The following is a 56,330-nucleotide window of genomic DNA, read 5'->3' on the forward strand; positions in this document are numbered from 1 at the left end:
GCTGGCCTACGCCGCGCGGTGGCCGCAGCGCGTCGCCGGCCTGGTGCTGCGCGGCACCTTCCTGACCGGCCGCGACGATATCCTGCGGCTGTTCGCCGCGCGCGCCCGCGGCATGTCGGTGCCGCCCCCCTTGCGTACCGCCGTTGCTGCACCGCAAGCACGCGGCAATGGGGCCGACGCACAACGGCGTTGCGCCGTACGGCTGCTGCAGAATGGAACAGGTGTTCAACAACGGGACACCGCAAGGCGGTGGCGCGCGGTGGAAACGGCGCTGCTGGGCGGACGCGCTGCCCGTCATCGACGGGGCCGTCCCGCCATGCGCGAGGACGAAGTGCTTCGGCGCAAGTACCGCATCCAGGCGCACTACCTGCAGCGCCGCTGCGGATTGGGCAAGCCCGCGCTGCTGCGTTGCGCCGCCAGCATCGCGCGGCACCGGATTCCCGCGATCCTTTTGCATGGTGCGCGCGATCGCGTCTGCCGGCCCGGCAATTCGGCCCGGCTGCTGGCGGCAATGCCGCATGCCGTCCTGCACGTGTTGCCGCGCGCCGGACATCTGGCCACGGGGCCAATGGCAGAGGCATTGCGCGCGGCGATCCGGGAGCTGTCCTCGTGACGGGCGGCCGCCGCGTGTTCCTGCGGCGTGCCGCCGGCCTGGGACTGGCCGCGCTGTGCGCGCGCCGCGTTGCCGCGGCGGCAGGCGCGGGGAAGCCGCTGATACTGTCGCCGGTGGCGCCCGGCATCTACACCGGCGCGGTGGAGCGCGACGACCTGCCGCTCTCGCCATGCCTCGTCGCGATCGGCCAGGACGGCGTGCTGGTCGTCGATCCCGGCCCAAACCTGAACCACGGCCGCCGCCTGGTCGCGGCGATCCGGCGACGGACCGCGCTGCCGGTGCGTTGGGTCGTCAATTCGCATCCACACCCCTGGCAGGTGTTGGCCAACGCCGCCTTCGCGGAATTGCGCCCGCGCCCTGCCTTCCTGGCGTCGACGGCGACAGCCGACGCGATGCGATCGCGTTGCGACGCCTGCCGCCGTCTTCTCGTGGCCGAACTGGGGCCCGCCGCGATGGCGGGCACGGGCATCGTGCTGCCGCGGCCTGCGCTGCGGGACGGCATCCCGCTCGAGGCGGCCGGACTCCGCTGGCAGGTGCGGCTCTTCGCCAACGCGCACAGCACCTCGGACACCGCGTTGTATGCGCCCTCGCTGCAGCTGCTGTACGGCGGTGGCTTGGTCACGGGCGACCAGGTGCCGGATCTGCGTGACGGCTCGCTGACGGGCTGGCGCGCCGCGCTGCGCGCGCTCGCGGCCCTGCCCGCGACCGCGGTGATCGGCGATGCCGTCGGGCCGCCGCAGCGGAGCCTGGCGCCGACGCTGGCCTACCTCGACGGTCTGGAAGACGCGATCCGGCAAGGGCTCGCTCGCGGGGTGGACGCTGCCGATGCATCGCGCGCGGTGCCCGGCGACGCCTTCCGGCAGTGGCGCGGCTTCGTGCCGCGGCACGCGCTGAACGTACAGCGCGCTTGGCTGGAGCTGGAGGATCAGTGGATGCGGACCGCGCCGGCCGGGCCATCGTGAGGCGTGGGCAACGACCCCGCCAACGGCCGGGCCAACGATTCGGCCAACGCGGGGGCAGGCTCAGTACGGGGCGTCCGGGCCGGCCTCCCCGTCGCTCTGCAGCAGGCGGTCCGCCTCGCCGAGCTTGCGGTAGACCGTATTGCGCGAGATGCCGAGCGCCTTGGCGGCCGCCGAGATATTGCCGTGATGCGCCTTGACGGCTGCCACGATCGTCAGCGCCTCGACATCGGCGAGCCGCGTCGGCCGCAGCGGCTGCGACGGCGAGCCCGCCGGCGCGAAGTTGGGCATCCCGCCGGCCGGGGCGGCCGACACCGCAGTCGACGCACCCAGGCCCGCTTCGTTGCGTTCGCGCCAGTCGTCAAGGAAGTCGTCTGGCAGGTGCGACACGTCGATCTCGTCCTCTCCCTCCGCCATCAAGCGCGCCGTGTTCAGCAGGTTGGCGAGCTGGCGGATATTGCCCGGCCAGTGGTAGGACGCGAACATCCGCATGACCGGCTCCGCGATGCGCAGCGGCGGCGACGCGCCGCCATGCCGCGCCAGCACCTTGGCCGCGACCACGTCGAGGTCGCTGCGGTCGCGCAGCGCGGGCAGCCGCACCACCAGGCCATTGAGCCGGTAGTACAGGTCCTCGCGGAAGCGCCCGGCCGCGACTTCCTCGCGCAGATTGCGGTTGGTCGCGCAGATCAGCACGAAGTCCACCTCGATGACCTTGTTGCTGCCCAGCGGCGTCACCGAGCGTTCCTGCAGCGCCCGCAGCAGCCGCACCTGCAGATGCAGCGGCATGTCGCCGATCTCGTCGAGGAACAGCGTGCCGCCGTTGGCCAGCAGCATCTTGCCGATGCCGCCCTTCTTGCGCGCCCCGGTGAACGCGCCCTCCTCGTAGCCGAACAGCTCGGACTCGAACAGCGTCTCGGGAATCGAGGCGCAGTTGACCGCGACGAACGGGCCCTGCTGGCGCTGGCTCTCGGCGTGGATCGCACGCGCCAGCAGTTCCTTGCCGGTACCGGTTTCGCCGCAGATCATCACCGGGATATCGCGGCCGACGACCTTGCGCAGCTTGCCGATCACCGCCGCCATCTGCGGATCGCCGGTATCGAGCTCGTCCAGGCCGCCGGGCTGGGCGGCGTTCGGCAGCCGGCTGCGGCGCGGCACGGCCGTCTCGCGGGCCTCGGGCATCAGTCCGCCGGACGGGACCACCGTCGAGCGAGTGATCTCGACGCGGGCCCAGACCTTGACCCCGCTCGACAGCTGCAGCGGCATCACGCCACCGGGGGCGCTGCGCAGCGCGTCGAACAGCTGCCCCATCGACAGCCCGAACAGCGACGAAAACGTATGCGCGCGCAAGGCGCCGACCGACAGGCCGAGCTGGAACTGCCCGCTGCGATTGGCCGACAGGAAGCGGCCGCCGGGCGTGAACGAAGCCAGCCCTTCCGCAATGGTGCCGATGAACTCCTGGCGCGCGTGGAAATGGACGCGCACCATGTCCTGGAACGCGTTTTCGAACAGATGGTTCTCGATCATCTGCGCGGACATGCGCACCAGCGCCATCGTGTGCTTGTGGAAGCCGCGATGGTCCCCCGTGACATCGAGCGCGCCTACCGTCTTGCCGTAGGGATCGAGGATCGGCGAGCACGAGCAGGTCAGGAAGTGATTGGCACGCAGGAAGTGTTCGTCGCCATGGACCAGCGTCGGCAGCCCCTCCGTCAGCGCGGTGCCGATCGCGTTCGTGCCCTTGCTCTCCTCGGACCACACCGCGCCGGGACGCAGCGCGACCTTGTCGGCCTTCTCCAGGAAGTCGTCGTCGCCCAGCGAATGCAGGATCAGTCCGGCCGTATCGGTCAGGATCACCATGCTGTGCGTGTTGACGATCTGGTCGTACAGCATCTCCATCACCGGCAGCGCGTGCGTGAACAGCGACTGGCTCTTCTCGATCTGGCTGCGCAGGTCGACCGGGGCGACGGGTCCGAAGTCCGGAGTCTCGTAGGGGCGCAAGCCATAGGACTGCGATCGCTGGTGGGCCTGGGCGATGGTGTCGGCGTGCGTGCCGCCGTGCGGCTCCGGCTCGTGCGGGGTCATGGGATGTCTCCTGTTCGGCTGCCCGGCATCTTGGTGCCGGATCTTCGGCGATCGGGGCGCCCGCGCGGAGCGTTCCGCCCGGGCACTGTTGCATTGTGGAGCAAAATGCTTGCCAGGGTGTTGAATTCGAGGGCGCCCCGGCGGCCATGCTGCAACGCGGGCGACGCCGCCGCATGGCAATTCCCGCGGTTTCCGGGCCTGGCGCGAGTGGCACAGCTCTTGCGGACGATCGGGGCAAACGATCCCGACAACATCAGGAGACCACGATGGCGACTTTCCGCCCGACTTTCCGCCCGCTTTTCCGCCCCCTCCTCTGCGCCCTTGTCCTCGGCGCTGGCCTGACCGCCGCCGCGATCCCGGGTGCCGCGCACGCCCACGGCGACGTCACGCCCCAGGCGGTCGACACCAGCACGTTGCCGCAGCTTGGCAAGGAGTGGAAGCAGGAAAACCCTTACCGCACAGGCCCGGCTCACGACGAGGCGCTACGCATCGGCAGCTCCGCCTATAACCAGAACTGCGCGCGCTGCCACGGGCTCGACGCGATCTCCGGAGGCATTGCGCCGGACCTGCGCAGTCTCGACTCGGACTGTTCGGCGCTGGCCGACCCGAAGAAGAAGCAAGGCTGCTACAGCGAGATCGACCAGTACTTCGCCACCACCGTGCGCCGCGGCCGCACGCGCGACGGCCGCGTCTACATGCCCCCGTTCGACGAAACGCTGACGCAGGAAGCCGTGTGGGCGCTGAAGACCTATCTGGAGTCGCGCCGGCCGCAGTGAGAGCGCACGGCGATGCCTGTCGCGCTTCGGCGCGGCTCGGTGCGCCGCGGTCGCTCCCCTTCTTTTCCGTTCGCCCCTTCAGGAGACAACGATGCCCCCGATGTCCCACGCGCCTTCGATGCGGGCAGCGCTCGCACCGAAGGCGGCCCCGCGCCGCCGCCGCGCCATCGCGTTGCTGTTGCTGTCGGCCGGACTCGCCTGGTCGGCCGGCGCCTGGGCCGATCTGGCCCGAATCCGCGAGAGTGGCCGGCTGAAGGTCGCCGTCTACAAGGCCTTTGCCCCCTTCTCCGAGGTCGTCGATGGCAAGCCGACCGGCGTCGACGTCGCGATCGCGGAAGCGCTGAGCCGCCAGCTGAATCTGTCGCTGACGCTGCTGCCCTTCGACGCGGACGAGAACATGGTGGACGACCTGCGCAACATGGTCTGGCGCGGCCACTATCTGGGCTATGGGCCGGCGGACGTGATGCTGCACGTGCCGGTCGATCGCGCCTTCATGCGGGAGAACGACAAGGCGACGATCTTCGCGCCGTACTATCGCGAGCAGTTCGTGCTGGTGCACGACACCGCGCGGCTGCCGCAGATCCGCGACCTCGGCGATCTGGCGGGCCTGCCGCTCGGCGCCGAAGCCGGATCGGCCGGTGCCAATGCCCTGCTGGCCGGTGCCGGCGGCGCGCTGCGAGACAAGGTCCGCATCTATCCGTCGCCGCGCGACAGCTTGCGGGCGCTGTTCGCCGGCGAGATCGCGGCCGCGATGGTCACGCGTTCGCAGTACGAGAGCGCGCTGAAGGACGAGGGTCGCGCCGCTTCGCAGTACGCGGCCGCGGAAGTCTCGTCGCCGCTGCTGCCGCCGCGCGGCTGGGCGGTCGGCATGGCGGTCAAGGCCGATAACAAGGAACTGGCCGACGCGGTACAGCGCGCGCTCGATGCGCTGCGCGGCAGCGGCGAACTGCAGCAGATCTTTACCGCGGCCGGACTGACGCCGGTGGCGCCGTGAGGTCGTGATGTCGTGATCCCCGATGCAGTGATGCGGTGATGCGGTGATGCCGCCGGGTCTCAGGCTTTCGAGGACCCCGCGGGCCGGGCGCGCGACTGGCGCGCTTTGCCTCGCGCGGACTTGGCCGGATTGGCGGCGGGCGGCGTGCTCTTGCTGTCGGCGGCGCGGTCGGCGGCGCTGTCGGCGTTCATCCGCTCGAGCCGCGACAGCGTATCGACATACGACAGCAACTGCTGCAGATAGCCCGGCGACAGCTCGCGCATCGCCGACAGCGCGCGATGGATCAGATGGTTGGAGTTCAGCGGTCCGGCGTTCTCGGGGACGCGCTCCAGCGATTGACGCCAGGCGCGATCGGCGCTCAGACGGGTCCATGTGCGGCGCACATAGTCGACCAGGGCCGGATCCGGTTGCGGCGGATGCCTCGGCGCGATCGGCGCGGCTGCCGGGCCCTCGCCTTGCGCGTCCGTATCGCCTCTGAGCTCGCACGCCAGCGCCGCCAGCGGTCCCGGCGTGCGCGCGCCTCGCTGTGGATTGTGCTCGGGCTCGCCGGACTCGCCGGCTGCTTGCTGAAGCGCGTCGTCATAGGCCTGAACGAGTGCGGCGAGCCTGTCCTGCAGGCGCCGCCGCGCCTCGCCGCCTTGGGCTTCCATCCGGCGTGCCAGTCCCTCCAGCAGGCGAAAGCGGACCGGATCGACGCGATCCGCCCCGCTGTCGCGCCATGCGTCGATGCGCGCGCGCACGTCGTCCGCATCCAGGCTAGCCACCGGACTTCCCTGTTCCCATCGACACGCGCGGAATCGGCGCGATCTCGACGCGGCGGTTGCGAGCGCGGCCCTGCGCGTCCTTGTTCGACGCGACCGGCTGCTGCGAGCCGAACGCGGCCGAGAACACCGACGCCGCCGGCACGCCCGCATCGATCAGCGCGCGGGTCACCGTCAGCGCGCGCTGGGCCGACAGCTCCCAGTTGTCGGCGAACTGGCGGTTGCCGTCGCGCACCTGCCGGTCGTCAGTGAAGCCGCTGACCATCAGGATCTCGTCCCGATTGCGCAGATAGGCCTTCAACGGCGCCGCCAGGCTCTTGAGCACGTCCTGTCCTTCGGGTTGCAGCTCGGCGGAATTCAGCGCGAACAGCACGTTGCCGCTGATGCCGATGCGTCCGTTCACCAGCGTCACGCGCCCTGCCGCCAGCGGCCCGGCCAGCGCCTTTTCCAGGCTCTCGCGGCGATGCATTTCCTGCTGGCGCTGCTTGACCTCGTTGTCCAGCCGCGAGGCGAGTTCGAGCTGGATGCCGATCACGCCCAGCAGAATCAGCACGAAGGCGCCGAGCACGACCGACATCAGGTCGCCGAAGACGGCCCAGGTCGGTACGGCCGGCTCGACGCCGGCGTCGATCTCCTCTCTCATGCCGCCTCTGCGTCGGGTGCGCGCCGGCCGGCGACATGCTGCAGGTCCTCCAGGATCTGCTTCTGCGAACGCATGCTGAGATCGACCACCTCGCGCGCCTGGGCCACGTAGTAGGCCAGCTGCTCGTCGCTGCGGGCCATCGACTTGTCGAGCGCGGCCTCGATGCGCTGCAGATGCGCGACCAGCTTGTCGTTCGATTCGCTGAACAGCTGCACCGCCACGCCGAATGCTTCGCCCAGGCTGGCCACCTCGGCCGCGCTGCCGGTGACCTGTGCGGCGACGTCGGTCAGCTTGCCGGTCTCGGCCTCCACCTTGTCGGTGAAGTGCGAGCCGATGCGTTCGAGCAGTTCCGCACTGGTGCCGACCAGCGTGTCGACCGCCTCGCGTTGCGCGGTCGAGGTCCGGCTGACCTGGTCGAGCAGCGTGGACAGGCTCTCCATCAGGCGCGTGCGTTCTTCCAGCATCGCGTTGTCGCGCGCCATTTCATCGGACAGCTTGCGCCGCAGTTCGGCAATGGCGTCGGCGGCCACGCGCGGCGCTTCGCCGGCGACCTGCGCCAGACGGGCGACCTCGGCGATGGTGGCACCGGCCTGCGCCTGCGTCTGCGCGGTGATCTCGTGCGCGGTGCGCTCCAGCGTCTCGCAGATCTGTTGCTGCCGGCTCGCGGTCTGCGCACCGGTCTGTTCCCATTGCTGGCGCAGTGCGGCGGCGATGCCGTCCAGCGTCGCGCTCCAGTTGGCAAGGCGCTGCTCGTCGTGCGCCGCCAGTTGCGCGCGCAGCTCGGCCTGCGCCTGTGCCACCGTGGTCAGCAGCGTGCTCGCATTCTGTTCGAACGCGCCCGTGGCGGCCGCCAGTGCCTGCTGGTTCTCGGTCGCGATCGCGCCGATCGCGCGCTCGTGGCTGGACAGCGTCGCGCTCCAGTTGGCAAGGCGCTGCTCGTCCTGCGCGGCCAGTTGCGCGCGCAATTCGGTCTGTGCCTGCGCCACCGTGGCCAGCAGCGCGCTGGCGTTCTGTTCGAAGGCGCCCGCGGCGGCCGCCAGCGCCTGCTGGTTCTCCGTCGCGATCGCGCCGATCGCGCGCTCGTGGCTGGACAGCGTCGCGCTCCAGTTGGCGAGCCGCTGTTCGTCCTGCGCGGCCAGTTGCGCCCGCAGTTCGGCCTGGGCCTGTGCCACCGTGCCGAGCAGCGCGCTGGCGCTCCGCTCGAACGCGCTCGCGGCGTTGGCGAGCGCCTGCTGGTTCTCGGCCGCAATCGCGCCGATGGTGCGTTCCTGGCCGGACATGGCCTCGTTCCAGCGGGCCGACACGGCCGCTGCCGCGGTGTCCATGCGCTGAGCAACCTGCTCGAGCAGGCCGGCCGAGCGCTGCTCGAAGCTGGCGGCGAAGCCATCGAGCGTGCCGCGCAGACCGTCGGCCAGCGCCGCGCTGGTACGCCGGTGGTCCGCCAGCGCCTCGTTCCACAGGCCGGCCGCCTGGGTCGTGGTGGCATCGAAACGGGATGCGAGGCCTTCCAGTTGCTGCTGCATCGACTGCGTGACGGTATCGCGCAGTCCGGCCGCTTCGCGGGCCAGGCCCGTCATCGTGGCTTCCACCGCCGGCTGGATCGCCGCGCTGGCGGCCCGCGCGCTTTCCGCGACGCCGTCCTTCAGCGACCGCTCGACCGACGCCGCCAGGCGGGTGTAGACCGCTTCAGTCTTCCCGTGGAACGCGTCCTGGCTGGCGGCGAGCCGTTCGGTCAGCGCCTGGCTCTGCTGCTCCATCGCGGCCATCATCGCGTTCAGCCGGTCCACCAGTACCGGCATCGTCTCCGCCTGGCTCTGCATCAGCCGGAACGCCTCCTCGCGCTGATGGGCCCGCGAATGGACGCGCAAGGTCGTCGCGATATGGGCGTCCAGCGCCTGCGCCGCGCCGATACGCTCTTGACGGCACAGCGCCGACAGCAGTCCCAGCATGGCCGAGGTCGCCACGCCGGCCACCGAGGTACCGAAGGCGAAGCCCAGGCCCTTGACCGGCGCGGCCAGCGAGGCGCGGATCGCCTGCAGATCGGTCGCGGTTTCCAGCGCGAGGCCGGTGCCCTTCAGCGTGGCGACCATGCCCAGAAAGGTGCCGAGCATGCCGAGCAGCACCAGCAGCCCGACGAAATACGAGGTCAGCGCGGGACCGGGCAAGGCCACGCGTTCGCCTTCGACCCGCAGCCGAACGGCCTGGCGCAGGCCAGGATCGATGCGGTCGAGCCAGGCACCCAGGCTGGCCGGCGTCTCCGACAGGCCGTTGACCGCCTGCGTCAGGCTCGCCGTCGCGCGGCGATAGCGTTGCAGCTCGAAGGCGCCACCGACATAGAAGCCGCCGATCAGCAGCGTCACGGCGAACGCCAGCGCATTCGAGCCCGCGTAGCCGGCACCGATCCAGCAGACGGCCAGCAGGCCGGCGAGGAACACAACAAGTTGAATAGGGAATCGGGTCATGATGTTCTGATTAGCTGCCGGATCGATGGGGGCCCAGGGCTGCGACCAATCCGTCGACGGGTTGGAAACGCAGGTCCAGTTCGGCCAGCAGCAGGTCTTCCATGTCTCGGCGGAACACGCGGCGCCACGCGCCCGGCGTGATCGTCACCGCCACGCCAGCGGGCTCGGCCCTTTCGGCGGCATTGGCGGCATTGGCGGCATTGTGGGTATCGGGCGCTTGCGCGGCTTCGGCGGCTTCGGTTGCATCGGCGGCCGCGATCTGGGCCAGCGCGCGCTCCTCGGCCTGCCGCAAGCGCTGATAGCGCGCCTCCAGCACGGCCGGCAGGTTCGCCAGCAAGGCTTGCTCGCGCGCGCCCATCACGCGTTCCATCACCGCATCGAGCATGGCAAGCCTGCCTTGGCCTGACCGGCGGGCCAGGGCGGCACGCAGGCGGCCGCGCAGATCGCCGATGGCGGTCTCCATCCGCTGCTGCAGCGTCAGATAGCGTTGGCGGTAGATCGCGAAGTCGGCCGACGCGTCGAGCGCCTCCGCCGGCAACGGCCGGACCGGACTGCGCCGCCCCCGGGCCGAAGCGCGGTCGTCGCGGATCGCGTCGACCAGCATCGCCCGCACCCGCGCGCAGTCGGCCGCTTCGTCGCTGGCGACGCGCGCGGCGGCCGCCGGCGCGGCCGGCGGGTTGCCATTGAGCGCCGACGAGAGGGCAATCGCATCGGTCCAGCCCAGCCATTGGCTCAGCTGGCCGGACAGCGACGGCCCCGGTTCGGGGGCCTGGGCTTCGGTCAGGTGCGCAAGCAGCCGGATCAGCGTCTGTCCGCCGGGGCCTGCGCTCGGGGGCACTTGCAGCATAGCGCCTGAGTGAAAAACCCCGCAGTTTACACTGCCGGGGCCCCGTTCCGGCCGCTGTGCGGGCGAGCGTGCCCCAGCCCTCGTCCCGCGCTCATCCAGGAGCCGGTTTGCGGTCCGCCTGGCGCAGCGCGGCGCGGAAATGATCGACAGCCAAATTGGCGTGCCCGTGCAGGCTCGCGACCACGATGGTGGCCATCGCACGGGACGGGTCCTGCAGGGGCACGAAGGCGAGCGACTCGCTGCGCAGGCGCGCCAGCGAGCGCGGCACGATGGCGGCCCCGACGCCAATCTCGACCAGCGTCAGCACCGTCGGTATCACGCTGTCCTGCACGAAGCGCGGCGCCTTGCCCGCGTCGGCGAACATGGCCTGCAGCATGCCGCGGAAGTATGGCGACGCCTGTTGCGAATAGCCGATCAACGGCAACGTCGCCGCCTGGTCGACGCTGACGCGGCGGCGGCCGGCCCAACGATGGTCCCGCCGCAGCGCCAGCATCATCGGTTCGCGAAAGACCTCGAAGCGGTCGAACTCCGGATCCATCGACATCGGCCGCATCACCGCGACATCGATCGTCCGCGCGCGCAGCATCGCCTCCATCGTCACCGAATTCATCTCGCGCAGGTCGAGCGTGACTTCCGGATGCGCGACGCGGTAGCGGTACAGCGCGTCCGCCACGGGCGAGTACGCGGCGGTCGGCGCGATGCCCACCACCAGCGAGCCGCCCTCGCCTTCGGCGGCCTGCCGCACCGCGCGCAGCATCACGCGTGTCTGTCCCGCGATGGTGCGGGCGTGCTGGTACATGACCTCGCCGGCCGGCGTCAGCCGCACCGATCGCGTGGTACGGACGAACAGCGGCGCGCCGACCATGGCCTCGAGCCGCTTGATCTGCTGGCTGAACGGCGGCTGGCTCATGAACAGGCGCGCGGCGGCACGGCCGAAGTGCAATTCCTCGGCCGCCGCGCAAAAGCACGCCAGCAATCGGTCGTCGAGAAACATTATGTCGGTATTGGTCATAATGTCGCATTGATTTTGAATTGGACGGTACACAGTAGTGTAACTAGCATGGGGGCATCTTTTGGTGCCCCATCGTGAATCGCTATCCCGTTCCCTCCGTTTCTTCCTTCCCCACCCTGGTCAGGGCCGACGATCTGACGAACTGGGTGCGCCGCGTGGCCGATCAGGATCGAGCCCTGCATGCGTGGGTTCGGCTTGCCGGCGAGGCCGCGCTTCGCGACGCCGGTTCGCTGTCCGGCCCGCTGCAAGGGATGCCTTTCGGCGTCAAGGACGTGCTCGACGTTGCCGGCATGCCGACGCGGTGCGGCTCGCCCGCCAGTCCGGACGACCCTGCGCCGGCCGACGCCGATTGCGTGGCGCGGTTGCGCGCGGCAGGCGCCGTGCCGATCGGCAAGACTGTGACGGCGGAGTTCGCCCATGTGACACCTGGGCCCACGCGCAATCCCGCCAATGCGGACCACACCCCGGGCGGCTCGTCGAGCGGATCGGCGGCGGCAGTCGCGGCCGGCATGGTCCCTTTCGCGCTCGGTACGCAGACCGGAGGCTCGATGATCCGGCCGGCGGCGTTCTGCGGCGTGGTGGGTTTCAAACCGACTTATTCCGTGCTGTCGCGCCGCGGCATGCGCGTGATGTGCCCCTCGTTGGACGTGATCGGCTGGCATGCCGACACGGTGGACACCGCGGCGCGCGTTGGCGCCGTGCTGCTGCCAGGCGCCGATGTCGATCGCCGCGCCGCATTGCGCTTCGGATTCCTGCCCGAGCCGCCCGGATATCGGCTCGAGCCGGCAGCCGCCAACGTCCTCGACCACGCGCGTCGCGACCTGCTGGAACGAGGCCACGCGATGGCCACCGTTGCACCGCCGGCGTCCTCGGCGCGGCTGCTGGAGGCGCATGGCGTGCTGGTGGCCTATGAAATGGCGCGCAGCCTGGCGGCCATCGCGACCGCCGCCGATGCGCTGCTGAGCCCGGCGCTGCACGACACGATCCGCCGTGGCCTGTCGTTGTCCGATGCCGATCATGCGCAGGCGCGGCGCCTGCAGGAGTCCGCGCGCAACAGCTGGGAACACAGCTTCGGCGACATCGACCTGGTACTGACCAGCAGCGCACTGGGTCCGGCGCCGGCCGGCCTGTCGCATACCGGCAATTCCGGCTTCAACAAGGCTTGGTCGGTGCTGGGCTGGCCCTGCCTGCATTTGCCCGTAACGGTCGACGCCGCCGGACTGCCGATCGGCGTGCTGCTGGTGGCTCGGCCTGGCGCCGACCGGCAACTGCTGGCCTGGGCCGGCCGCCTGCATGCGGCAATCGACCGGCGCCGCGGCGTGTTGCCTGCGAGCCGGACCGCTTACTCTTTCCTATCTTGACGGAGACATCCACCATGAACCTCGCCATCCGCAAATTCGCCGGCCGTGCCGCGCTGCTGGCAGCTGCGGCGCTGACCGCTGCGGCGCCTGTCGCACAGGCTGCCTACCCGGAGCGCCCCATCGCCATCACCGTGCCGACCGCACCGGGCGGCACGGTCGATATCGTCGCCCGCATCATGGCGGAGCAGCTCGGCGGCACGCTGGGTCAGCCCGTCGTGGTCAACAACAAGGCGGGTGCCGGTGGCGTAGTGGGTACGCAAGCCGCCAGGCGGGAAGCGGCGGACGGCTACAACCTGCTGTTCACCGCCAACAGCAATCAGCTGATCGTGCCGTGGGTCTACAAGAAGCCCGGCTTCGATCCGATCAAGGACTTCGTGCCGATCGCGGCGGTCGGGATCGTGCCCAACGTGCTGTGCGTGCATCCGTCGTTTCCCGCCAAGGACCTGAAGGGCTTCCTGGCCGAGGTGAAGGCGAATCCCGACAAGTACCGCTATGCCTCCGCCGGCAGCGGCACGCTGAATCATCTGCTGGGCGAGATGATGAACGAGAAAGGCGGCCTCAAGATGCAGCACATCCCGTACAAGGGTGTCGCCCCGGCGATGACGGATGTGCTGGGCAACCAGGTGCCGATGCTGTTTGCCAGCCTGCCGTCCGCGGTGGAAGCGGTAAAGGCTGGCAAGCTGCGCGCCATCGGCGTCAGCAGCGCGACGCGCGCCCCGCTGCTGCCCGACGTGCCGGCAATCGCCGAACAGATTCCCGGGTTCAGCGGCGACCTGTGGGTTGCCTTCTACGCGCCGCGCGGAACGCCGCAGCCCGTGGTCGACCGGCTGCATGACGCGATCAAGACCGCGCTCGCATCGCCGGCGCTGCAGCAGCGCTTTCAGCAGTTGGGCGTGACCGTGCTGCGCGACGGCCCCGAGCAGCTCGCGGCGCGGCAGCAGAAGGAATTCGCGCAATGGAAGCAGATCGTCGAGCGGTCGGGCGCTGCGGTGGACTGAGCAGGGGCGTTGGGGAGCGCTCGCAAGTCGGGCGTGGTGCGACGAAGCGCGGTTCCTGCGGTCGTCGGCGCAAATCGGAAGCGCGCTGCGGCAGCGCTCGCGACAATCGCGCGGTTCGCGTCGCGAACATCAAATTGACCGCGGTGGCGGCGGATCAGCAAGCCAGCCGGCACGCCACGGTCTTCCGCCCAACGCCTACCCCCTTCTTCCATCATGTACACCACCTCCACGGGCGCTGCCGCGCCCCAGCAATCCATTTCCGAGCCATTACCGCTTCAGTCCGACGTCGATCTCGCCGCAGCAGGCGAACTGCCCCTACCGCCCCTATTGGCCCTTGGTGCCGACGACGCGCGGGTCGCGCTCGAATCGCGCGATGACAGTCCTGTACTGAGCACGGTATTCGAGGCGCTCGAGCACAGTGGACAGCCGCATCCTGGCGCTCATCTCCGCGAACTGCTCGGCGCGCTGCTACAGAACCGCGGTGCCCGCCTGAGCAATTGCCTGGTGCGCGATGTCGAGCAGTCCGCCGGGCTGGCCAATCAGGGGCGCGGCGCCGCCCCGTGGGAAACGCCGAGGGCGTATCTGGCCAGGCTCCTCGCCGACGCAGGGAGTCCGCAGGCGGCCGCGGCGCTGACCGGCACGATGGCCGCGTGCTCGCAGCTGCAGGAGCAAGCCGCGCGCCTCGCGCTGCGTCCGGGCGCTTCCCCTTCGTCGATCTCCGCCATCGAATCCGGGCTGCCCGCCATGCCGGCGGATCTGCAGGCTGCATGGCTGGCCGAATGGCTGGCGTGGCCGCAGCCGCCCGCCGGTGTCCAGGACAAGGCAATGGCGCTGATCCACAGCGGTCAATTGAGCGATGCAGCGCGGACCAACCTGCTGGCCAAGGTTACCGTGCGCAATCTGATGAGTCCGCCGGCGCGTTCACTGGCACCCCTGCATCCGCTTTGATCGCCGGCCGCTAGCGCCCTGGCGGCTGCGCCGGCACTGCCGCCCTCGCCTTCTGCCGCAGCTCCTCGGCGCCGCCGACCTGGCGGAACAGCGGTCCGCCGGGCGCGAAGCTGTCGGCAATCTTCAGCGGACCGATGACCACCGGCTCGAAGCCGGCGGCGCGCACCAGTTCCGAAGCGGTGTCCAGCGCGGCCCGATCGTCGCCGGCGATCGGGATCGCGATCCGCGGTTCCTGGTGGTGCCGGGTCGCGAAATCGCTGGCGCTGGTGAAATTGAAGGCCCGCACGATGCGCGCGCCGGACAGGTACTTCGCCGTAGTGAGGCCGATCCCGTTGGCCAGGGCGTCCTCGCCGGCGGCGCCATCGCGATGGCGATAGGCGTTGGTGGCGTCGAGCACCACCTTGCCGGCCATTCCGCGGCCATGCTCCTTGCCGATCTCGGGCAGCGCACCGTAGGGCACGGCGATGAACAGCACGTCGCCGAAAGCGACCGCCTCGGCCACGGTGCCGGCCCGGGCAAGCGGTCCAAGCCCGTCGACCAGCGGCTTCAGCTGTTCCGGATGCCGCGACGAGAACAGGACCGGATAGCCGGCCTTGACCCACAGCGCCCCGACCGTGCCGCCGATGCGGCCACTGCCGATCACGCCGATCTGCATCGGCTTGCTGCCCGAGGGCCTGGGCACCGACTGCTGTGGCGATGGCGATGGCGATGGCGATGGCGATGGCAATTGGGCCGACGCCAGTCCGGGCCATGCGGCAGGCACCAGCATCGCGCCACCGGCGATGGCCAGCAGCCGTCGCCGGCGCGGATTGGGCCGCTGCCGCGGCGGCAATGGATGCGAAGGCGGCAACAGGCGCGAGGGCCGGCGCAATAACGCGCGATCCATGGCGATGTCCTCCGAACGGCGAACGGCAAGCGGCGGCAGGCGGCGCCGCGCGAACGCTGCGCTGGCCGCGGCCAATGTCGCCACTCTAGGCCAAAATACGGCCGCGCTCCATGTCGCACTACAATGGCCGCGGCGTGGAATGCCTGTCCCAGGCCACCGCATCCCGCCGCCTGATTTCGCACAGCGGCCCCTGCACCGCCGATCGTTTTCCCCGCATGGATCCCAGCCTCGACGTCAGCCTCGACCGATCGTCATCGGAACCCCTGAGCGCGCAGATCGCCAGCAATCTGCGTGTAGCAATCCACGAGGGGCGGCTGGCGCCCCGTGCGCGGCTGCCATCGTGGCGCGACCTCGCAGCCCGGCTTGGTGTGGGCCGCGGCACCGTGCGTAGCGCCTATGATCGGCTGCTCGACGAGCGGTTGATCGTCACGGCGGGAGCAGCCGGTACCCGCGTGGCCGCACAGCCGGAGCGACCCGAACCCGCCGCCGAGCCGATTCCGGCGTTCAACGCACCGCTGAGCGGCATCCTCCACGACTTCTCTGCGCCGCCGCTGCCGTTCGAAATGGGCGTGCCGGCGCAGGACGCGTTTCCCGCCAAGCTGTGGTCCCGGCTGCGGGCACGGGCGCTGCGCACCGGCGCGATGTCCCCGGTTACTTATCCCGATCCGCGTGGCGCGGCGATGCTGCGGGCGCAACTGGCCGGCTATCTGGCGATCGCGCGCGGCATCCATTGCGCGCCGGATCAGATCGTGCTGACGGCCGGCTATCGCGGCGGACTGGGCCTGACGCTGGCGGTACTGCAACTGGCCGGCCGCGCCGCATGGATGGAAGAGCCGGGCTATATGGTCACGCGGACCGGCCTGCAACTGGCGGGGCTGCGCCCGGTGCCGATACCGGTGGACGCGCACGGACTCGACGTCGAACGCGGCCTTGCGCTGGCCCCGGAGGCGGTGCTCGCCGTGGTCACGCCCGGGCAGCAGGCGCCGATGGGCGTGGCGATGTCGCCGGCACGGCGTCAGGCGCTGCTGCGCTGGGCCGCCCGCACGCGGGCGTGGATCGTCGAGGACGACTATCTGAGCGAACTGCAGCTGCAGGGCCGCGCCGCACCGGCGTTGGCGGCCGCCGATCGGCACGGCCGTGTGATCCATATCGGCACGTTCAGCAAGACGATGAGCCCTGCGTTGGGACTGGGCTTCGTGGTGGCGCCACTGCCGCTGGCCGAACGCTTCGCCGAGGTGGCCGGCTGCCTGGCTCCCGCGCCGAACCTGGCGACACAACTCGCGTTTGCCGAGTTCATGGCCCAGGGCCACTATCTGCGCCATCTGCGGCATATGAAGGCACTGTATGCGCAGCGGCGCGACGCGCTGCGCGCGCGCCTGGGGCCGCAGGCGGACGTCGATGCGATGGCCGGGCTGGCGGTTCACCTTCGGCTGCCACCCGGCAGCGACGATCGCGCGATCGCGGCCGAAGCGGTGCGCCGCGGCATCGCACCCTCCGCGGTATCGCGCTGGTATGCCGATCCGCAGCAGGACCCGCGGCAGCGCGGCTTGCTGCTCGGCGTCACCAATCTGAGCGACGCGCGGCTGGGACCGGCTTGCGACACGTTGATGGCATTGCTGGCGGAGATGCGCTGACCCTTGCCGGGGCGCTATCGTGTGCCGAGCCGCGATGGAGCCTGCATTCGATGGTGCCTGCATTTGCTCGGATCTTGGTACTGTTCCGGCCCACCCCGCCACCCCTACCATCCCCACGTATCGATCCAGGCGGATCTCCGCCGTTTTCAATCGTGGGGTGTCATGAGCAAGCAAGTCGTTATCGTCGGGGCCGGTTTTGCCGGCATGTATGCGGCGCTGGCCGCCGCCAGACTGCGCGATCGCCACGGCGTGGCGCCGGACGCGATCGAGATCGTCGTGGTGGCACCCGAAGCAGCCATCACGCTGCGGCCACGTCTCTATGAACGCGCGCCGGCCACCATGGCGGCGCCGCTCGATGCGCTGTTCGACACCGTCGGCGTACGCTTCGTCGCGGGCTGGGTCGAAGCCGTCGACGCCGCGGCCGGCCGCATCGTGCTGCGCGACGGCGAGGGCCGGCACAGCGAGATCGGCTACGACCGGATGGTGCTTGCCGCGGGCAGCCGTTTGGCGATGCCGGCGCTGCCGGGCCTGGACCGCTTCGCGTTCAGCGTCGATCAGCGCGAAGACGCGATCGCGCTCGATCGGCATCTGCATGCGCTGGCCGAGCGGCCGTGGTCGGTCGCGCGCAATACGGTCGTGGTGGCCGGCGGCGGTTTCACCGGCATCGAGACCGCCGCCGAAATGCCGGCGCGCCTGCGCGTCGCGCTCGGCGAAGACCGCGACGTGCAGGCGATCGTGGTCGAGCAGGCGGACGCGATCGGCCCCGATCTGGGGCCGGGGCCGCGGCCTGTCATCGAACAGGCACTGGACTCACTCGGTGTGCAACGGCGCCTGGGCGTCGCGGTGACGGCGGTCGATGCGCAGGGCATCACGCTCAGCGATGGCAAGCGCATCGATGCCGCCACCGTCATCTGGACCGGCGGTGTCCGCGCAACGCCCTTGACGCAGCAGATCCCGGGCGAACGCGATCGCGCCGGACGGCTGCTGGTCGACGGCGATCTGCGGGTGCCTGGCGCGCCAAGCGTGTTCGCCGCCGGCGATGCGGCCAGCGCGCAGACCGACGAGGCGGGCCACCGCACGCTGATGTCCTGCCAGCATGCGATGCCGCTGGGGCGCGTCGCCGGCAACAACGCGATGGCCGATCTGCTCGGCGTGCCGGCGACGCCGTATGCGCAGCCGCGCTATGTCACGTGCCTGGACCTCGGCCCGTGGGGCGCGGTGCTGACCGAGGGCTGGCAGCGCGAGGTCCGGCTGTCCGGTGCGGCAGCGAAGGCGCTGAAGCGGCAGATCAACCAGCAGTGGATCTATCCGCCGCTGGCGCATCGCGGCACGGCCTTTGCCGTGGCCGAGCCCGGATATCACCCGACGGCCGCTTGATGACCAGTGCGGCTTCGTCGTGGCGGCCGGTGGATCATCGGATTGGCCGCTCCGCCAGGTTCAGCAGGCATCCCGCGACGCAGCCCATCAGCACATTGCCCAGCCCGAACACCGCGGCGGCGGCGGCCCAGTCATGGGTGGCGGCGAAGGTGGCACCGCTCGCCCCTGCTACCAGGCCGAACGCGACACCGGCAACCGCCCCGGCTGCCACCTTCGGGTAATCGGACCAGACGCGGCTACAGAGGCCTTGCTGGCGGGCATCGGCGTCGACACGAATGCGGGATTCTTGCAGCAGCCCGTAACCATCCTCCCAGGTGCGATTGACATCGAGCGCCGCCATGTCGATTGCGAGATGGGTCGGAAGCAACGGGGTACGGTTTGTTTGCATGATCGGACTCCTGTCATCTGGTGATTCGGAAATGGTGGGAGGCGCGGGGCGCCGATCGCCGACCGACTACACGGAACGGCGATGCGCGGATCGTAGGTGTCTCAGTGATACCGGCGAAGTGGTCCGTCCTGCATGCCGCCCAATTACGTACAAGGCAAACGCAAAAGCACAAGTACGCGGTTCCTTCGCGCCGGCGTTGGGCAGCCGAACGGTTAGCGTCCGCAACGCGTCGGGCCGCAGCGAACTCGCGTCGCCGTGCGGGCCACCGCCGTCTACGATGAACTGGCAGGCCAAACAAGCGGCGAGCGCCCTGCTCCGCAGCCTGCCAGGAGACTCACCATGACCACACCGAACACCGACAAGCTGTTCACGGGCCCGATTCCCGAGCTGTACGAGCAATACCTGGTGCCGATGATCTTTCGGCCCTATGCCGACGACATCGCTGGCCGTGTCGGCGCGCGGCGCCCTGCCCGCGTGCTCGAGATCGCCGCCGGCACCGGGGCTGTCACGCGCGCGATGGCGAAGGTGCTGCCCGACGAAGCGCAGCTCGTCGTCACCGACCTGAATGCGCCGATGCTGGCGCGTGCGGAGGCGATCGGCCTCAGCGGCCGCGTGGCCGAATGGCGCCAGGCCGATGCGATGCAATTGCCGTTCGACGACGGCAGCTTCGATCTGGTGGTGTGCCAGTTCGGCGTGATGTTCTTTCCGGACAAGGCAAGGGCCTTCGCCGAGGCGCGCCGGGTACTGCAGCCCGGCGGCACCTTGCTGTTCAACGTCTGGGATCGCATCGAGGAGAACGAGTTTGCGCACGCGGTGTCGCGCGCGCTGGCCGAATGCTTTCCGGACTCCCCGCCCGACTTCATGGCCCGCACCCCGCATGGTTACCACCAGCGGGACAGGATCGAAGGCGACCTGCGCGCCGGCGGTTTCGCCACGGCGCCCGATTTCGACACGGTAGCCAGGCGCAGCCATGCGGATTCGGCGCGCGTGCCGGCGGTCGGCTTCTGCCAGGCCACGCCGATGCGCGCCGAGCTCGAGGCGCGCGGCGGCGATGCGATGCAGCGCGCCACCGACTATTGCGAGGCCGCGCTGCGCAGCCAGTTCGGCGAGGGACCGATCGAGGGCCGGATATCGGCGCATGTGGTTGCGGTGACCGCCTGACGATGTGCGTGGCATGACGGAGCGGCGCGATCGCTGGTGTATGCTTGCCACGGCGCCTGTCGTGCCGCGCTCGCGCATCACCCTGCTCCATCACCTGCTCCATCACCCTGCTCCGTTACCCACATCGCATGAAAGACCCGAGGCCGAGCGCATCCGTCCCGCCCCGACGCATCACCATCCATGACGTGGCCCGGGAGGCCGGCGTCTCGCTAACGACGGTATCGCATGCGCTGAACGATCGCGGCGTCGTCGATCCGGCCACGCGGGCGCGGGTCAAGCAGGTTGCCCAGCAGCTCGGTTATCGGCCCAGTGTCCGCGCGCAGCGGCTGCGTTCGGGACGCGCCAACAGCATCGCGCTGGTGTCGTCGATGCCGTTCGCGGTGGCGGGCGGCACCTCGCGGCTGGGCTTCATGATGGAAGTGGCGGCAATCGCCGCCGAAGCGGCGCTGGGCCGCGGCATCGGCGTGGTGCTGGTGCCGCCGCTGGAGGGTGCGGGCGGCCTGCTGGACAGCCTGGACATCGATGGCGCCATCGTGATCGAGCCGGTCGCCAACGACGCGCATATCGCGCTGCTGCGCCAGCGCGGCGTCAGCATCGTGTCGATCGGCCGGGAGCCCGGCACCGACGATCCGGTGCCCTTCGTCGATCTGCAATCGGAATACACCGCGCGGCTGCTGCTCGAGCATCTGCACGCGCAGGGCCGGCGCCGCATCGGCCTGCTGATCGGCGCCACGCCGCGCCAATCCTATGTCGAGACCGAGCGCGCCTATCGCGCCTTCGTCGCCGAGGCCGGCCTGCCCTGCCATATCGTCACCGCACAGGAGAGCGAAGGCGAAGCGGGCGGCGCGGCCGCTTGCGCGGCGCTGCTGCGCGAGCAGCCGGACATCGATGCGCTGTGCGCGCCGGTCGATGCGTTCGCGGTCGGCGCGATCGCGCATGCGCAAGCGCTCGGCAGGCGCGTGCCCCAGGACCTGATGGTGGTGACCCGCTACGACGGCATTCGCGCCCGCAGCCATCAGCCGCCGATCACGGCGGTCAATCTGCATCTGGAACGGGTCGCGTCGCAGGCCGTCGAACTGCTGTTCGAACATGTCTCGGGCCGGCACGAACGCGCTTCCGTCGCGGCGCCGCTGCCCGAGCTGGTGCCGCGCGAGTCGTCGGCTGCGTCGGCGACATCCACTCCCCCCGCGACGTCGGCGACATCGGCAGCCTAGGCGGCGTCAGCCGCGCACCAGCACCACCAGTCCCGATACCAGCGCGAACACCAGCACGCCGATACGCAGCATGCGCTGGTTGATGCGCCGGTGCACCAGATGGCTGGCCAGCATGCCGGCGCCGAGCACCGGCAGCATGCCGAGCGCGTAGTGCCACTGCGGCGCGCCGAGGCGCTCGCTTACCGCCAGTACGATCAGCGAGATGACCTCGCCCACCAGGAAGCACAGCGCAACGGTGGCGCGCAGCGTGGCCACCGGCGCGTGCTGGTAGGCCAGCGCGAGCGGCGGCCCGCCGACGCCGGTGGCGGTCTCTGTCACGCCGGTGATCAGGCCGGTCGAGGCGAACGTCATCCTGCCCGGCGTGAAAGCCGGTGCGATCAGCGACACCAGCGCGGCCAGGATGGTGCTGCCGCCGACCAGCGCATTGAGCCAGGCCATCGGCACCGCCACCAGCACCCACAGGCCACCGAAGGTACCGGCGAGCCGCCCGGCGCTGATCCAGCCGGCGCCGCGCAGATCGATCGCATGCCGCTCGCGCCAGGCCACATAGGCGTTCAGCGGCAGCATCGCGATCAGCAGCGAACCGGGCAACATCGCGGGCGCGGCCAGCGCCAGCACCGGCACCACGATCAGCGCAAAGCCCATGCCGGTGGTGCCCTGGATCAGCGCGCCGGCGAACACGGCGAGCCAGACGCTCAGCATCGTCGTATCGAGCATCATGCCTGCGCCCCGCCCTTTGCGGTCCGCAGCCAAGCCGCGCAGGCGGCGCGATGGACGTCCGCCGGATCGTGCAGCTTGGTGATCGGCGCGTTGGCTATGGTCTGCTCGGCCATCTGGCGGATCTCCGCCATCAGCGCACGCGCGTCCCAGTCCAGCGGCCAGCCGTCCCACAGGCGCAGCCGCCCGTCGACGAAGACGCCGCGGATCTGGTCGCGATTGGCCAACCGCACCAGTTCCCAGCTCAGGTCCCACGACGGCGTCAGCTCCGGCACATCGCAGTCGACCAGCAGGAAGTCCGCCTGCTTGCCGGCCGCGATCTCGCCGGTGACCTTGCCCAGGCCCGCCGCATCGGCGCCATCGTGCGTCGCCATGTCGAGCCAGCGCCAGCCCGCGCCGCAGGACGAATCGCCGACGCCGATGCCGAAGGCAAAGCGCTGCGCGGCCTCGGCATAGTCGAGCAGTCGGAAGCCGTCGCTGCGGGTGCCGTCGGTGCCCAGGCCCAGGCGTACGCCGAAGGTCGCCATGGTTTCCGCAGGGGCCACCGCATTGCCCTTCCAGGCGCTGGCGACGGGGTTGTAGGCGACCGCCGCGCCCCGCTCGGCCAGCAGGCGGATTTCGTGCGGGGTCACCAGCGTCGCGTGCGCCAGCAGCGCGGCGGGGCCCAGTGCGCCGACCGCTTCCAGATGTTCGATCGGCCGCTGGCGGCGCGCATTGAGCGAGCGCTCCACGGCGACCAGGTGTTCGTTGGCGTGCGTCTGGAAGACGCGGCCCGCTTCCTCGCACAGCCGATAGACGTCATGCAGCATCGCATCGCTGGCCACCTCGGGAATCGAGATCGCCAGCGACGGTACCACAAGCGGGTGATCGTCGTACATCGCCAGATGGCGCTCGGCCCGGCGCAGGATCGGCGCGGCGTCAAGAGTCTGCCCGCGGGGGCGATCGTTGCAGATCAGGCCCAGCACGCAGCGCAAGCCGGCCTCGCCGACGGCCTGCGCGATCGCCTCCAGCCCGGCATCGGCACGGGTACCGGCATCGCACACCGTGGTGAAGCCGCCGCGCAGCGCCTCGAGTGCGGCGAGCTTCGACGACAGGTACAGATGCGTCTCGGTCAGGCTGCCCTCCAGCGGTACCCACACGCGCCGGAAGATCTCCGACGGCTCGCCGAACACCAGTGACTTGCCAAACGATTGCGTCAGATGATGATGGGTGTCGATCATCCCGGGCATCAGCAGCATGCGCGGCAGCGCCAGCGTCGGCAGATGCGGGAATTGCGCGGCGATCTGCACGGCCGGGCCGACCGCGGCGAAGCGGCCATGCTGCACCACGATCGCGTGGTCACGCACGATGCCGTCGCGCAGCAGGGTCCATTCGGGGAGCAGGATCTGCGGGCGGTCGAAAGACGCGGGACGCAGTGCGGCGTGCTCGGGATTGGAATTGGGATCGGGCAAAGCGGAAGGAAAAGGCGACATACGTTCTACGGGTTGCGGCGCATGCATGCAGCGGCATGCGCCTGGGTGAATCGCTCCCTCTCCCGCTTGCGGGAGAGGGTTGGGGAGAGGGAAGCCGGCGGTGGTCCAACCAGCCGCGTCAGCCATGACGAGCGCCCTTTCCCTCTCCCCCACTCCTCTCCCGCAAGCGGGAGAGGGGAGAAAACCGACGCGACGATCAAACGCGAACTCAATACGCGACCGGCACCTTGTCCATGCCGCGAGGTTGGGTGCATTGCTCCCTCTCCCGCTTGCGGGAGAGGGGAAAAAACCTGGTGAGCCCTTCTCTCCCGCAAGCGGCAGAGCGGAGAAAACCGACGCGACGATCAAGCGCGAACTCAATGCGCGACCGGCACCTTGCCCACACCGCGCCGCAGCCCGGTATGGAAGAACAGGAAGTTCATCAGCGCCGCGGTAATCGCGCCCATCGCCACGCCGTTGCCGACCAGGATGCGGATGTTGGCCGGCACGCTGGCATAGATGCCCGGCACCAGGATCGGCAGCAGCCCGACCGCGAGCGCCACCGCGACGATGTACATGTTGGCGTGGTCGCGCAGGTCCACCTTGCGCAGCATGTCGATGCCCATGGTGCCGACGATGCAGAACACGATCAGCCCGGTGCCGCCGACCACGGCCTCGGGAATCGCGGCGATCAGCGACGACACCGGCGCCAGCAGGCCGAACACCACCAGGATGCCGCCCGAGACCGCGGTGACGAAGCGCGAGCGCACGCCAGTCGCCCGCACGATGCCGATGTTCTCGCCGCTGGTGATGATCAGCGAGGTCCCGAACAGCCCGCCAAGCAGCGAGGTCAAGGCGTCGCCGCGAATCGTGCGGGGCACGTCGCGCTGCTCGTCGATCGGCTTGCCGACCGCATCGCCGATCGCAATGGTCTGGCCGGTGGCCTCGACCATCGACACGATGGAGAACACCATCAGCGGTATCGCCGCGATCAGGTCGAACCTCGGCATGCCGAACGGCAAGGCCGACGGCAGCGCCAGCACGGGCCACAGCGACAGGTGCTCGCCATGGAAGGCGCCGATTCCCACCGCCACCAGCGCCCCGCCGAGCAGGCCCAGCAGGATCGCCAGTTGTCCCAGCATGCCGGTCAGCACGCGCGAGAACAGCACGGTGAAGGCGATCGTCGCGAATGCCAGCAGCAGGTTGACCGGCGCGCCGAAGCCGGGCGTGCCCGGCTGCCCCGCGATCAGCTTGCCCGATACCTGCGCCAGGTTGATCGCCACCAGCAACAGCATGGTGCCGACCACCGCCGCGGGGAAATAGCGCAGGCAGCGGCGAAACACCGGCAGCACGAGGAAATAGAACACGCCGGTCAGGATCACCGCGCCGGCGGCGGTCTGCACATCGGTCTGCTGCGCGATCAGGATGAACAGCACGATCGGCGCCCCGCCCGGCAGCATGATGAAGGGCAGCCGCGCGCCGATGCCCGTGGGGCCGAACGACTGCAGCAAGGTGCCGAGGCCGCAGATCACGAAGGTCGCGCTGAGCAGCTGCATCGCCAGCGCGGGCGGGAAATTGAGCGCCTTGCTCATCAGGAATACCGAGGCGATCGGCGAGGCGGCCATCACCAGCACATGCTGCATGCCGAAGGCGAACAGCCGCCGCCATGGCAATACCTCGTCGACGGCCGCGATTGCGGGTTGGGACATGGGGGTCTCCTCCTTGGATGACAGCGGCGTCTATTGGTGAATGCGTCGGTGGCGCGATCGGTGAGCCGCGCCGGTGTGTCCATGCGTCTATGCGCCCGTCTGTGCGTATTTCGCCGCTGAATGTTAGAAAACTGCTGAACCAAAACGTTTTGGTTAGTCTATGCGAAGGGCGGCAGCCATGCAAGCGGCCGGCCGAAACCAGCGGTATCGGCTGTGTTGCCCGCTGCTGCGGGCCACCAAGGCCCGGCGCAAGCGTGAGCTGGATGGGTGCGAAGGAAACGCGTGAAGGAATCAGGCCGGCAAGGATCCAGCCGCGGTTGCGTTCAGCCCCAGCGTGGACTTGAGCATCTCGTAGACCTGCCGCGTGGCCGGATTGATCACGTCGGGACGCATCCACAGGTAATACGCGACATCGGGCAGGCGCGGCATGCCGTCGTTCTCGCCCAGCACGCGCATGTCCGGTCCGAGCAGTTCGATGCTGCGCGCGGTCACGCCCAGTCCGGCGCGGATCGCGGCCTTGATGCCGATCAGGTTCGGCGCCAGATAGCCCGGCCGCCACGGCACCTGCGCCAATTCCAGCGCCTCCAGCGCGAGGCGGCGGAACAGGCTCGGTTCGTCGGCCAGGATCAGCGGCACCGGTCGCGAGATGTCATGGACGTAGTCGGCCGCGCAGATCCACACCGTCGGCGAAGTCCGCAGCACCACGCCCTCCAGCGTCGGATCGCTGCGCGTCGACAGCGTCAGGTCGATCTCGCCCCGGCGCAGCGACTCCATCAGGAAGGGGCTGCGCCCGACGTGGATTTCCAGCTGCAGCTTCGGCGAGCTGCGCGCGATATGCGCGAGCAGCGGCGGCAGCATCGTGTCGGCGATATCGTGCGGCGCGCCGATGCGCAGCGCCCCTTCCAGATTGCCTTCGCGCAGCGCGCGCAGCGCCTCGTCATGGATCGCGAGCATGTGCTTCGCGTATTCGAGCAGCTTCTGGCCATGCGGCGACAGCCGCTTGCTGCGGCCCTGCTTGTCGAACAGCGGCAGCCCGACCTGCTCCTCCAGCCGCTGCATCTGCTGGGTTACCGCGGACTGGGTCTTGTGGGTTGCGTCGGCGGCGGCCGCAAAGGTGGTGTGCTCGGCGATGGCGACCAGCGTCCGCAGCAGTTCGAGATCGAGATGGCGCATGGGAATAGAAAGGTGTGGTCGGCAATGTGCCGACGACCATCGCGTCATTCCCGCGAAGGCGGGAATCCAGCGTCTTTCAAAGCCACTGGGTCCCCGCCTTCGCGGGGACGACGGCCAAGTATATATATAAGACTTACTTATATGTTTGCGCAATATTCTAAGTTGTTCGCCCCCATCGCGTTCAGTACAGTGTGGCTCCAGACCCGTATCCATCCGCATCTATCCGCATAATTCAGGAGTTTTCGATGAGCCTCGCTCCCGCCCGCGCCGAAGCCCGCACCGCAGCCGTCCAGGGCGCCATTCAAAGCATTAAGGATATTGTTGAAAACAAGGCGCTGACGCGCGAGGCGCTGGACCGGGTGCTGGCCGTGGTCAAGGACCTGGCGGCCCATCGCGAATGGTGGAGCGAAGCCGATTTCGCGCCGCCCGAGGCCGGCGAGCGCCAGGCCCGCTATCTGATCAGCGAAGACCCTGACCAGCGCTATGCGCTCTATCTGAACGTGATGCGCCCGGGCAAGCGGATTCCGCCGCATAACCACACCACCTGGGCCTGCATCGCCGCAGTCGAGGGCGAAGAGCAGAACTACGTCTATCGCCGACTCGACGACGGTTCGCAGCCTGGCATCGGCCATCTCGAGCAGAGCGATACCGTGCGCGTCGGCCCCGGCGAAGGCATCGCGCTGATGCCCGACGACATTCACTCGGTCGAGATCCAGGGCGACCAGGTCATCCGCCATCTGCACATGTATGGCCGCGCGCTGGAAACGCTGAAAGAACGCATCGCGTTCGACCTCGAGACCGGCCGCTACCAGGTGATGTCGGTCGGCGTGCAGACGCGCCGCTGATTTCCGCGCGGCCCGTCGATCCGCGCCAGCGCATCGCGCGACGACCGCCACCTCCGACCGATTCCCCTCCCCTTGCCACCTATGGCTGTCCTCGGCCAGGGGAGCGTTTTGCCTGAATTCCGCCGGCCACCAGTGTCGCAACCGCTGGCCCATGAACCCGCAATGCCCCGCAATGACCCCGCAATGACCCAATACGTAGACGCCCCGACCCTGAAGTCCTGGCTGCATGACGGCGCCGAGATCGCGCTGCTCGATGTGCGCGAACACGGCCAGTACGGCGAATCGCACCTGTTCCTCGCGGTGCCGCTGCCGTACAGCCGCCTCGAGCTCGAGATCGGCCGCCTGGTGCCGCGCCGCGATGTCCGCGTGGTGGTCTACGACCATGACGAGAGCGTCGCCGTGCCGGCCGCCGCCGCGCTGCTCGCCGCGGGCTACACCGACGTGCACGTGTTGCGCGGCGGCACCGCGGCCTGGGCAGCGGCCGGCTATGCGCTGTTCGCCGGCGTCAACGTGCCATCGAAGACGTTCGGCGAACTGGTCGAGCACAAGCTGCATACGCCGCGCATCGGTGCCGAGCAGCTGCATGCGATGCAGGCGCGCGGCGACAAGCTGGTCGTGCTCGACGGCCGGCCGCTGTCCGAATACCGCAAGATGAATATTCCCGGCGCGATCTGCTGCCCCAACGGCGAGCTGGCCTACCGGCTGCGCGACCTGGTGCCGGACGACGACACGCCGATCGTGATCAATTGCGCGGGACGCACGCGCAGCATCATCGGCGCGCAGACGCTGATCAATCTGGGCGTGCCCAATCCGGTCTACGCGCTGGAGAACGGCACGCAGGGCTGGTATCTGGCCGACTACCAGCTCGAGCACGGCAACGATCGCCACTATCCCGAGAAGACCGGCGCCAGTGACCTGGAACCGATGCGCGCCGCGGCGGCACGGCTCGCCGAACGTCACGGCGCCGAGACGGTCGGCGCCGCGACGGTACAGGGCTGGGCCCGCGACACCGCCCGCACGCTGTTCCTGTGCGACGTCCGCACCCCGGAAGAATTCGCGCGCGGCACGCTGCCCGGCGCGCAGCATACGCCGGGCGGCCAGCTGATCCAGGCCACCGATCAGTACGTCGGCGTGCGCGGCGCACGGCTGGTGCTGTTCGACGACGACGGCGTGCGCGCGCCGGTGGTCGCGAGCTGGCTGCGCCAGCTGGGGCACGACGCCCATGTGCTGGCGGACGGCTTGCGCAGCGGCCTGGCGCTGCCGCCCGCTCCCGCGGCCGCACTGCCGGCACTGGCCGCCGTCGATGCGGCACGTCTGGCGCGCGAGCTCGACAGCGGCGAGGTCGTCGCGATCGATCTGCGCGCCAGCATGGATTACCGCAAGGCGCATGTCCCCGGTGCGCGGTGGTCGATCCGCCCGCGCCTCGCCCACGACGTGGCCGGCGACGCGCGCCCGCTGGTGCTGATCGCCGATCAGCCGGAAATCGCCGCGGCCGCCGCGCTGTCATTGCCCGCGCCGCAACGGGCGCTGGCGCGCGTGCTCGACCGCGGCATCGCGGCGTGGAAGGCCGCGGGCCTGCCGCTGGTCGCGTCGCCGAACGAGCCCGCCGACCGCGACTGCATCGACTTCCTGTTCTTCGTGCACGACCGCCACGACGGCAACAAGGCCGCCGCCCGCCAGTACCTGGCGTGGGAAACCAATCTGATCTCCCAGCTCGACGACGCGGAGCTGGGCAGCTACCGCCTGCCGTAGTACCCACCCAGCCTGGAGGAGTCCCCATGAAAAGAACCATATCCCTGTCGATGCTCAGCCTGCTGACCGCGGTGCAACTGGCCGCGGCCCCGATCGCCAGCGCCAGCGCACAGCCGCTGGCGCCGGTCGGCGGCTATCCGAGCCAGCCGATCCGCTTTGTGTCGCCCTTCCCCGCCGGCGGCGGCAACGATGCGATCACGCGCATCGTCACCAACAAGCTGGCCGCCGTCACCGGCCAGCCCGCGGTCGTCGACAACCGCGGCGGTGCCGGCGGCAATATCGGCGCGAAGCTGGTGGCCGAGACCAAGCCCGACGGCTATACGCTGCTGACTTCGCAGGTCTCGCTGATGGCGGTCAATCCGACGCTGTACTCGTCGGCCGGCTTCGATCCGGTCAAGAGCTTCACGCCGATCACGCAACTCAATGCCGCGCCACTGGCCATCGTCGTTGCCGCCGATTCGCCGCTGAAGACCTTTGCCGACCTGGTCACGCAGGCCAAAGCCGAGCCGGGCAAGCTGACCTATGCGACGCCGGGCAACGGCACGCTGTCGCATCTGGTCGGCGTCGTCCTCGACAAGGACCACAAGATTGCGCTGACGCATGTGCCCTACAAGGGCGCAGGCCCGGCCATTACCGACCTGCTCGGCGGCCAGGTGGCGACGCTGATCACGTCGACGTCGTCGGTCGCGGGCTTCGTGCAGAACGGCAAGATGCGTGTGCTGGCGGTGACGAGCCCGAAGCGCCTCGGCGTATTCGCCAAGGTGCCGACGCTCGACGAGCTCGGCTACAAGAACGCCAGCTTCGAGGACTGGTACGGCATCTTCGCGCCAGCCGGCACCTCGCCCGAGCGCGTCGCCTACCTGCGCGCCTCGATCGTGCAGGTGCTGCAGTCGCCCGAGGTCGTCAAGCTGATCCACGACGGCGGCAGCGAGGTCGTGGCCAGCACGCCCGAGGCCTTCGCGGCGCAGCTCAAGAGCGATATCGCGAAGTGGTCGCGCATCGTCAAGCTGTCGGGCGCGAAGATCGACTGATTGCCGATGCCGACGCCGTTGCGCGGTGCCGGGTCCGTTCGCGGCCGGCACCGCGCCTGGGTCACCCGCCTCCGCCGCTTCCGTCTCACACCATTCCGCATCCATTCCGCGCCGCCGCTCCGCCGTGATGGCCGCCTTGATGCCGCTCTGACGCCATGCCCGATCCCACCAGACATTCGCCGCTGACCACGCTGATCCACGCCGGCAAGGCGCTCGACTACCCAGGCGGCCGCCCGGTCAATCCGCCGGTGGTGCGCAGCAGTACCGTGCTGTTCGACACCGTCGCGCAGCAGCGCGAGGCGCGCGCCCGGCGCGGCGAGGAACGCCTGTTCACCTACGGCGCGCGCGGCACGCCGACCAGCTTCGCGCTCGAGGACGCGGTCTGCGCGCTCGAAGGCGGCTACCGCACGCGGCTGTATCCAACCGGGCTGGCGGCAATCGGCATGACGCTGCTGGCCTATCTGCGTCCGGGCGACCATGTGCTGATGGCCGACTGCGTCTACGAACCGGTGCGCAATCTGGCCAACACCTTCCTGCGCGACCACGGCATCCGCGTCGATTTCTACGCCGCCGACGGCCACGATATCGAGGCCCGCATCGAACCGAACACGCGCATGCTGTACGCCGAATGCCCGGGCTCGCTGGTCTACGAGATGTGCGACCTGCGCCAACTGTCGGCGCTGGCGCGCCGGCGCGGGCTGCTGCTGGTGGCCGACAACACCTGGGGCTCCGGCCTGCAATACCGGCCGCTGGCGCTCGGCGCCGATGTCTCCATCATGGCCGCGACCAAATACCTGTCGGGCCATTCCGACGTGATGATGGGCACGGTGACGACCACCAAGGACGCCTGGCAGCCGCTGTCCACGCTGGCCGACAGCTTCGGCATCGCGGTCAGCCCCGACGACGCCTATCTGGTGCTGCGCGGCATCCGCAGCCTGGCGCCGCGGCTGGCGATGCACGAGGCCAATGCGCTAGCGGTGGCCGACTGGCTGACGCAGCGCGCGGAGGTCGCCACGGTCTTCTGCCCCGCACTGCCCGCCGATCCAGGCCATGCGCTGTGGCAGCGCGATTGCACGGGTACCAACGGCCTGCTTTCCTTCGAACTGCGCGGGCACGGGCTGGCGGCCGCCGAGCGCTTCATCGACGCACTGACGCTGTTCGGCATCGGCGCGTCCTGGGGCGGCTACGAGAGCCTGGCCACGCTGTCCGACCTGGGGCGCGCTCGCAGCGTCGACGACTGGTCGGCGCGCGGGCCGATCGTCCGGCTGCATATCGGCCTCGAGGATCCGCGCGACCTGATTGCGGATCTCGAGCGAGGCTTCGCGGCGATGGCGCGATGACATCCCGGTTCATCGAGCAGTTCGCTTGCTCCACCACGGCCTGCGCGCCATCCTTTGACTACGATATGGCGGAAACTGAGTTTTCTTCGTATGAGGGTACCGAGAGGCGGTAGCTGGATCCGAGCCCTACTCTTCGGCCGCGTCTGCATTGCGATGAAGTGCACCCGTACCACCAAAGTCCTGGAAGGCGTTTCTCAACGCCATCGCGGATCTCCTATGCGTTTAAACGCACCTGTTTACCGATTAAATATTGTCTATTTTTAGAAAAATTATTTAAACATCACATTTCAGTCGTCCTGCCGGGTATTCCGTCGAGCCAGTTTCGGCCGGGCGATGGCGCGGGTCATCGAGCGGTCAAAACCGCGTTTTTCGGGCCCGCTCGGCAAAGCAGGTAAACTACGGCCCGTTCGCCGTACCGGGGACGACCCGGAACATGCCTTCACCGTCCGCCCTGCGATAGCCGGAACGACGCGCGAGGTGGGCGCCGGCGAACCCACCATCAGGCCTTCGGGCCAACTCTGCGGCGCCGGACTGTCCGGCATCGCGCAGGCTTGCCCGGCTCCACTGCCGGCATTCGCCGCCAGCAAGGCAACGTCGCTCACTTCGACCCTCGCCCGGGATAGGCGCCATCGCGCGCGTCCCGATGACGACCCGCGTGCCCGCGCGGGACTGGTACCGCAGGCCATCGGCCTGACGGGTCCGCCGGCGCCCCGTGCGCCGGACGGGTCCGACCTCGGAGGACAATCCATGAAGAAGACAGCCAGCCCCTGGCTGCTGGCGGCCGGGCTATTGCCCGTCGCCGCTCTCCCAGGCGCCGCGCAAGCCGAGCCCGGCGTCACGCTGTACGGCATCGTCAGCTCGGCGGTGCGCTACACCTCGAATCTCGACGGCCATCACAACGATCAGGTCGGGCTGGTGTCCGGCGGCATGGTCGGCAGCCGCTTCGGCCTGAAAGGCGACGAAGACCTCGGCGGCGGCAATCACGCGATCTTCCAGCTGGAAGCGGGCGTCGGCAGCGACGACGGCCGCCTCGGCTACAACGCGTTCTTCGGCCGGCAGGCCTATGTCGGCCTGAAGGGCGACTGGGGCAGCCTGACCTTCGGGCGGCAGTACAACGCACTGAACAATATCGGCTGGGCCTTCAATCCGCTCGACCAGGGCTGGGGCAACTTCTGGTCGGACCCGCTGTACCTGGGGGGCGACATCTTTATCCAGGACTACCGCATCAACAACAGCGTGGTCTACCAGCGCACGATGGGTCCGCTGACCGTGCAGCTCGACTACGGCGCCGGCGAGCAGCCCGGCAGCATGGTCCGCGGCACCACGCTGGGCGGCGGCGCGCTGTACCAGCATGGGCCGGTCGCCTTCGGCGTCGCCTACGACCAGCGCAAGAACGACGATGGCAGCGGCACCGTGCGCAACTACACGGTCGGCGGCTCGTATGCGTTCGGCAAGGCCAAGGCGTTCCTCGGCCATATGGGCCGCCGCGAATCGGCGACCGATGCGCGCCATGCGATCGCCTTCGCGGGGCTGGGCTATCAGCTGACGCCGGCGCTGCATCTGTCCGGGGCCTACTACCGCTACTGGCAGAACGGCAACGTCGCCACGCAGTTCCAGGACGTGCCGGTGCCGCTGGGCAGCGGCAATGCCGACAGCATCGCGGTGGTGGCCGACTATGCGCTATCGAAGCGCACCCACGTCTACGTCGAGGCCGATGCCGCACGGGCGCGCGGTGGCGCGGTCGGCCGCGAGACCGAGTACTGGGCCGGCACGCCGGCCCTCGACGTGGACAGCACCACGCGCGTCGGCGTGATGGTCGGCATGCGCCATCACTTCTGATCGTGCCTGGCCGCGCGCTGGCCGCGGAACAGCACCCAGCGCTCGGCGGCCTCGAAGAGGCCCTGCGCCAGCAGGGCGAGCAGCGCCGACGGTATCGCGCCGGCCAGCAGCAGCGTGTCATCGTTGAGCGCAAGGCCGGTGGCGATGCGTTCGCCATAGCCGCCGGCACCGACGAAGGCGGCCACGGTGGCGGTGCCGACGCTGATCACGACCGCGGTCTTGATGCCGGCCAGGATCACCGGCAGCGCCAGCGGCAATTCGACATGACGCAGGCGCTGGCGGGCGGTCAGCCCCAGCGCGCGGCCGGCGTCCGACAGGCCGGCCGGCACCTGCTGCAGCCCGGTGCAGGTATTGCGCACGATCGGCAGCAAGGCGTACAGAAACAGCGCGACCATCGCCGGCCACAGGCCGATGCGGCCAAGCAGCGGAATCAGCCCGGCCAGCAGCGCGAGCGACGGGATCGTTTGCAACATGCCGGCGATCGCCAGCACGACCTGCCCCAGCCGCCGTCGGCGCGCCGCGACGACGCCCAGCGGCACACCGACCACCACCGCGGCCCCGACCGCGCCGGCTACCAGCGCCAGATGCTGGCGGGTCAGCCGCCAGGTATCCGGGCCGAGCAAGGCGCCTAACAGCCCTGCCCGCTTGTCGGCCGCGTTGCCCTCCGAGATCTCGCCGGACATCTGCGCCGACTTTTCCTCGGCCCCACGCTCGCCCGCCAGAAACCGCCGCGCCACCGCCGCGAAGCTGGCCCCATCGAGCTCCGCCTGCGCGTTCATCGCGATCATCCGTTCGCCGTCGATGCGGCCTTCGAGCTCGGCGATCGCACGCCATGCGGCCGGATGGCGCTGCGGCACATCGAGCCGATACAGCACGATCGCGTCATAGCGCGGAAACACCTGGCGGTCGTCGTCAAGCACGCGCAGCCGATAGGCCCGGATCTTGGCGTCGGTCGAATAGATGTCGATCGCGTCGACCTGTCCGGCCACCAGCGCTTCGTAGGCAATGCCGTGGTCCAGCCCGACCGGCTGCTGGGGCAGGCCATAGCGGCTGGCCAACGTGGGCCAGCCGTCGGCGCGGCCGAGGAATTCGTGCGACAGGCCGAGCCGCAGCCCCGGTGCGCGAGCCAGGTCGGACAGCGTGCGCAGGTTGTCGGGCGCCGCGGCGGCTTGCGCAGCCTTGCCGCTCTCGCCGCGCACGGCGATCGCATAGGTGTTCTGGAAACCGAAGGGCACCGCCGCGCCCAGCCCCAGTGGCGCGAGGGCCGCGTTGATCTGCGCCAGCGTCGCGGTGGCCGGCAGCTTCAGCAGTTCGGCAGCGACGGTGCCGGTGTAGTCCGGATACAGGTCGATGCTGCCGGCGCGCAGCGCGGCGAACACGATTGCGGTATTGCCGAGTCCCGCCAGATGGCGGGCGGGCCCGGCGCTCGCCGCGCTCTGGGTCAGGATTTCGCCGAGGATGTAGGACTCGGTAAAGCGCTTCGAGCCGACCTTCAGCGGGGCGTTGGCGGCGGGCGGATCGCCCTGCGCCCAGCCGGAAAGCGGCATGCCGCATCCGAGCAGCACCGCGACCGACAGCGCCATCAGCAGGCTCGACAGCGGTCTCCATCGCGGACCGAAAGGCCGGCCGCATGATTCCTTCATCGCATTTCTCCACGCGAACGATCGGCTCATGATAGCGACCCACCGCCCGGCCGCCCCCGCAGCAGGACGGCCGCTCGCGCCGCTGGCAGAAGCGTATGCCGAAATAGTATTTGCCTTTGGCATCATAAGCGCGCAAGAATGCGATATACGCATACTCACCCGCCATGGAAATCCGTCAGCTCGAAGCCTTCGCCGCAGTGATGTCGACCGGCAGCGTCACCGCCGCCGGCCGCCTGCTGGGCCGCTCGCAGCCCGCGATCACGCGTTCGATCCAGGAGCTGGAGAGCGAGCTTGGCTTCGCGCTGTTCGCCCGCAGCGGACCGCGCGTCAGCCCGACCGAGCGCGGCTTCCTGCTGTACGAGGAAGTCGAGCCGGTGCTGCTCGGCATGCAGCAGATCCGTGCCAGCGCAGCGGTGATCGGCCGCGAAGGCAGCCGCTCCCTCAACGTGGTGGCAACGCCGGCGCTGGCCGCCGGGCTGGTACCCGCCGCCCTGGCCGCCGATCCGTCGCTGCCGGCGCAGATCCATCTGCACAGCGCCTCGCCCGAAAAGGTGGTGCACGCGGTGCTGACTGGCGCCGCCGAGGTCGGCGTCACCAGCCTGCCGCTCGAGCATCGCGGCGTGGCGGTGCACTGGATCGGCGAGGTCCAATGCGTGGCGGCGCTGGCCGCCGGCGATCCACTTGCGGCCGCCGATACCGTGCCGCTGGCCGCCTGCGCCGAACGCGCGCTGGTGACGATGCAGAACCCCTACCGGCTGCGCCAGCTGGTGGACCGGGCGCTGGAGAGCGCCGGCATCGCGGTGCCGCGCCGGATCGATACCAATACCTCGCTGAACGCGCTGGCGCTGGTGCGCGCCGGGCTGGGGCTGGCCGTGCTCGAGCCTGTGACGGCCTATGGCTTTCCGGTCGATGGCGTGGCGGTGCGGCCGATCGACGTGCCGATCCCCTTCCATTTCTGCGTGATCACGCCGCAGGGACGGCCGCCGACGCCGGCGGTGCAGAGCCTGACCGAGCAATTGGCGCTTGCCGCGGCGCGGCTGTTGCCGGGCTTCGTTCGGCGAGACGCGCGCGAGGGCGACAGCGTGATGCCGCTGGCGCCGCTGGTGCCGCCGCCGGTGCCGCCGCTGGTGCCGCAATCCGAAGCGGACAGCGACGCCGGCACCGCACGCGGGCCGGCCCGTCCCGCCCTATCCCGACAGAACGATTGATGTCAGCCTGAAGTGCTCTCGATGTCCACGACCGATTCCACACTGTCTTCCGCTCCGGCCGGCCTGCCCGCGCTGGAAGCCCGCCTGCGCCAGGACCTCGCCTGGCTGGACCTGCCCGCCAAGCCGTGGGTGCCGCCGCGCCAGTTCGACGGCGCGCCGGTGCTCGACGTCGCCATCATCGGCGGCGGCATGGCCGGCCTCGCGGCCAGCGCGACGCTGAAGCATCTGGGCATCGCTGCCCGGATTTTCGACCGTGCGCCGGCGGGTTTCGAAGGGCCATGGGCCACCACCGCCCGCATGGAAACCCTGCGCTCGCCCAAGCAGCTGACCGGCCCGGCGCTCGGCCTGCCCGCGCTGACGTTCCGCGCCTGGTTCGAGGCGCAATTCGGCACGGCGGCATGGGACGCGCTCGACAAGATTCCGCGCCTGCAATGGATGGACTATCTGCGCTGGTATCGGCAGGTGCTCGATCTGGACGTGGCCAACGAACACACCGTCGATACCGTGCTGCCCCGCGCCGACGGCCTGGTCGAACTGCGGATGACCACACCCGCCGGCCCACGGCGCGTGATGGCGCGGCGCGTGGTGCTGGCCACCGGGCGCGATGGCCTGGGCGGCCCGCTGCTGCCATCCTTCGCGCAGGACCTGCCGGCCCATCTGTGGGCGCACTCGTCCGATCCGATGGATTACCGCCTGCTGCGCGGCAAGCGCGTCGGCGTGGTTGGGGCCGGCGCATCGGCGATGGACAGTGCCGCGACCGCGCTGGAGGCCGGCGCGGCCAGCGTCGACCTGCTGATCCGCCGCGCCGAGATTCCGCGCATCAACAAGAGCAAGGGCTCGGGCAACCCCGGGCTGACGCACGGCCACTACGGACTGCCCGATCAGTGGAAATGGCGGCTGCGCCATTACATCAACAGCGAACAGGTGCCGCCGCCGCGCGGCAGCACGCTGCGCGTGTCGCGCCACGACAATGCGCGCTTCCATGTCGGCTGCCCGATCGAGCGAGTCGAAGTCCGCGGCGGAGTTGGCGGCGGGGGCGACAGCGATACGCTGCGCGTGCACACCGCCAAGGGCGTGTTCGAGCTCGACTTCCTGCTGCTGTCGACGGGCTTTCGCGTCGATTTCGGTGCGCGTCCGGAGTTCTCGGTCATCGCACCGCAGATCCGGCTGTGGGGCGACCGCTTCCAGCCGCCGGCCGGCCAGGAAGACCCGGAACTGCGCGATTCGCCCGACCTGGGCCCGGTATTCGAATTCCAGGAGAAGACGCCCGGCGCCTGCCCCGGCCTGTCGCGCGTGCACTGCTTCTGCTATCCGGCCGCGCTGTCGCACGGCACGATTTCGGGCGACATCCCGGCCATCAGCGACGGCGCGCGCCGGCTGGGCCAGGGCATCGCCGCGCTGCTGTACCAGGAAGACGTCGAGACCCATTTCGCCGTGCTGCAGGCCTATGCCGAGCCGGAGCTCTACGGCGACGAATGGACGCCGGCGCCGCCGCCTGCGCTTCAAGGGCAATGAACACGATCGGCCGTGATGTCGTTCCCGCGAAGGCGGGAACCCAGCGTATTTGGAAGTCACTGGGTCCCCGCGTGCGCGGGGACGACGGATTCGCTGGCAAGCGCCGAACCCTGCTCCTTCGCTGACCGCTGACTTTTCTGGCTTTTTCCTTCCGACACCATGACTGCTTCGTTCACCCCAGCCAACGCCACCGCCGAACTCGACCTGATCGACCGCCTCGCGGGCCTTGCCGCCGGCAGCGCCACGCATGTGCTGCGTCATCAGCGCGACAAGGTCGCCGTCGCGACCGAGGGCAGCTATCACACGATGTTCGATCCGGCCCTGCCCGGCCTGTCGCTGACCGAACGCCTCGCGGTCGCGCTGTATGCGTCGCGGCTGACGCCGTCGGCCGAACTGACCGCGCACTATCTGGATCGGCTGCGCGCGGCCGGCGCCGATGCCGAGACGGTGGCGGCGGCCGACGGTGCGCGTCTCGATGCCGTCGCCGATGCGCGGCTGTGCGCGATGCTGGCCTTCACGCGCAAGCTGATCGAAAAACCGGTCGAAGGCGACCGCGCCGCGCTGCTGAGCCTGCCGGCCGCCGGACTGTCAACGCCCGAAGTCGTGACGCTGGCGCAGCTGATCGCCTTCCTGTCATACCAGGCGCGGCTGGTCGCCGGTCTGCGCGCGTTGAGCGGCGCGTCGCAGGGCGAGGCGCTGCCGAGCGACCTGGCGCCGGCCGCTGCGGCGACCACGAGGCCGGGCGACATCATTCGCATCAACGGCTTCACCAATGAAGTGCTGGACTGGAAGGCATGGCTCGACGTGGTGCCGGTCGACCGGGCGACGCCCGAGCAGATCGCCGTGCTCGAGGAAAGCCATCCGAAAGCCAAGGTCTCGGACTACTACCTGTTCCTGGTGCACCAGCCGGAGATCCTGCGGCAGCGTTCGGCGGCCTTCAACGCGATCATGTACGCGCCCGGCGGCATGGCGCGCGCCGAGCGCGAACTGGCGAGCACCGTGGTGTCGTGCATCAATGGCTGCGTCTACTGCGCGTCGGTCCATGCGCAACGCTTCGAACAGCTGGCCAAGCGCAACGACGCGATCGCGCAGGTCTTCGACAATCCGCGCACGGCCGGCACCACCGCGCGTGAGCAGGCCATCGCGCGCTTCTCGGTCGCGCTGACCGAGCACCCGGACCGCATCGGCGCGGCGTCGCTGGCGGCGCTGCGCGAAGCAGGATTGAGCGATGCCGAGATCCTCGACGGCATTCACGCCATTGCGATCTTTGCGTGGGCGAATCGGTTGATGTTGAATCTGGGCGAGCCGGTGGTGGCAGTGCAAGCGTAAGGGGATGTTGGGCCGCTGCTTGCCCTCTCCCCGGCCCTCTCCCGCAAGCGGGAGAGGGAGAACACCGACGGTATTTTTTGCTCCCGTTGCCCGCCTTCCGGGTAGCGGGAGAGGCGGAACATCAGCGGTAATTTTTGCTCCCCCTTGCCCGCCCTCCGGGTAGCCGGAGAGGGAGAACGCCGACGGTATTTTTTGCTCCCCTTGCCCGCCCTCCGGGTAGCCGGAGAGGGAGAACACCGACGGTATTTTTTGCTCCCCTTGCCGCCTTCCGGGTAGTGGGAGAGGGACAACATCGGCGGACTTTGCTATCGCGCTTGGCTGCTCCCCTCGCCCGCTTGCGGGAGAGGGGCCGGGGGAGAGGGCAAGCGGCGCTCGCCAACCGCCACCGTCCGCGCGCTACTCCTGCCCCCCAGGTGCCAGCACATCGCGCGCCCCATTGCGCCCCATCGGCGAAACCAACCCCGCCACTTCCATCTGTTCGATCAGCCGCGCCGCGCGGTTGTAACCGATGCGCAGATGGCGCTGTACCGCCGAGATCGACGCGCGGCGCGACGTCAGCACGAAGGCCGCGGCTTCGTCGTACAGCGGATCGGCCTCGGCATCGCCGCCGGGCCCGTCGCCGAACAGATCGCCGCCACTGGCTTCAGCCGGATCGGGCGCGAGAATGGCGTCGTCGTAATCCGGCTCGCCGAACTGCTTCCAGTGCTCGACGACGCGGTGGACCTCATCGTCGCCGGCAAAGGCGCCGTGCACGCGTTGCGGATAGCCAGTGCCAGGCGGCAGGAACAGCATGTCGCCCTGGCCCAGCAGGCTTTCGGCGCCCATCTGGTCCAGGATCGTGCGCGAGTCGATCTTCGACGAGACCTGGAAGGCCACGCGCGTCGGGATATTGGCCTTGATCAGCCCGGTGATCACGTCGACCGACGGGCGCTGCGTGGCCAGGATCAGATGGATGCCGGCCGCGCGCGCCTTCTGCGCGAGGCGCGCGATCAGTTCCTCGATCTTCTTGCCGGCCACCATCATCAGGTCGGCCAGCTCGTCGATCACCACCACGATCAGCGGCAGCGTCGACAGCGGCTCGGGCGCGTCCGGCGTCAGCGAGAACGGATTGCGGACCTTGTCGCCGGCGGCCTCGGCGGCGCGGATCTTCTGGTTGTAGCCGGCCAGGTTGCGCACGCCGAGCGCCGACATCAAGCGGTAGCGCTTCTCCATCTCGCCGACGCACCAGTTCAGCGCGTGCGCGGCCTGCTTCATGTCGGTGACCACCGGCGCTAGCAGATGCGGGATGCCCTCGTACACCGACAGCTCCAGCATCTTCGGGTCGATCATGATCATCCGCACATCGTCCGGCGTGGCCTTGTACAGCATCGACAGGATCATCGCGTTGATCGCCACCGACTTGCCCGAGCCGGTGGTGCCAGCCACCAGCAGGTGGGGCGCGCGCGCCAGATCGGTGACCACCGGATTGCCGGTGATGTCCTTGCCCATCGCCAGCACCAGCCGCGAGGCATGGGCCTGGAACGACGAGGCGGCGACGATCTCGGACAGGCGGATCATCTCGCGGCGGGCATTGGGCAATTCGAGGCCCATGCAGGTCTTGCCGGGAATCGTTTCGACCACGCGGATCGAACTGACGCCGAGCGCGCGCGCCAGATCCTTCATCAGCCCGACCACCTGCGCCCCGCGCACGCCCATCGCGGGCTCGACCTCGAAGCGCGTGATCACCGGACCGGCCGACGCGCCGACCACGGACACCGGCACCTTGAACTCGGCCAGCCGCTGCGCGATCAGCTCGCCGGTCTCGGCCAGATGCTGTTCGGAGACCTGCTCGGCGTGTTCGACGGCCGGTTCCAGCAGATCGATGCCGGGCAGGCGGTAGTCGACGATGCGGGGCGGCGGTGGCGGGACGATCGGCTGAGCCGGTGCGGCCGGTCTTGCCGTCGCATTGGCGACCGCGGGCGGCGCTGCGGCGTCGAGCGGCACCGCGCGGCCGACCACGGCCGGCAGCACGATGCGGGGCTTTTGCGCCGGGGCCGGCGTGGGGTCGGCTGTTTCCGGTGCGGCTTCGCGCGCGGTTTCCGAAGTGTGTTCCATCGTGCCGGCGGACGCTGCGGCGACATCGTCCGGCTCGTGCCACGGCGGTTCCCAGGCTGGCGTGGGCATGGCCGCCGGGGTCGGCTCTGGCGTCGGCTCGGAAACCCGCTCGGTATTCGGCTCGGTATTCGGCTCGGTATTCGGCTCGGGATACGGCTCGGGATACGGCTCGGGATACGGCTCGGATCCGCCCGCCGGCGGCAACGCCACGGCCGGCGTCGCGTCATCGGACTGCGTCAGTGCAAGCTCGTGGACGGTGGCGACCGCGATGGGCTGGACTTCCGCTGGAGCGGCCGGCCCGCCGTCAGCCGCGAGCTCGCTGCCCGGCTGGCCCTGTTCGGCGCCAGCCAGTGCGCGCAGTTCGGCCAGCAGCGCCTGCGCCTCGGCGCGGATCGCCTCGTACGCGGCGGTCTGCTCGGCGTCCGCTGGCTCCGCTTCGGCCGGGTGAGATTCGGCCGGCGCGGCCGTCGCTTCCGCTACGGCCATCGGTTCGGCTACGGCTGCCGCTGCGGCCACGTCGTCGGCCGACACGGAGGTGCCCTGCTCCACGGCCGGCGCCGCCGTCGGGGAAGGCACCGCTACGTTGCCGCCATTCGCCGGCACAGCGCTCGCCGCCCTCGCCTGCGGCTGCGCTGCGGGCAACGTCGTGATTGCAGCGCGCAAACCCAGTTGCGGCTGATGGAAGGGACTGGCGACGACGGTCGCGCGCAGTTGCCCGCGCGACGAAGCGGCGGCGGCAGCGGACGCGGTCGATGCCACAGCGGCCGTCGGCGCAACGGCTGCCGGCCGCGATGGTGCCGAAGCGGTCGTCCTGGCGGGCGGAGATTTCTGCGCTGGCGCGGTTGCCGCGGCGCTCGCCGGTGGAACGGTTCGGGTCGGTTGCGTCGGATGCAGCCAGATTTCGCCGGGCTGTGGCGGCGACACGCGGGTGCGCGGCGGCGGTTGCCACGCCGGCGACCGTCGGGCCGACACCGCTTCGATGCCCTTGTGGCGGGCCGTCGGGCGCCGGACGCTGTCGTCGCCAACCGGCGTCCATCGCGTGGCCGCGGGAGCCGGCATGGAAGCTTCACGCAGCGGACGCGACGCGGCAGGCACCGCTTCTTCGCTCGCATCGCCGGCAGCGGCATGGCGCCGCGGCTTGCGTGCGAACAGGCTGGGCCAGGTCTCGCCGAACACCATCGGCGCGGCCAGCGCCAGCACACCGAGCATCAGCAGCAGCGCGCCGGTCCAGCCGAACAGATCGGCCGCGATGCCGGCCACCCCTGCCCCGGCGGCGCCGCCGGAGGACGCGCTGGGCTCCACGTCGGACGAGGCCGACGCGCTCGCGGTCAGCGCCTCAAGCGCCGCGCTCGCGCACAGCGTCAGCGCACTGCCGAGCCAGACGCGCAGCGTGCCGGGCCCGGAAAACACCGGCTGTCCTGCCAGCATGCGCGCGACCATGCGCCACGCCAGCGGCAACAGCCAGAAGGTCGACAATCCGAACCAGCCCAAACCCATATCGCTACGCCATCGAAAAAACCACGGGCAGCGATTGTAGCGGTTATGCCGCCGGTGCCGTCCCTGCCACAGCCAAAAAACGCCGCGCGCGGCGGATCAATTCAGCGGCCCGCCGGCTCCGCCGACGCTGAAGCGGCCCGCACCGAGCAGCATCACCGCGACCGCGGCGCCGAGGAACATGCCCTGCAGTTCCAGCTCCCAGCCACCGCTCTTGTTGAGCATGCCCAGCTGATGCATATGGACCAGGCCGACCGCGAACAGCATGTTGATGACGATCACCAGCGCCGCGGCGCGCGTCCACAGGCCGATGATCAGCAGCACGGGCGCCAGCACTTCGCCGATGTAGACGCCATAGGCGAGGAAGGAAGGCAGGCCCGCCTGGTCGACCATCTGCACGATGTGGCCGGGGCCGTTGATGACCTTGGCGATGCCGTGCAGCAGGATCAGTATTCCCAGCACGATGCGCAGCACCGCCTTGCCCAGATCCTGAGAACCATGAGTAGCAGCCATCGATGTCACTCCTTTGGTGGTTGACGCAAACGGGTCCCCGGTTCGATCCGTGCGCGGACGTTGTAGGCGCCTTGCGCTGCACGCGAGGCGCCCCTGTACCTTAGCGCCGGTTCGCGTGAAGGTAAAGCCGCAAATGCTTGCGGAGTCCTTGCTGGGCGCGGGTTGTGGCGCGGATCGCAACACCGCGGCATGCCGCCCGCGCCGAACCGTCCGCACGACGGCGGATCAGCCCGGGGCCGCCGGCGGCAGCGGCTGGTTCATGCCGGGCGGCATGATCGGCTGCATGCCGGCCTGGCGCACGTTCTCGGGCAGGATCTCGGTCAGGAAATCCAGGAAGCGCCGCACCGCCGGCGGCATGCCGGTCCTCGATGGGAAGACCGCGTGCAGGGTCCCGACCGGCATGCGCCATTGCGGCAGCAGCACTTCCAGCTCGCCGCGCTCGATCGCCTCGCGGCAATACATGCGCGGCAGCATCGCGACGCCGATGCCTTCGACCGCGGCCGACAGCAGCACCGCGAACTCGTCGCAGACCAGCCGGGGATCGTAGGGAATCTGCGTGGGCGGCTCGTCGCCGATCGACAGGTTCCACACATGGCGCCCATCGTGCGGCTTCTGCCCGACGCCCGGCACGCCGGCCAGCGCCTTGGGCGTGCGCGGCCGGCCGATCGCGTCGAGCAGGCCGGGGCTCGCCACCAGCGTCAGCGGACTGGAGCCGAAGGTGCGGATCGCCAGCGACGAGTCGTCGAGCACCTCGCGCACGCGCAGCGCCAGATCGTAGCCCTCCCCGATCACGTCGACGCGCCGATTGGTGGCGTCGATCTCGACCCGCACGCCGGGGTTCTCGCGCATGAAGCGCCCGATCGACGGCGCCAGCAGGTTCTGCGCGATGCCGACCGCGCAGGCGACGCGCAGATGTCCGCCGGGCTGGGCGCGCGCCTGCTCGACGACGTCGCGCGCGGCCTGCGCCTCCGACAGCATCGCCTTGCAGCGCTCGTAGAACGCCTCGCCCAGCGGCGTCACGCGGACCTGCCGCGTGGTCCGGCGCAGCAGCTGCACGCCGAGCTCCTTTTCCAGCTGGGCGATGCGCCGGCTCAGGCGCGACTTGGGCACGCCGGTGGCGCGGCTGGCGGCGGAGAAGCTGCCGTGCTGGACCACCTGGGCATACAGATAGAGATCGTTGAGGTCTTGCATGGTCGCCATCGTAAGGGCTGAACGGCCGGCGTGGCCGGGGTGGCTCGTTCTATAGGCAGAACAATAATTTCCATTATGGATCACTACCGACATCAATCGCCAGCCATTATCTTTCCTCACATCCAAACCAATTCCGATGTGGAGAGCGTGATGAAGATTCTGCAAATCGATTCGAGCGTACTGGGCGACAACTCGGTGTCGCGCAGCCTGACGGCGCAAGTGGTGGCGGATCTGCGCGCCCGCCATCCGGAGGCCACCGTGACCGTGCGCGATCTGGACAAGGAGGCAGCGCCTCACCTGTCCGGCCATCTGCTGCCGGTGCTGGGCGGCCCGAAGGAAGGGCTGGACCCGGTGCAGCAGGCCGAACTGGAGCGCACCGAGGCCTGGCTGAAGGAATTCCTCGAGGCCGACGTGCTGGTACTTGGCGTGCCGCAATACAACTTCGGCATCCCGAGCCAGCTCAAGGGCTGGATCGACCGGATCGCCCAGGCCGGCCGCACCTTCCGCTACACCGAAAACGGTCCGGTGGGCCTGGCCGGCGGCAAGAAGACCATTGTGGTGTCCTCGCGCGGCGGCGTGCGCCAGGACCCGAACGGCCTGGATCTGCACGAGGTCACGATCGACACGGTGCTGCGCTTCCTCGGCATCACGGACATCACCTATGTCCGCGCCCACGGCCTGGCGATGGGGCCGGAATACCGGACTGCCGGCCTCGATGCCGCCCAGCGCGAGCTGGCCGCGCTCAACGACGAGAACGGCCGCCTGGCCGCCTGATCGCGGCGCTGCTGACAGGCCTCTGACGGCAAGCGCCGTCAGAGGCTGCCCGACTCCCCGCAGGGAGGGATCGCGTCTATGATGGAGCGGTTCGTACCTGCGGTTTCGGCGTACGCCCACTCGGGGGAGCAGGCGCTGCCGCGCGATGCGCGGGCTGGCCGGAACCGGCCACGGCGACGGTGCCAGGCAGGCATCGCCGCGCCATCGACCCCGGAGCCCGCATGCCCTCTTCCCTGTTGCCCGCCAGCGTCGTCCCCCCTCCGCAGGAGCCGGCGCTGCTGTCCCGGTATCGCCATATCCGCGCCGCCACCGAAGCGATGGTGGCCGATATCAGCGACGCCGACGCGACGGTGCAATCGATGGACGATGCCAGCCCGGCCAAATGGCATCTGGCCCATACCACCTGGTTCTTCGAGGAATTCGTGCTGACGGCGCGCATCCCGGACTACGAGCCGGTCGATGCGCGCTACCGCTATCTGTTCAATTCGTATTACGAGGCCGTCGGCGCGCGCCATCCGCGCCCGCGCCGGGGCCTGCTGACCCGGCCCACGCTGGACGAGGTGCTGGCCTACCGCGAAGCGGTCGACGAGGCGATGTTCGATCTGCTGATGCGCGCGCAGACCGACGAGGAAGCGGCGCTGATCGAACTGGGCCTCAATCACGAACAGCAGCATCAGGAGCTGCTGCTGACCGACATCCTGCATCTGTTCGCGCAGAATCCGCTCAAGCCCGCGTTCGCGCCCGAACTGGTGGCCCCGGTGATCGCCGATCCGCGGCCCGCGCCGGAATGGCTGACCTTCTCCGGCGGCGTGGTATCGATCGGCCATGAGCTCGGCCAGGATCGCGCCGGCTTCGCGTTCGATTGCGAGGGGCCGCGGCACCCGGTGCTGCTGCACCCCTACCAGTTGTCTTCGCACCCGGTGACCAACCGGCAGTGGTTCGAATTCATCGAGGATGGCGGCTATCGCAGCGCCGGGCTGTGGCTGTCGGACGGCTGGCGCTGGGTCGGCGAGCAAGGCATCGAGGCGCCGCTGTATTGGGAGGAGCGCGACGGCACCTGGTGGCAGATGACGCTGCGCGGCATGCATCCGGTCGATCCGGAGAGCCCGGTCACCCATATCAGCTACTACGAGGCCGATGCCTTCGCGCGCTGGGCCGAACGCCGGCTGCCGACCGAGGCCGAATGGGAGCATGCGGCGCGCAACCTGCCGGCCACCGGCAATTTCCTGGAAGGCCGCGCGCTGCGGCCGCTGCCCGACCGGCAGAACACCGCCGGCGCGCTGCGCCAGATGTACGGCGACGTCTGGGAATGGACCGCCAGCGCCTTCCTGCCTTATCCGGGCTTCCGCCCCAGCCCCGGCGCGGTCGGCGAGTACAACGGCAAATTCATGAGCAACCAGATGGTGCTGCGCGGCGGCTCGTGCGTGACACCCGAGTCCCATATCCGCGCGACCTACCGCAATTTCTTCTATCCGCACCAGCGCTGGCAGTTCACCGGCGTGCGGCTGGCGGACGATGCCTAGCCGGCCGTTGCCGCGATCCGCTTGATCGCTCGGCCGGATCGCCGGCGGTAGCGAGGGTTGGCGCCCTCTCCCGCTTGCGGGAGAGGGCAGACAAGCCGGCAACGCCTTGCGCCCCCGCCAGCGGGAGAGCGAATCTTCCAGGTCTTACCACCCCGCCTTGCCCTTCCCCTTGCCGCCGTCCATCGGCGTGTCCGGAAACTGCTTCTGCCAGCGCGAGCGCAGCCCCTGGGCGATTTCCGGCTGGTTATAACGGTCGGCGAAATCGATCGCCGTCATGCCCTGCTGGTTGCGGATCCGCAGGTCGGCGCCCTCGTCCAGCAGCAGCTTGACGGTCTCGATATGGCCGCCACGCGCGGCCATCATCAGCGGCGTGGTGCCGTTCGGGCTTTCCGCGTCGACATAGGCCGACTCTTCCAGCAGGTAGCGGACGATCTCCAGATGGCCGTTGGTGGCCGCGTAGTGCAGCGGGGTCCAACCGGTCTTGTTGATCTCGACCTGGCGCTGCTCGACCATCAGCTTGACCATGTCCAGCTGGCCTTGCAGCGCGGCCATCATCAGCGCGGTTTCGCCGGCGGCATTGGTCTTGTCGAAATCGAGGTTCTTCGCCTGGATCAATGCTTCGGCGGCCTTCAGCGACTTCTCGCGCAGCGCCGCCACCAGCAGCGGATCGCCACGGCGGTCGGTCAGGTTCGGATCGACGCCGCGCGACAGCAGCTTCCGCACTTCATAACCGTTGTCCAGTTCGACCGCCAGCCGGAGGTCGTCGGCCGGCGCCGCCAGCGCCGGCAGCGCGCCGCCGGTCAGCGCCACGGCCAGCACCGCGGCCCGCACCGACGCCAGCAAAGGGCCGCGTAGCGACTTCATATCAAGCATTAGCAGTCCTTTCTATGTGCTTGAACAGATTGAAGAAGTTGTCCGTCGTCTGCTGCGCGACCTGCTCCACCGGCAGCCCGCGCAGCGTGGCGATGAACTCGCCGACATGCCGCACCCAGGCCGGCTCGTTGGTCTTGCCGCGGTACGGCACCGGCGCGAGATACGGCGAATCGGTCTCGATCAGCATCCGCTCGAGCGGCACCTTGCGCGCGGTCTCCTGCAGCTCGACCGCATTCTTGAAGGTCACGATGCCCGAGAACGAGATATGGAAGCCCATGTCCAGCGCCTGCCGGGCGACGTCCCAGGTCTCGGTGAAGCAGTGCAGCACGCCGCCGACTTCGCCGGCATTCTCTTCACGCATCAGCCGCAGCGTGTCCTCGGCCGACGAACGGGTATGGATGATCAGCGGCTTGCCGGTCTGGCGCGCGGCGCGGATATGGGTGCGGAACCGCTCCCGCTGCCATTCCATCTCGTCGATGCTGCGGCCGTTGAGCCGGTAGTAGTCCAGCCCCGTTTCGCCGGTGCCGACCACGCGCGGATGGTTCGACAGCGCGACCAGCCGCTCGACGGTCGGCTCCTCGGCACCGTCCTCGTAGTCCGGATGCACGCCCACCGAGGCGTACAGGTTCGCATGCTGCTCGGCCAGCGCCAGCACGCGCGGGAAATCCTCCAGCGTCACCGAGATGCACAGCGCATGGGTGACCCGGTTCTCGCGCATATGCGCCAGCAGTTCGGGTAGGCGCGCGGACAGGTCGGGGAAGTCGAGGTGGCAGTGGGAATCGACAAACATGGCAGATCGGGGAATCAGGCAGATTGGGCGGACGGGGACAGATCAAGCGCTCTGGTCGACGCGCCGCCCCACGATGATCAGGTCGCGCTCGATGCCGTCGAGCACCGCGACGCGCGGCAGCTCGCCCCAGCGGGCAAAGCCGAGCCGTTCGAACAGCGCCAGGCTGGGCGCGTTATGGCCAAAGATGAAGCCGAGCAAGGTATTGACGCCGATCGCCGGCGCGTGGGCCATCGCCCGTTCCAGCAGCAGGCGGCCCAGGCCCTGCCCGCGAAAGCGCTCGTCCAGGTAAATGGACACCTCGCTGGTGGCGCCATAGGCCGGCCGGCCATAGAAATCCGAATAGCTGAGCCAGCCGGCCAGTTGGCCGCCAGCGTCCTCGACCACCCACAGCGGCCGGCGCTCGGGACCGTGCGCATCGAACCACGGCTGACGCGAGGCGACGCTGACCGGCTCGGTGTCGGCGGTGACCATCCGCGAGGCAACCGTGCCGTTATAGATCGCGACGATGCCAGGCAGGTCCTGGCGCTGTGCGTCACGCACGGTGAAACCGCTTGCTTCCATGTTTCTCTTCTTTTTTAAATCAAACTGTTATGGCAGGAACTTCACGTCTTTTATGAGAAACGCGCCGCCGGTGTGAGCGATGCTTAAACCGGCTGCCGCGGGAACAGCTGCCGGTAGTCCATCAGCACCGCCTCCATCACCAGACGCGCCGCCAGCGGATGCTGCTCATGGCGGCGGTGCTGGACCAGTCGTCCGGCGAAAGCCTGCAGCCGATGCGCGTCGGTCGCCCCGGCGCAGCGCCGCAGCGCCGCCATCTCGCCCGGGAAATAGCGCGCTGCGCCCTCGCCGCCGAGGCATAGCGCCAGCAGATCGTAGGTCCAGCGCTGCAGGATGCCCAGCACCGACGGCACCGGCAGCTTCTGCAGCTGCTCGGCGGCGGCCAGCGCGTCGAGGGCGGGACCCGTGGCAAGCTGTCCGACCAGCCAGCGCTGCAGCGGCAGTTCTTCGGCCTCGGCCGCATGCAGCGCCGTCAAAGGGGCGCCGCCGGCCTGCGCCAGCTGGGCCGGCGCATCGGCGACACCTTGCGCGCGCAACCATTCGAGCGCAGCCTGCTCGCCCGGCCGGCGCAGCGCGACCTGGCGGCAGCGCGACAGGATCGTCGGCAGGATCCGGTCGATCCGGTCGGTGACCAGCAGGAACACCGTCGCGGGCGGCGGCTCCTCCAGCGTCTTCAGCAGCGCGTTGGCGCCTTCGTGCTGCAGCGCGTCGAGCGGGTAGATCACGACCGGCCGCAGCCCGGAGCGGTGCGTGCCGATGCCGACCGCCTCGATCAGCGCCCGTACTTGCTCCATCCGGATGATCTTGCTGGGCGCCTTCTTCTTCCCGCCGCCCTCGTCGGCCTTGGCGTCGGCATCTGAATCGCCGCCTTCCATCGCCTCCGGGCGCACCACGGTGAAGTCCGGATGGTTGCCCTGGCCGAACCAGTGGCAGGCCGCGCAGGTGCCGCAGGGCTGGCCATCGGCGAGCGGGGTATCGCACAGCAGCGCCTGGGCGAAGTGCAGCGCCAGGTCGCGCTTGCCGATGCCTTGTTGGCCATGCAGCAGCAGCGCGTGCGGCAGCCGGCCGCGCAGCGCCATCAGTTGCCGCCAGTCTTCGGTTTGCCAGGGATAGAGCATGGAAATCAACGCGTTATCGGCAGAAATTGATGTTGCTTGAGAGCATGGGGCGTTGTTGCGGATTCGACAACGACGATACCGCCCCCCGCTATCATCGAGTCTTGATACTGTATGTGCGTCAAAGACTTGCGAGAATTTCCTCAAGCGTCTTCTGAATATCCGCGATCGGCCGCGTGCTGTCGATCAGACGGAAGCGCATCGGTGCCTCTTCTGCCCGCCTCAGGTATTCGGCCCGGGTCCGCGCAAAAAAGGCGGCCGACTCGGCCTCGAACTTGTCCGGCTCGCGCGCGCCGGCCAGGCGGGCGCTGGCGACCTCCAGCGGCACATCGAACAGCAGCGTCAGGTCCGGCTGCAGATCGCCCTGCACCCAGCGCTCCAGCGCTTCCAGCCGCTCCCGGGCCAGGCCGCGTCCCCCGCCCTGGTAGGCGAACGTCGCATCGGTAAATCGGTCGGAGATGACCCAATCGCCGCGCGCGAGCGCCGGTTCGATGACTTCGGCCAGATGCTCGCGGCGGGCGGCAAACATCAGCAGCGCCTCGGTCTCCAGATGCATCGGCCGGTGCAGCAGCAATTGGCGCAGGTCCTCGCCCAGCGCGGTGCCGCCTGGCTCGCGGGTCGTCACCACTTGCCTGCCCTGCCCCAGCCGCTGCTGCAGGCGCTCGGCGAACCACGCCAGGTGCGTGCTCTTGCCGGCGCCGTCGATGCCTTCGAAGGTAATGAATGTTCCGCGCATGGCGATCGTGTTCGTGATTATTTGCCGCGCTGGTATTGATCGACCGCGCGATTGTGTTCGGGAAGCGAGTTGGAGAAGTGGCTGGTGCCGTCGCCGCGGGCGACGAAATACAGCGCGTCGGTCGGCGCCGGCGTGGTCGCCGCCGCCAGCGACGCCACGCCCGGCAGGGCGATCGGCGTGGGCGGCAGGCCGGTGCGGGTGTACGTATTGTACGGAGTGTCGGCCTGCAGATCGCGCTTGCGCAGGTTGCCGTCGAACACCTCGCCGATGCCGTAGATCACGGTCGGATCGGTCTGCAGCATCATGTTCTTGCGCAGCCGGTTGATGAAGACGGCGGCGATCATCGGCCGTTCGGCGGCCTGGCCGGTCTCCTTCTCGACGATCGACGCCATGATCAGCGCGTCGTAAGGCGTCTTGTACGGCAGGTCGGGCGAGCGCGCGTTCCAGGCCTCGTTCAGGCGCCGCTGCATCGCCCGGTAGGCGTGCTTGTACAGCTCCACATCGCTGCTGCCGCGGGCGAACAGATAGGTGTCGGGGAAGAACAGCCCCTCGGCCGAGGGCTCGGTGGCGCCGATCGCCTTCAGCAGGTCCGCCTCGCTCATCCCCTTGGTGTCGTGGCGCAAGGCCGGATGGGCATCGACGGCCGCGCGCATGCGGCGGAATTCCCACCCCTCGATCACCGTCAGCACATGGTGGTTGACCTCACCGCGCGCGATGCGGCCGATCACCTGCAGCGGCGTGACGCCGCTCTCGAACTGGTAGCCGCCCGCCTTCAGGCTGGCGTGGTTGCCGGTCGCCCGGGCCAGCAGCACGAACAGCCGGGTATCGATCGGCACGCCGCCGCGGGCCACCTGACGGGCGACGCTCGGCACGCTGGAATTGGGTTTGATGATCACTTCGAGCGGCGAGCTGCGCAGCGTCAGCGGCTGGTTGGCCCACCAGGCGAAGGCGCCGGCGGCGGCCAGCGCGAATGCCACGGCGGCCAGAACCAGCCGGGAGAAAAAACGTTTCATCGACAAGCTTGGGTAAGGTGCGGATAAATGCGCTCAACGGGCGGATCTGCGCGCGGATCTGCGTGCAGCCTGCGTGTATCGGTGTCGCGGGCCCTGCCGCGCGGCGCCAACAGGGCAAAGCGGCAAGGGTGGAAGGCCCCACCGGTGACCAGAAGACGGCCGCCGGCCGCAATGACGGCAGACCCATATAATACCGGGAGCCTTGTCCGGGGCCGCCGCTCGCCGAGTCACAAGTTGTGACAGGCCCCGCACAAGCCATCCGCCAACCGTGCCGGCCCGCGCGCCGGCTTCGAATTCGAATTCTCTCCATGCACGCCCCCAATCCCGCCCGCGCCGCCCAGTTCGCCGCCCTGCGCCAGGACGGCGTCGTTTGCCGCCCCGCCAACCTCGGCCTGATCCGCGTGGCCGGCGATGATGCCGCCACCTTCCTGCACAGCCAGCTGACCAACGCCGTCGAGGACCTGCCGCAGGGGCAGGCCCGGCTGGCTGGCTATTGCTCCGCCAAGGGCCGCCTGATGGCGACGCTGCTGATCTGGCGCGACGCCCACGGCATCGCCATGCAGCTGTCGGCCGACCTGCAGCCGGCAATCCAGAAGCGGCTGTCGATGTTCGTGCTGCGTGCCAAGGCCAGACTGTCGGACCTGGGCGCGGAGGCCGGCATCGTCGGCGTGGCCGGCGCCAAGGGTGACAGCGCGCTGGCGGCCGCCGGCCTGCCCGCGCCGGCAGAACCCTGGAGCACCGCCGGCGCCGGCGAGGCGACCGTGATCCGCCTGCCCGACGCCGACGGCGTGCCGCGCTGGCAGGTCGTGGCCCCTGCCGCGCAGGCCGATGCCCTGGGCGAAACGCTGGGCACCACGCTGCTGCAAGCCGATGCCGAACTGTGGGACTGGCTCGAGATCCGCGCCGGCATCCCGCGCATCGTCGTCGCCACGCAGGAACAGTTCGTGCCGCAGATGATCAATTACGAGCTGATCGGCGGCGTCAATTTCCGCAAGGGCTGCTACCCGGGCCAGGAAGTCGTCGCGCGCAGCCAGTACCGCGGCACGCTCAAGCGCCGCATGTGGCTGGTCAGCGGCGAAGGCGAGACGCCGGACGAAGGCGCCGAGATCTATCGTGCCGACGATCCCGGACAGCCGAGCGGCATGATCGTCAACGCGGCGCCCAAGCCGGACGGCGCCGGCTGGGACGCGCTGGCCGAGCTGAAGATCGATGCGGCCGGCGCGAGCCTGCATCTGGGCCATGCCGAAGGGCTGGCGATCACCGTGGGCGAGCTGCCCTACCCGGTGCCGCTGCTGGCCACCGATCCGGCCGCCTGAGGCCGGCCTTCCCACGGCCCGCAGCAAGACGCCGCAAGGAGACGCCACGATGAGCGACCACCTGTTCGTCTACTTCCGCGTGCGCGAGCAGGATGCCGCCGAGGCGCTGCCGCACTGGCACCGCTGGATGGCCACGGTGGCCGAAGCCACCGGGATCGGTGGTACGCTGATGCGCAGGCCCGAAACCCGCGCCGGCCTGCAGACCTGGATGGAGGCCTACGCCGACGTGCCGCCGGCCTTCGATGCGACGCTCGACGGTCTGTGGCGGCAAAGCGGTTTGCAGCACTGGCTCGAAGGCGAGCGCCAGGTCGAACGCTTCGTCGACCTGGACCTGTTGTAGCGCGGTGCCGCCCACAGCGATGCGGCGGCCCGCAACAAGGAAAGGCTTATGTGTTTGATCCTCGTCGCCTGGCAGGCCCACCCCGACTATGCGCTGGTGGTCGCGGCCAATCGCGATGAATTCTATGTCCGCCCGGCGGCGCCGGCGCACTGGTGGGACGATGCGCCCGAAGTGCTGGCCGGCCGCGACCAGGCGGACGTGATCGGCGAGCCGGGCACCTGGATGGGCGTGACCGCGGGCGGCCGCTTTGCCGCGCTGACCAATTACCGCGCGCCTTCCGAAAAGCGCACCGATGCCCGCTCGCGCGGCGAACTGGTGGCCGGCTTCCTGCGCGGCGAGGCGTCGCCCGAGCAATACGTCGGCGATCTCGCGCGCGGCGCCGGCATCCGCAGCCCCGGCGCCTACAACGGCTTCAACCTGCTCGCGGGCGATCTCGACGCGCTGTGGTGGTACAGCAACCGCTCGCCCGACGGCGCCCCGCAGCGGCTCAAGCCCGGCCTGTACGGGCTGTCCAACGCGCTGCTCGACACGCCGTGGCCCAAGGTGCGCAGCCGCGTCGGCGCGCTGGCCGAGACGCTGGCCGCCGACACCGGCGCACCCGGCGCCAGCGTCGAGCCCTATCTGGCGCTGCTGGCCGATACCCGCCAGGCCTGCGATTTCGAACTGCCGCAGACCGGCGTCGCGCCCGAATGGGAGAAGCTGCTGTCGTCGGCCTTTATCCGTTCGCCGTCTTACGGCACGCGCGCCAGCACGGTGCTGCGGGTGCGCCACGATGGCCGCTTCGACCTGAGCGAGCGCAGCTTCGACGCGTCCGGGCCGATCGGCGAGGTCTCGTACCAGGGCCAGATGAACGTGGTCAGCAGCGCGGGCACGATTCCGGCGCCGCGCTAAAGTCCAGCTGTCGTTCCCGCGCAGGCGAGAACCCAGTGGCTTAGACAGGCGCCGCTGGCAAAGACACTGGGCCCCCGCCTGCGCGGGGGCGACAGGATATGGACTGTCAGGCGGCAAGATACCGCCGCACCGTCCGCGCCCCGGCCAGCGCGATCCATCCCATCGTCAGCGCCACCAGGCCAAGTCCATAGCGCAGGTCGCTGGCGTGAGCGACGCCGCCGATCATCACCGGCCCCAGCATCAGCCCGATATAGCCGAAGCGCGCCACGCGCGAGATGCCCTCGGCCGGGGGCACACCGGGCAGCCGCGATGCCGCCACGAAGAAAATCGGCACCATATTGGCCGCCCCCAGGCCCATCATCGCGAAGCCCAGCAGGCTCGCCCACGGCGCTGGCCACAGCAGCGCCAAGCTGATGCCGACGAAAGCCAGCCAGGCGCTCGCCGTCAGCGTGCCGGCGTCGCTCCAGCGCGCCCGCGCCAGATCGCCGGTGAAGCGGCCGACCGCCATGCCGCCCGAGAACGCGGCATAGCCAAAGCTGATCCAGCCGATCGGCGCCTGCGCGATCTCGCGCATATAGACGCTGGTCCAGTCGTACATCGCGCCCTCGCCCACCAGCCCGAGAAACGCCATCAGGCCCAGCAGCCACAGCGCGCGGCCGGCGTGGTCGTGCCCCTTGCCGGCGTGCGGCGCAGTCGGGTGGTCCGGCAGCAGCCAGCGCTTCGACGCCAGCCCCACGCCGGCGGTCAGCAGCGCCATGCCGATCGCGTGCGCCAGCGGTGGAACCTGCAGCGACAGCAACAGCCCGCCAACGGCCGCGCCGACCATGCCGCCGAGGCTGAACATGCCGTGCAGCGCGGACATGATCGGCTTGTGGCGATTCGACTCGACCGTGGCGGCCTGCGCGTTCATCGCGACATCAAACACGGCGCTGGCCATGCCGAAGGCGATCAGCGCGGGCACCAGCGCGTAGAAATGCGGCATCGCCAGGATCGCGATGGTGGCCAGCCCATAGGCGACGCCGCCCGACACGCAGGCGCGCGTGCTGCCGACCCGGGAGATCCAGCGTCCCACCGGGCCCATCGCGACGATGGCGCCGAAGGCCACCGCCAGCATCGCCATCGACAGCACGGCATCGGACAGGCCGAAGCGCGCCTTGATCGTCGGGATATGGACGCCCCAGGTGGCGAAGGTCGCGCCATTGACGAAGAACAGCGCCATCGTGGCCCAGGTGGCCGGCGCGGTACGCTGCGGCGGAGGCGGATCGGGCGGTGCGGGGGGATGCGGGGCCGAAGCGGACGGCCGCGGCAGATCGGTGGACAGGTCGTTCATGCGAGACGGTGGGTACGGCTCGGTATGGTCCTGCATGGTCTCATACCGCCGCCGCGCCGGCCGTCGGCCGATGACTGACGCGCGGGCGCTCGAGCGTCGCCCGAGCGTCGCTCGAGCGTGTTCGGCCCTTGGAGGCTAGCCTCCCAGCCGCTTGCGCATCTCGATATGGGGAATGCCCGCTTCCTCGAACGGCTCGCCGACCTGCTGGAAGCCGACGCGCGCGTAGAACGGCGCCGCATGCGACTGCGCGTTGAGCACCAGTTCGGGATAGCCGAGTGCCTCGGCCTTGGCCATCAGCGCATCGAGCACGCGGGCGCCGACGCCGGTGCCGCGCGCGCTGGCCAGCACCGCCATGCGGCCGATGTGGCCGTCCGGCAGCAGGCGGCCGGTCGCCACCGCGACGCCCTGCGCGTCATAGGCGATCGCATGCCAGCTGGGCTCGTCCCATTCGTCCCACTCGAGCTCGACCGGTACGCCCTGTTCTTCGACGAACACGGCATAGCGGATCGCGCGCGCGGTCTCGCGCGCTTCGGACCAGGGCAGCAGGCGAACGGTAAGGGTCATGATGCAGGGATGGCGCGTCGGTTGGCGAGGATCGGCATGATACCCGCGTCGGACCGATCTTTCAGCGGACGCGGGGGTGGCCCGTGCCGCGGCCCTTCATCTTGTCGAGATGGGCAGGCTTACTGCTCCGGCGCCACCGTCTCGTACGTGACGATCGCCTCGCGCACGGCCGCCGGCACCGGGGCCGAGCGCTGCGTCGCCGGATCGGCGCAGACGTAGACGATCTCGCCGGTGATCAAATGCTCGTCGCCGCGGTACATCTCGACGCGGAACAGCATGCTCGAGCGGCCGATGCGCGCGATGCGCCCGCGGATGTCCAGCATGTCGTCGAAGCGCGCTGAGCCGTGGTACTCCAGCGTCGACTTGACGACGTACATGTCCACGCCATGCGCGTGCAGCACGTCCTCGGGATAGCGAATGCCGACCGCGCGCCAGTACTCGGTCACGCAGATATCGCAATAGGTCAGGTAATGCGCGTTGAAGACGATCGACTGCGGATCGACCTCGGCCCAGCGCACGCGCAGCGGCATGCTGTGGCGAAACTCTTCCT

At 69.5% G+C, this 56,330-nt stretch carries 49 protein-coding genes (2 of these 49 only partly in view); 24 read left to right on the forward strand and 25 right to left on the reverse strand.

Annotated elements, in window-relative coordinates; genetic code table 11:
* A protein-coding gene (locus tag LRR16_RS09045; RefSeq protein ID WP_232205650.1) for an alpha/beta fold hydrolase crosses the window boundary here: on the forward strand, positions 1–613 show its 3' portion. Its footprint begins 362 nt before the window's first position; only the last 613 of its 975 coding nucleotides appear in the window; its start codon lies off the left edge, out of view; it ends in the stop codon at positions 611–613.
* A complete protein-coding gene (locus LRR16_RS09050) occupies positions 610–1,575 on the forward strand; it encodes an MBL fold metallo-hydrolase (protein ID WP_232205651.1) in 966 nt (321 codons plus the stop codon). The genes LRR16_RS09045 and LRR16_RS09050 overlap by 4 nt, the downstream gene beginning before the upstream one ends.
* A gap of 60 nt (positions 1,576–1,635) precedes the next feature.
* On the opposite strand, the gene LRR16_RS09055 is transcribed toward LRR16_RS09050, so the two are convergent.
* Entirely contained in the window at positions 1,636–3,651 is a 2,016-nt protein-coding gene (locus LRR16_RS09055; RefSeq protein ID WP_232205652.1) for a sigma-54-dependent Fis family transcriptional regulator, read from the reverse strand.
* A 266-nt stretch (positions 3,652–3,917) separates the two neighbouring features.
* On the opposite strand from LRR16_RS09055, the gene pedF reads away from it, so the two are divergent.
* Together pedF and LRR16_RS09065 are read left to right on the forward strand one after the other, a co-directional pair.
* On the forward strand, positions 3,918–4,427 hold the full coding sequence (pedF, locus tag LRR16_RS09060) for a cytochrome c-550 PedF (RefSeq protein ID WP_006576851.1): 510 nt from the start codon (positions 3,918–3,920) through the stop codon (positions 4,425–4,427).
* A 100-nt stretch (positions 4,428–4,527) separates the two neighbouring features.
* Positions 4,528–5,421 carry a substrate-binding periplasmic protein gene (locus LRR16_RS09065; RefSeq protein ID WP_370646779.1) on the forward strand — a complete coding sequence of 298 codons (894 nt, stop codon included), beginning with the start codon at positions 4,528–4,530 and terminating at the stop codon, positions 5,419–5,421.
* Between the two features lie 59 nt (positions 5,422–5,480).
* On the opposite strand, the gene LRR16_RS09070 is transcribed toward LRR16_RS09065, so the two are convergent.
* From LRR16_RS09070 to LRR16_RS09090, 5 genes are all read right to left on the reverse strand, one after another.
* Entirely contained in the window at positions 5,481–6,185 is a 705-nt protein-coding gene (locus LRR16_RS09070) for a DUF2894 domain-containing protein (protein WP_232205653.1), read from the reverse strand.
* Complete coding sequence (locus LRR16_RS09075; protein WP_006578208.1) at positions 6,178–6,825, reverse strand: OmpA family protein; 648 nt, start codon at positions 6,823–6,825, stop codon at positions 6,178–6,180. Before LRR16_RS09075 ends, LRR16_RS09070 begins: the two co-directional genes overlap by 8 nt.
* On the reverse strand, positions 6,822–9,287 hold the full coding sequence (locus tag LRR16_RS09080; protein WP_232205654.1) for a DUF802 domain-containing protein: 2,466 nt from the start codon (positions 9,285–9,287) through the stop codon (positions 6,822–6,824). Before LRR16_RS09080 ends, LRR16_RS09075 begins: the two co-directional genes overlap by 4 nt.
* Before the next feature lie 10 nt (positions 9,288–9,297).
* The gene (locus LRR16_RS09085; protein ID WP_232205655.1) at positions 9,298–10,134 is read right to left on the reverse strand and encodes a DUF3348 domain-containing protein; all 837 of its coding nucleotides are present in this window, start codon (positions 10,132–10,134) and stop codon (positions 9,298–9,300) included.
* Between the two features lie 91 nt (positions 10,135–10,225).
* Positions 10,226–11,146, reverse strand: a complete 921-nt coding sequence (locus tag LRR16_RS09090; protein WP_232205656.1) for a LysR family transcriptional regulator — start codon at positions 11,144–11,146, stop codon at positions 10,226–10,228.
* Between the two features lie 74 nt (positions 11,147–11,220).
* Between LRR16_RS09090 and LRR16_RS09095 the strand changes: the two genes are divergently transcribed.
* The 3 genes from LRR16_RS09095 (at position 11,221) to LRR16_RS09105 (ending at position 14,453) form a co-directional block, all read left to right on the forward strand.
* Entirely contained in the window at positions 11,221–12,507 is a 1,287-nt protein-coding gene (locus LRR16_RS09095) for an amidase (RefSeq protein ID WP_232205657.1), read from the forward strand.
* A gap of 14 nt (positions 12,508–12,521) precedes the next feature.
* A complete protein-coding gene (locus LRR16_RS09100) occupies positions 12,522–13,505 on the forward strand; it encodes a tripartite tricarboxylate transporter substrate binding protein (protein ID WP_064573548.1) in 984 nt (327 codons plus the stop codon).
* A 213-nt stretch (positions 13,506–13,718) separates the two neighbouring features.
* Positions 13,719–14,453, forward strand: a complete 735-nt coding sequence (locus LRR16_RS09105; protein WP_156526398.1) for a hypothetical protein — start codon at positions 13,719–13,721, stop codon at positions 14,451–14,453.
* Between the two features lie 10 nt (positions 14,454–14,463).
* Here the strand turns inward: LRR16_RS09105 and LRR16_RS09110 are convergent, their stop codons facing one another.
* Complete coding sequence (locus LRR16_RS09110; protein WP_370646780.1) at positions 14,464–15,222, reverse strand: NADPH-dependent F420 reductase; 759 nt, start codon at positions 15,220–15,222, stop codon at positions 14,464–14,466.
* 227 nt (positions 15,223–15,449) lie between these two features.
* Between LRR16_RS09110 and LRR16_RS09115 the strand changes: the two genes are divergently transcribed.
* Positions 15,450–16,973 (forward strand): PLP-dependent aminotransferase family protein, encoded by a 1,524-nt coding sequence (locus LRR16_RS09115; protein WP_370646776.1) that lies wholly within the window; start codon positions 15,450–15,452, stop codon positions 16,971–16,973.
* 162 nt (positions 16,974–17,135) lie between these two features.
* Positions 17,136–18,350 carry an NAD(P)/FAD-dependent oxidoreductase gene (locus LRR16_RS09120; protein WP_232205659.1) on the forward strand — a complete coding sequence of 405 codons (1,215 nt, stop codon included), beginning with the start codon at positions 17,136–17,138 and terminating at the stop codon, positions 18,348–18,350.
* Between the two features lie 34 nt (positions 18,351–18,384).
* On the opposite strand, the gene LRR16_RS09125 is transcribed toward LRR16_RS09120, so the two are convergent.
* Positions 18,385–18,738, reverse strand: coding sequence for a hypothetical protein (locus tag LRR16_RS09125; protein WP_232205660.1), 354 nt, complete (start codon positions 18,736–18,738; stop codon positions 18,385–18,387).
* 339 nt (positions 18,739–19,077) lie between these two features.
* Here LRR16_RS09125 and LRR16_RS09130 point away from each other — a divergent pair, with 339 nt between their 5' ends.
* Positions 19,078–19,899, forward strand: coding sequence for a methyltransferase domain-containing protein (locus LRR16_RS09130; protein ID WP_232205661.1), 822 nt, complete (start codon positions 19,078–19,080; stop codon positions 19,897–19,899).
* A gap of 185 nt (positions 19,900–20,084) precedes the next feature.
* Entirely contained in the window at positions 20,085–21,113 is a 1,029-nt protein-coding gene (locus tag LRR16_RS09135; RefSeq protein WP_231906261.1) for a substrate-binding domain-containing protein, read from the forward strand.
* Positions 21,114–21,119: 6 nt separating this feature from the next.
* Here the strand turns inward: LRR16_RS09135 and LRR16_RS09140 are convergent, their stop codons facing one another.
* From LRR16_RS09140 to LRR16_RS09155, 4 genes are all read right to left on the reverse strand, one after another.
* Positions 21,120–21,830: a TSUP family transporter gene (locus LRR16_RS09140; protein WP_006578529.1), complete on the reverse strand. Its 711-nt coding sequence runs from the start codon at positions 21,828–21,830 to the stop codon at positions 21,120–21,122.
* Positions 21,830–23,302 (reverse strand): amidohydrolase family protein, encoded by a 1,473-nt coding sequence (locus LRR16_RS09145; RefSeq protein ID WP_232205662.1) that lies wholly within the window; start codon positions 23,300–23,302, stop codon positions 21,830–21,832. The genes LRR16_RS09140 and LRR16_RS09145 overlap by 1 nt, the downstream gene beginning before the upstream one ends.
* A 356-nt stretch (positions 23,303–23,658) precedes the next feature.
* Positions 23,659–24,990 carry a uracil-xanthine permease family protein gene (locus LRR16_RS09150; RefSeq protein WP_232205663.1) on the reverse strand — a complete coding sequence of 444 codons (1,332 nt, stop codon included), beginning with the start codon at positions 24,988–24,990 and terminating at the stop codon, positions 23,659–23,661.
* 291 nt (positions 24,991–25,281) lie between these two features.
* Positions 25,282–26,163 (reverse strand): LysR substrate-binding domain-containing protein, encoded by an 882-nt coding sequence (locus LRR16_RS09155; RefSeq protein ID WP_006579456.1) that lies wholly within the window; start codon positions 26,161–26,163, stop codon positions 25,282–25,284.
* Positions 26,164–26,408: 245 nt separating this feature from the next.
* Here LRR16_RS09155 and LRR16_RS09160 point away from each other — a divergent pair, with 245 nt between their 5' ends.
* From LRR16_RS09160 to LRR16_RS09180, 5 genes are all read left to right on the forward strand, one after another.
* Complete coding sequence (locus LRR16_RS09160) at positions 26,409–27,008, forward strand: cysteine dioxygenase family protein (protein WP_006579455.1); 600 nt, start codon at positions 26,409–26,411, stop codon at positions 27,006–27,008.
* Positions 27,009–27,191: 183 nt separating this feature from the next.
* Positions 27,192–28,760, forward strand: a complete 1,569-nt coding sequence (locus LRR16_RS09165; RefSeq protein WP_232205664.1) for a rhodanese-like domain-containing protein — start codon at positions 27,192–27,194, stop codon at positions 28,758–28,760.
* A gap of 50 nt (positions 28,761–28,810) precedes the next feature.
* Entirely contained in the window at positions 28,811–29,791 is a 981-nt protein-coding gene (locus LRR16_RS09170) for a tripartite tricarboxylate transporter substrate binding protein (protein WP_232205769.1), read from the forward strand.
* 155 nt (positions 29,792–29,946) lie between these two features.
* Positions 29,947–31,131, forward strand: coding sequence for a cystathionine beta-lyase (gene metC / locus LRR16_RS09175; RefSeq protein ID WP_232205665.1), 1,185 nt, complete (start codon positions 29,947–29,949; stop codon positions 31,129–31,131).
* Positions 31,132–31,878: 747 nt separating this feature from the next.
* Complete coding sequence (locus LRR16_RS09180) at positions 31,879–32,970, forward strand: porin (protein WP_232205666.1); 1,092 nt, start codon at positions 31,879–31,881, stop codon at positions 32,968–32,970.
* On the opposite strand, the gene LRR16_RS09185 is transcribed toward LRR16_RS09180, so the two are convergent.
* A complete protein-coding gene (locus LRR16_RS09185; protein ID WP_232205770.1) occupies positions 32,961–34,517 on the reverse strand; it encodes a glycine betaine ABC transporter substrate-binding protein in 1,557 nt (518 codons plus the stop codon). The genes LRR16_RS09180 and LRR16_RS09185 overlap by 10 nt on opposite strands.
* Before the next feature lie 260 nt (positions 34,518–34,777).
* On the opposite strand from LRR16_RS09185, the gene LRR16_RS09190 reads away from it, so the two are divergent.
* The 3 genes from LRR16_RS09190 to LRR16_RS09200 all read left to right on the forward strand — a co-directional run bounded on the left by LRR16_RS09190 (position 34,778) and on the right by LRR16_RS09200 (position 38,665).
* Positions 34,778–35,821 (forward strand): LysR family transcriptional regulator, encoded by a 1,044-nt coding sequence (locus LRR16_RS09190; protein ID WP_232205667.1) that lies wholly within the window; start codon positions 34,778–34,780, stop codon positions 35,819–35,821.
* A 21-nt stretch (positions 35,822–35,842) separates the two neighbouring features.
* Positions 35,843–37,336 carry a SidA/IucD/PvdA family monooxygenase gene (locus tag LRR16_RS09195; RefSeq protein ID WP_006579957.1) on the forward strand — a complete coding sequence of 498 codons (1,494 nt, stop codon included), beginning with the start codon at positions 35,843–35,845 and terminating at the stop codon, positions 37,334–37,336.
* Positions 37,337–37,495: 159 nt separating this feature from the next.
* Positions 37,496–38,665 carry a peroxidase-related enzyme gene (locus LRR16_RS09200; protein WP_232205668.1) on the forward strand — a complete coding sequence of 390 codons (1,170 nt, stop codon included), beginning with the start codon at positions 37,496–37,498 and terminating at the stop codon, positions 38,663–38,665.
* Positions 38,666–39,061: 396 nt separating this feature from the next.
* Here the strand turns inward: LRR16_RS09200 and LRR16_RS09205 are convergent, their stop codons facing one another.
* The 3 genes from LRR16_RS09205 to LRR16_RS09215 all read right to left on the reverse strand — a co-directional run bounded on the left by LRR16_RS09205 (position 39,062) and on the right by LRR16_RS09215 (position 43,957).
* A complete protein-coding gene (locus LRR16_RS09205) occupies positions 39,062–42,256 on the reverse strand; it encodes a DNA translocase FtsK 4TM domain-containing protein (protein ID WP_232205669.1) in 3,195 nt (1,064 codons plus the stop codon).
* 96 nt (positions 42,257–42,352) lie between these two features.
* A complete protein-coding gene (locus LRR16_RS09210; protein WP_064573534.1) occupies positions 42,353–42,766 on the reverse strand; it encodes a DoxX family protein in 414 nt (137 codons plus the stop codon).
* 225 nt (positions 42,767–42,991) lie between these two features.
* Positions 42,992–43,957, reverse strand: a complete 966-nt coding sequence (locus tag LRR16_RS09215; protein ID WP_064573831.1) for a LysR substrate-binding domain-containing protein — start codon at positions 43,955–43,957, stop codon at positions 42,992–42,994.
* A gap of 150 nt (positions 43,958–44,107) precedes the next feature.
* Here LRR16_RS09215 and LRR16_RS09220 point away from each other — a divergent pair, with 150 nt between their 5' ends.
* Together LRR16_RS09220 and egtB are read left to right on the forward strand one after the other, a co-directional pair.
* Positions 44,108–44,731 carry an FMN-dependent NADH-azoreductase gene (locus LRR16_RS09220; RefSeq protein WP_064573532.1) on the forward strand — a complete coding sequence of 208 codons (624 nt, stop codon included), beginning with the start codon at positions 44,108–44,110 and terminating at the stop codon, positions 44,729–44,731.
* Positions 44,732–44,952: 221 nt separating this feature from the next.
* Positions 44,953–46,254, forward strand: coding sequence for an ergothioneine biosynthesis protein EgtB (gene egtB, locus LRR16_RS09225; protein WP_232205670.1), 1,302 nt, complete (start codon positions 44,953–44,955; stop codon positions 46,252–46,254).
* A 144-nt stretch (positions 46,255–46,398) separates the two neighbouring features.
* Here egtB and LRR16_RS09230 read toward each other — a convergent pair whose 3' ends face one another.
* The 6 genes from LRR16_RS09230 to mltG all read right to left on the reverse strand — a co-directional run bounded on the left by LRR16_RS09230 (position 46,399) and on the right by mltG (position 51,339).
* Positions 46,399–47,127, reverse strand: coding sequence for an ankyrin repeat domain-containing protein (locus LRR16_RS09230; RefSeq protein WP_232205671.1), 729 nt, complete (start codon positions 47,125–47,127; stop codon positions 46,399–46,401).
* On the reverse strand, positions 47,120–47,917 hold the full coding sequence (locus LRR16_RS09235; protein ID WP_232205672.1) for a TatD family hydrolase: 798 nt from the start codon (positions 47,915–47,917) through the stop codon (positions 47,120–47,122). Before LRR16_RS09235 ends, LRR16_RS09230 begins: the two co-directional genes overlap by 8 nt.
* Positions 47,918–47,959: 42 nt before the next feature.
* Positions 47,960–48,478 (reverse strand): GNAT family N-acetyltransferase, encoded by a 519-nt coding sequence (locus LRR16_RS09240; protein WP_232205673.1) that lies wholly within the window; start codon positions 48,476–48,478, stop codon positions 47,960–47,962.
* Between the two features lie 83 nt (positions 48,479–48,561).
* Positions 48,562–49,593, reverse strand: coding sequence for a DNA polymerase III subunit delta' (locus LRR16_RS09245; RefSeq protein WP_232205674.1), 1,032 nt, complete (start codon positions 49,591–49,593; stop codon positions 48,562–48,564).
* A 118-nt stretch (positions 49,594–49,711) separates the two neighbouring features.
* Positions 49,712–50,326 carry a dTMP kinase gene (gene tmk, locus LRR16_RS09250; protein ID WP_232205675.1) on the reverse strand — a complete coding sequence of 205 codons (615 nt, stop codon included), beginning with the start codon at positions 50,324–50,326 and terminating at the stop codon, positions 49,712–49,714.
* A gap of 17 nt (positions 50,327–50,343) precedes the next feature.
* Positions 50,344–51,339: an endolytic transglycosylase MltG gene (gene mltG, locus LRR16_RS09255; protein WP_006578264.1), complete on the reverse strand. Its 996-nt coding sequence runs from the start codon at positions 51,337–51,339 to the stop codon at positions 50,344–50,346.
* 308 nt (positions 51,340–51,647) lie between these two features.
* Between mltG and LRR16_RS09260 the strand changes: the two genes are divergently transcribed.
* Genes LRR16_RS09260 through LRR16_RS09270 form a run of 3 tightly spaced genes read left to right on the forward strand, consistent with a single transcriptional unit; the run spans position 51,648 to position 53,886 of the window.
* Entirely contained in the window at positions 51,648–52,655 is a 1,008-nt protein-coding gene (locus LRR16_RS09260; RefSeq protein ID WP_232205676.1) for a folate-binding protein YgfZ, read from the forward strand.
* A gap of 49 nt (positions 52,656–52,704) precedes the next feature.
* Positions 52,705–52,995, forward strand: coding sequence for a DUF4936 family protein (locus tag LRR16_RS09265; protein WP_006579545.1), 291 nt, complete (start codon positions 52,705–52,707; stop codon positions 52,993–52,995).
* Between the two features lie 48 nt (positions 52,996–53,043).
* A complete protein-coding gene (locus tag LRR16_RS09270; protein WP_006579546.1) occupies positions 53,044–53,886 on the forward strand; it encodes an NRDE family protein in 843 nt (280 codons plus the stop codon).
* A 106-nt stretch (positions 53,887–53,992) separates the two neighbouring features.
* Here LRR16_RS09270 and LRR16_RS09275 read toward each other — a convergent pair whose 3' ends face one another.
* The 3 genes from LRR16_RS09275 to LRR16_RS09285 all read right to left on the reverse strand — a co-directional run.
* On the reverse strand, positions 53,993–55,105 hold the full coding sequence (locus LRR16_RS09275; RefSeq protein WP_370646781.1) for an MFS transporter: 1,113 nt from the start codon (positions 55,103–55,105) through the stop codon (positions 53,993–53,995).
* Between the two features lie 246 nt (positions 55,106–55,351).
* Entirely contained in the window at positions 55,352–55,780 is a 429-nt protein-coding gene (locus tag LRR16_RS09280; protein ID WP_006579547.1) for a GNAT family N-acetyltransferase, read from the reverse strand.
* A 119-nt stretch (positions 55,781–55,899) separates the two neighbouring features.
* Positions 55,900–56,330, reverse strand: partial view of a YbgC/FadM family acyl-CoA thioesterase gene (locus LRR16_RS09285; protein ID WP_023264187.1) — the 3' portion only. Its footprint extends 7 nt past the window's final position; 431 of the gene's 438 nt are visible here — the last part of the coding sequence; its start codon lies off the right edge, out of view — the gene reads right to left on this strand; it ends in the stop codon at positions 55,900–55,902.

The sequence above is a fragment of the Cupriavidus sp. UGS-1 genome (genome assembly GCF_021213615.1).
GTDB lineage: Bacteria > Pseudomonadota > Gammaproteobacteria > Burkholderiales > Burkholderiaceae > Cupriavidus.

What these genes read in the sequence shown, in the direction of transcription:
- LRR16_RS09055 (WP_232205652.1), bottom strand. Translation starts at nt 3,651, where the DNA reads ATGACCCCGCACGAGCCGGAGCCGCACGGCGGCACGCACGCCGACACC.
- pedF (WP_006576851.1), top strand. Translation starts at nt 3,918, where the DNA reads ATGGCGACTTTCCGCCCGACTTTCCGCCCGCTTTTCCGCCCCCTCCTC.
- LRR16_RS09065 (WP_370646779.1), top strand. Translation starts at nt 4,528, where the DNA reads ATGTCCCACGCGCCTTCGATGCGGGCAGCGCTCGCACCGAAGGCGGCC.
- LRR16_RS09075 (WP_006578208.1), bottom strand. Translation starts at nt 6,825, where the DNA reads ATGAGAGAGGAGATCGACGCCGGCGTCGAGCCGGCCGTACCGACCTGG.
- LRR16_RS09080 (WP_232205654.1), bottom strand. Translation starts at nt 9,287, where the DNA reads ATGACCCGATTCCCTATTCAACTTGTTGTGTTCCTCGCCGGCCTGCTG.
- LRR16_RS09085 (WP_232205655.1), bottom strand. Translation starts at nt 10,134, where the DNA reads ATGCTGCAAGTGCCCCCGAGCGCAGGCCCCGGCGGACAGACGCTGATC.
- LRR16_RS09090 (WP_232205656.1), bottom strand. Translation starts at nt 11,146, where the DNA reads ATGACCAATACCGACATAATGTTTCTCGACGACCGATTGCTGGCGTGC.
- LRR16_RS09100 (WP_064573548.1), top strand. Translation starts at nt 12,522, where the DNA reads ATGAACCTCGCCATCCGCAAATTCGCCGGCCGTGCCGCGCTGCTGGCA.
- LRR16_RS09105 (WP_156526398.1), top strand. Translation starts at nt 13,719, where the DNA reads ATGTACACCACCTCCACGGGCGCTGCCGCGCCCCAGCAATCCATTTCC.
- LRR16_RS09110 (WP_370646780.1), bottom strand. Translation starts at nt 15,222, where the DNA reads ATGCTGGTGCCTGCCGCATGGCCCGGACTGGCGTCGGCCCAATTGCCA.
- LRR16_RS09115 (WP_370646776.1), top strand. Translation starts at nt 15,450, where the DNA reads ATGTCGCACTACAATGGCCGCGGCGTGGAATGCCTGTCCCAGGCCACC.
- LRR16_RS09120 (WP_232205659.1), top strand. Translation starts at nt 17,136, where the DNA reads ATGAGCAAGCAAGTCGTTATCGTCGGGGCCGGTTTTGCCGGCATGTAT.
- LRR16_RS09125 (WP_232205660.1), bottom strand. Translation starts at nt 18,738, where the DNA reads ATGCAAACAAACCGTACCCCGTTGCTTCCGACCCATCTCGCAATCGAC.
- LRR16_RS09130 (WP_232205661.1), top strand. Translation starts at nt 19,078, where the DNA reads ATGACCACACCGAACACCGACAAGCTGTTCACGGGCCCGATTCCCGAG.
- LRR16_RS09140 (WP_006578529.1), bottom strand. Translation starts at nt 21,830, where the DNA reads ATGCTCGATACGACGATGCTGAGCGTCTGGCTCGCCGTGTTCGCCGGC.
- LRR16_RS09145 (WP_232205662.1), bottom strand. Translation starts at nt 23,302, where the DNA reads ATGTCGCCTTTTCCTTCCGCTTTGCCCGATCCCAATTCCAATCCCGAG.
- LRR16_RS09150 (WP_232205663.1), bottom strand. Translation starts at nt 24,990, where the DNA reads ATGTCCCAACCCGCAATCGCGGCCGTCGACGAGGTATTGCCATGGCGG.
- LRR16_RS09155 (WP_006579456.1), bottom strand. Translation starts at nt 26,163, where the DNA reads ATGCGCCATCTCGATCTCGAACTGCTGCGGACGCTGGTCGCCATCGCC.
- LRR16_RS09160 (WP_006579455.1), top strand. Translation starts at nt 26,409, where the DNA reads ATGAGCCTCGCTCCCGCCCGCGCCGAAGCCCGCACCGCAGCCGTCCAG.
- LRR16_RS09165 (WP_232205664.1), top strand. Translation starts at nt 27,192, where the DNA reads ATGACCCAATACGTAGACGCCCCGACCCTGAAGTCCTGGCTGCATGAC.
- LRR16_RS09170 (WP_232205769.1), top strand. Translation starts at nt 28,811, where the DNA reads ATGCTCAGCCTGCTGACCGCGGTGCAACTGGCCGCGGCCCCGATCGCC.
- metC (WP_232205665.1), top strand. Translation starts at nt 29,947, where the DNA reads ATGCCCGATCCCACCAGACATTCGCCGCTGACCACGCTGATCCACGCC.
- LRR16_RS09180 (WP_232205666.1), top strand. Translation starts at nt 31,879, where the DNA reads ATGAAGAAGACAGCCAGCCCCTGGCTGCTGGCGGCCGGGCTATTGCCC.
- LRR16_RS09185 (WP_232205770.1), bottom strand. Translation starts at nt 34,517, where the DNA reads ATGCCGCTTTCCGGCTGGGCGCAGGGCGATCCGCCCGCCGCCAACGCC.
- LRR16_RS09190 (WP_232205667.1), top strand. Translation starts at nt 34,778, where the DNA reads ATGGAAATCCGTCAGCTCGAAGCCTTCGCCGCAGTGATGTCGACCGGC.
- LRR16_RS09195 (WP_006579957.1), top strand. Translation starts at nt 35,843, where the DNA reads ATGTCCACGACCGATTCCACACTGTCTTCCGCTCCGGCCGGCCTGCCC.
- LRR16_RS09200 (WP_232205668.1), top strand. Translation starts at nt 37,496, where the DNA reads ATGACTGCTTCGTTCACCCCAGCCAACGCCACCGCCGAACTCGACCTG.
- LRR16_RS09205 (WP_232205669.1), bottom strand. Translation starts at nt 42,256, where the DNA reads ATGGGTTTGGGCTGGTTCGGATTGTCGACCTTCTGGCTGTTGCCGCTG.
- LRR16_RS09210 (WP_064573534.1), bottom strand. Translation starts at nt 42,766, where the DNA reads ATGGCTGCTACTCATGGTTCTCAGGATCTGGGCAAGGCGGTGCTGCGC.
- LRR16_RS09215 (WP_064573831.1), bottom strand. Translation starts at nt 43,957, where the DNA reads ATGCAAGACCTCAACGATCTCTATCTGTATGCCCAGGTGGTCCAGCAC.
- LRR16_RS09220 (WP_064573532.1), top strand. Translation starts at nt 44,108, where the DNA reads ATGAAGATTCTGCAAATCGATTCGAGCGTACTGGGCGACAACTCGGTG.
- egtB (WP_232205670.1), top strand. Translation starts at nt 44,953, where the DNA reads ATGCCCTCTTCCCTGTTGCCCGCCAGCGTCGTCCCCCCTCCGCAGGAG.
- LRR16_RS09230 (WP_232205671.1), bottom strand. Translation starts at nt 47,127, where the DNA reads ATGCTTGATATGAAGTCGCTACGCGGCCCTTTGCTGGCGTCGGTGCGG.
- LRR16_RS09235 (WP_232205672.1), bottom strand. Translation starts at nt 47,917, where the DNA reads ATGTTTGTCGATTCCCACTGCCACCTCGACTTCCCCGACCTGTCCGCG.
- LRR16_RS09240 (WP_232205673.1), bottom strand. Translation starts at nt 48,478, where the DNA reads ATGGAAGCAAGCGGTTTCACCGTGCGTGACGCACAGCGCCAGGACCTG.
- LRR16_RS09245 (WP_232205674.1), bottom strand. Translation starts at nt 49,593, where the DNA reads ATGCTCTATCCCTGGCAAACCGAAGACTGGCGGCAACTGATGGCGCTG.
- tmk (WP_232205675.1), bottom strand. Translation starts at nt 50,326, where the DNA reads ATGCGCGGAACATTCATTACCTTCGAAGGCATCGACGGCGCCGGCAAG.
- mltG (WP_006578264.1), bottom strand. Translation starts at nt 51,339, where the DNA reads ATGAAACGTTTTTTCTCCCGGCTGGTTCTGGCCGCCGTGGCATTCGCG.
- LRR16_RS09260 (WP_232205676.1), top strand. Translation starts at nt 51,648, where the DNA reads ATGCACGCCCCCAATCCCGCCCGCGCCGCCCAGTTCGCCGCCCTGCGC.
- LRR16_RS09265 (WP_006579545.1), top strand. Translation starts at nt 52,705, where the DNA reads ATGAGCGACCACCTGTTCGTCTACTTCCGCGTGCGCGAGCAGGATGCC.
- LRR16_RS09270 (WP_006579546.1), top strand. Translation starts at nt 53,044, where the DNA reads ATGTGTTTGATCCTCGTCGCCTGGCAGGCCCACCCCGACTATGCGCTG.
- LRR16_RS09275 (WP_370646781.1), bottom strand. Translation starts at nt 55,105, where the DNA reads ATGGCGCTGTTCTTCGTCAATGGCGCGACCTTCGCCACCTGGGGCGTC.
- LRR16_RS09280 (WP_006579547.1), bottom strand. Translation starts at nt 55,780, where the DNA reads ATGACCCTTACCGTTCGCCTGCTGCCCTGGTCCGAAGCGCGCGAGACC.